This window comes from Conexibacter sp. CPCC 205762, assembly GCF_030646155.1.
Taxonomy (GTDB): domain Bacteria; phylum Actinomycetota; class Thermoleophilia; order Solirubrobacterales; family Solirubrobacteraceae; genus Conexibacter.
Genome location: NZ_JAUTDN010000008.1, coordinates 1 through 55029, shown reverse-complemented (window position 1 = coordinate 55029; position 55029 = coordinate 1). Strand labels below are relative to the sequence as shown.

General features: G+C 73.7%; 57 protein-coding genes (1 of these 57 only partly in view). 33 read left to right on the top strand and 24 right to left on the bottom strand.

The genetic code is table 11. The features are described from left to right. Positions 1-762, bottom strand: the 5' portion of a protein-coding gene (locus tag Q7L73_RS09715; protein WP_304689362.1) for a YihY/virulence factor BrkB family protein. 336 nt of this gene lie to the left of the window's left edge; only the first 762 of its 1098 coding nucleotides appear in the window; it begins with the start codon at positions 760-762; its stop codon lies beyond the left edge, outside the window. Positions 763-766: 4 nt separating this feature from the next. Beyond that, positions 767-3838, bottom strand: coding sequence for an AAA family ATPase (locus Q7L73_RS09710; protein WP_304689364.1), 3072 nt, complete (start codon positions 3836-3838; stop codon positions 767-769). 116 nt (positions 3839-3954) lie between these two features. On the opposite strand from Q7L73_RS09710, the gene Q7L73_RS09705 reads away from it, so the two are divergent. Both Q7L73_RS09705 and Q7L73_RS09700 read left to right on the top strand, forming a co-directional pair. Further along, a complete protein-coding gene (locus Q7L73_RS09705) occupies positions 3955-4584 on the top strand; it encodes a hypothetical protein (RefSeq protein ID WP_304689365.1) in 630 nt (209 codons plus the stop codon). 11 nt (positions 4585-4595) lie between these two features. After that, positions 4596-4829, top strand: coding sequence for a hypothetical protein (locus Q7L73_RS09700; protein ID WP_304689367.1), 234 nt, complete (start codon positions 4596-4598; stop codon positions 4827-4829). A 137-nt stretch (positions 4830-4966) separates the two neighbouring features. On the opposite strand, the gene Q7L73_RS09695 is transcribed toward Q7L73_RS09700, so the two are convergent. From Q7L73_RS09695 to Q7L73_RS09685, 3 genes are all read right to left on the bottom strand, one after another. Further along, positions 4967-5152, bottom strand: a complete 186-nt coding sequence (locus Q7L73_RS09695; RefSeq protein ID WP_304689369.1) for a hypothetical protein — start codon at positions 5150-5152, stop codon at positions 4967-4969. Between the two features lie 82 nt (positions 5153-5234). Then, positions 5235-6137, bottom strand: a complete 903-nt coding sequence (locus tag Q7L73_RS09690) for a DMT family transporter (protein WP_304689371.1) — start codon at positions 6135-6137, stop codon at positions 5235-5237. Positions 6138-6265: 128 nt separating this feature from the next. Beyond that, positions 6266-6607, bottom strand: coding sequence for an STAS domain-containing protein (locus Q7L73_RS09685; RefSeq protein ID WP_304689373.1), 342 nt, complete (start codon positions 6605-6607; stop codon positions 6266-6268). Between the two features lie 91 nt (positions 6608-6698). On the opposite strand from Q7L73_RS09685, the gene Q7L73_RS09680 reads away from it, so the two are divergent. The 11 genes from Q7L73_RS09680 to Q7L73_RS09630 all read left to right on the top strand — a co-directional run bounded on the left by Q7L73_RS09680 (position 6699) and on the right by Q7L73_RS09630 (position 14867). Further along, positions 6699-7229, top strand: a complete 531-nt coding sequence (locus Q7L73_RS09680) for an ATP-binding protein (protein WP_304689375.1) — start codon at positions 6699-6701, stop codon at positions 7227-7229. 43 nt (positions 7230-7272) lie between these two features. Then, positions 7273-8724: a PP2C family protein-serine/threonine phosphatase gene (locus Q7L73_RS09675; protein ID WP_304689377.1), complete on the top strand. Its 1452-nt coding sequence runs from the start codon at positions 7273-7275 to the stop codon at positions 8722-8724. A 50-nt stretch (positions 8725-8774) separates the two neighbouring features. Beyond that, positions 8775-9704 (top strand): STAS domain-containing protein, encoded by a 930-nt coding sequence (locus tag Q7L73_RS09670; protein ID WP_304689380.1) that lies wholly within the window; start codon positions 8775-8777, stop codon positions 9702-9704. A 26-nt stretch (positions 9705-9730) separates the two neighbouring features. After that, positions 9731-10114 carry an STAS domain-containing protein gene (locus Q7L73_RS09665; RefSeq protein WP_304689381.1) on the top strand — a complete coding sequence of 128 codons (384 nt, stop codon included), beginning with the start codon at positions 9731-9733 and terminating at the stop codon, positions 10112-10114. Beyond that, positions 10095-10508 (top strand): anti-sigma regulatory factor, encoded by a 414-nt coding sequence (locus tag Q7L73_RS09660; protein WP_304689383.1) that lies wholly within the window; start codon positions 10095-10097, stop codon positions 10506-10508. Before Q7L73_RS09665 ends, Q7L73_RS09660 begins: the two co-directional genes overlap by 20 nt. Further along, positions 10505-11158 (top strand): SpoIIE family protein phosphatase, encoded by a 654-nt coding sequence (locus tag Q7L73_RS09655; protein WP_304689385.1) that lies wholly within the window; start codon positions 10505-10507, stop codon positions 11156-11158. Before Q7L73_RS09660 ends, Q7L73_RS09655 begins: the two co-directional genes overlap by 4 nt. Continuing rightward, on the top strand, positions 11159-11803 hold the full coding sequence (locus tag Q7L73_RS09650) for a DsbA family oxidoreductase (protein ID WP_304689387.1): 645 nt from the start codon (positions 11159-11161) through the stop codon (positions 11801-11803). It abuts the gene before it with no gap. A gap of 98 nt (positions 11804-11901) precedes the next feature. Beyond that, positions 11902-12252, top strand: a complete 351-nt coding sequence (locus Q7L73_RS09645; RefSeq protein ID WP_304689389.1) for a hypothetical protein — start codon at positions 11902-11904, stop codon at positions 12250-12252. Positions 12253-12315: 63 nt separating this feature from the next. After that, positions 12316-13191 carry an RNA polymerase sigma factor RpoD/SigA gene (locus Q7L73_RS09640; protein WP_304689391.1) on the top strand — a complete coding sequence of 292 codons (876 nt, stop codon included), beginning with the start codon at positions 12316-12318 and terminating at the stop codon, positions 13189-13191. A gap of 138 nt (positions 13192-13329) precedes the next feature. Further along, complete coding sequence (locus Q7L73_RS09635; protein ID WP_304689392.1) at positions 13330-13614, top strand: helix-turn-helix domain-containing protein; 285 nt, start codon at positions 13330-13332, stop codon at positions 13612-13614. A gap of 107 nt (positions 13615-13721) precedes the next feature. After that, positions 13722-14867: a Vms1/Ankzf1 family peptidyl-tRNA hydrolase gene (locus Q7L73_RS09630; protein WP_304689395.1), complete on the top strand. Its 1146-nt coding sequence runs from the start codon at positions 13722-13724 to the stop codon at positions 14865-14867. A 34-nt stretch (positions 14868-14901) separates the two neighbouring features. On the opposite strand, the gene Q7L73_RS09625 is transcribed toward Q7L73_RS09630, so the two are convergent. Beyond that, positions 14902-15726: a SigB/SigF/SigG family RNA polymerase sigma factor gene (locus tag Q7L73_RS09625; RefSeq protein WP_304689397.1), complete on the bottom strand. Its 825-nt coding sequence runs from the start codon at positions 15724-15726 to the stop codon at positions 14902-14904. 129 nt (positions 15727-15855) lie between these two features. On the opposite strand from Q7L73_RS09625, the gene Q7L73_RS09620 reads away from it, so the two are divergent. From Q7L73_RS09620 to Q7L73_RS09600, 5 genes are all read left to right on the top strand, one after another. Further along, positions 15856-17244, top strand: a complete 1389-nt coding sequence (locus tag Q7L73_RS09620; protein WP_304689399.1) for an NAD(P)/FAD-dependent oxidoreductase — start codon at positions 15856-15858, stop codon at positions 17242-17244. Between the two features lie 15 nt (positions 17245-17259). Next, the gene (locus Q7L73_RS09615; RefSeq protein ID WP_304689401.1) at positions 17260-17595 is read left to right on the top strand and encodes an STAS domain-containing protein; all 336 of its coding nucleotides are present in this window, start codon (positions 17260-17262) and stop codon (positions 17593-17595) included. A 49-nt stretch (positions 17596-17644) separates the two neighbouring features. Then, positions 17645-18928 carry an HtaA domain-containing protein gene (locus Q7L73_RS09610; RefSeq protein ID WP_304689403.1) on the top strand — a complete coding sequence of 428 codons (1284 nt, stop codon included), beginning with the start codon at positions 17645-17647 and terminating at the stop codon, positions 18926-18928. A gap of 127 nt (positions 18929-19055) precedes the next feature. After that, entirely contained in the window at positions 19056-21527 is a 2472-nt protein-coding gene (locus Q7L73_RS09605) for a hypothetical protein (protein WP_304715534.1), read from the top strand. A gap of 133 nt (positions 21528-21660) precedes the next feature. Further along, positions 21661-22689, top strand: coding sequence for a hypothetical protein (locus tag Q7L73_RS09600; RefSeq protein ID WP_304689407.1), 1029 nt, complete (start codon positions 21661-21663; stop codon positions 22687-22689). A gap of 9 nt (positions 22690-22698) precedes the next feature. Here Q7L73_RS09600 and Q7L73_RS09595 read toward each other — a convergent pair whose 3' ends face one another. The 9 genes from Q7L73_RS09595 to Q7L73_RS09555 all read right to left on the bottom strand — a co-directional run bounded on the left by Q7L73_RS09595 (position 22699) and on the right by Q7L73_RS09555 (position 28419). After that, positions 22699-23556, bottom strand: coding sequence for an ABC transporter ATP-binding protein (locus Q7L73_RS09595; protein ID WP_304689409.1), 858 nt, complete (start codon positions 23554-23556; stop codon positions 22699-22701). Then, positions 23553-24539 (bottom strand): iron ABC transporter permease, encoded by a 987-nt coding sequence (locus Q7L73_RS09590; protein WP_304689411.1) that lies wholly within the window; start codon positions 24537-24539, stop codon positions 23553-23555. The genes Q7L73_RS09595 and Q7L73_RS09590 overlap by 4 nt, the downstream gene beginning before the upstream one ends. Before the next feature lie 33 nt (positions 24540-24572). Continuing rightward, complete coding sequence (locus Q7L73_RS09585) at positions 24573-25439, bottom strand: ABC transporter substrate-binding protein (RefSeq protein WP_304689413.1); 867 nt, start codon at positions 25437-25439, stop codon at positions 24573-24575. Further along, positions 25436-25732: an antibiotic biosynthesis monooxygenase gene (locus tag Q7L73_RS09580; RefSeq protein ID WP_304689415.1), complete on the bottom strand. Its 297-nt coding sequence runs from the start codon at positions 25730-25732 to the stop codon at positions 25436-25438. Before Q7L73_RS09580 ends, Q7L73_RS09585 begins: the two co-directional genes overlap by 4 nt. A 133-nt stretch (positions 25733-25865) precedes the next feature. Then, positions 25866-26693, bottom strand: coding sequence for a HugZ family protein (locus tag Q7L73_RS09575; protein WP_304689417.1), 828 nt, complete (start codon positions 26691-26693; stop codon positions 25866-25868). Between the two features lie 101 nt (positions 26694-26794). Then, a complete protein-coding gene (locus tag Q7L73_RS09570; protein WP_304689419.1) occupies positions 26795-27574 on the bottom strand; it encodes a tyrosine-protein phosphatase in 780 nt (259 codons plus the stop codon). A gap of 85 nt (positions 27575-27659) precedes the next feature. Continuing rightward, positions 27660-27980, bottom strand: coding sequence for a hypothetical protein (locus tag Q7L73_RS09565; RefSeq protein WP_304689421.1), 321 nt, complete (start codon positions 27978-27980; stop codon positions 27660-27662). Beyond that, a complete protein-coding gene (locus Q7L73_RS09560; RefSeq protein ID WP_304689423.1) occupies positions 27977-28186 on the bottom strand; it encodes a hypothetical protein in 210 nt (69 codons plus the stop codon). Before Q7L73_RS09560 ends, Q7L73_RS09565 begins: the two co-directional genes overlap by 4 nt. Then, complete coding sequence (locus Q7L73_RS09555; RefSeq protein WP_304689425.1) at positions 28183-28419, bottom strand: hypothetical protein; 237 nt, start codon at positions 28417-28419, stop codon at positions 28183-28185. The genes Q7L73_RS09560 and Q7L73_RS09555 overlap by 4 nt, the downstream gene beginning before the upstream one ends. A 152-nt stretch (positions 28420-28571) precedes the next feature. On the opposite strand from Q7L73_RS09555, the gene Q7L73_RS09550 reads away from it, so the two are divergent. The 4 genes from Q7L73_RS09550 (at position 28572) to Q7L73_RS09535 (ending at position 31842) form a co-directional block, all read left to right on the top strand. Further along, positions 28572-29399, top strand: a complete 828-nt coding sequence (locus Q7L73_RS09550; protein ID WP_304689427.1) for a ferritin-like domain-containing protein — start codon at positions 28572-28574, stop codon at positions 29397-29399. Next, positions 29396-30085, top strand: coding sequence for an HAD family hydrolase (locus tag Q7L73_RS09545; protein WP_304689429.1), 690 nt, complete (start codon positions 29396-29398; stop codon positions 30083-30085). The genes Q7L73_RS09550 and Q7L73_RS09545 overlap by 4 nt, the downstream gene beginning before the upstream one ends. A gap of 153 nt (positions 30086-30238) precedes the next feature. After that, on the top strand, positions 30239-30538 hold the full coding sequence (locus Q7L73_RS09540; RefSeq protein ID WP_304689431.1) for a hypothetical protein: 300 nt from the start codon (positions 30239-30241) through the stop codon (positions 30536-30538). Positions 30539-30636: 98 nt separating this feature from the next. Next, the gene (locus Q7L73_RS09535) at positions 30637-31842 is read left to right on the top strand and encodes an MFS transporter (protein WP_304689433.1); all 1206 of its coding nucleotides are present in this window, start codon (positions 30637-30639) and stop codon (positions 31840-31842) included. 59 nt (positions 31843-31901) lie between these two features. Here Q7L73_RS09535 and Q7L73_RS09530 read toward each other — a convergent pair whose 3' ends face one another. The 3 genes from Q7L73_RS09530 to Q7L73_RS09520 form a co-directional block, all read right to left on the bottom strand. Further along, positions 31902-32147, bottom strand: coding sequence for a DUF3052 family protein (locus tag Q7L73_RS09530; RefSeq protein WP_304689435.1), 246 nt, complete (start codon positions 32145-32147; stop codon positions 31902-31904). A 176-nt stretch (positions 32148-32323) separates the two neighbouring features. Next, positions 32324-32899 (bottom strand): peroxiredoxin, encoded by a 576-nt coding sequence (locus Q7L73_RS09525; RefSeq protein ID WP_304689437.1) that lies wholly within the window; start codon positions 32897-32899, stop codon positions 32324-32326. Between the two features lie 73 nt (positions 32900-32972). Next, positions 32973-33800, bottom strand: coding sequence for an alpha/beta fold hydrolase (locus Q7L73_RS09520; protein ID WP_304689438.1), 828 nt, complete (start codon positions 33798-33800; stop codon positions 32973-32975). A gap of 45 nt (positions 33801-33845) precedes the next feature. Between Q7L73_RS09520 and Q7L73_RS09515 the strand changes: the two genes are divergently transcribed. Beyond that, positions 33846-34586, top strand: coding sequence for a tetratricopeptide repeat protein (locus tag Q7L73_RS09515; protein ID WP_304689440.1), 741 nt, complete (start codon positions 33846-33848; stop codon positions 34584-34586). Positions 34587-34612: 26 nt separating this feature from the next. Further along, positions 34613-36031, top strand: a complete 1419-nt coding sequence (locus Q7L73_RS09510; RefSeq protein WP_304689442.1) for a flavin monoamine oxidase family protein — start codon at positions 34613-34615, stop codon at positions 36029-36031. On the opposite strand, the gene Q7L73_RS09505 is transcribed toward Q7L73_RS09510, so the two are convergent. Further along, positions 36028-37176 (bottom strand): M28 family peptidase, encoded by a 1149-nt coding sequence (locus Q7L73_RS09505; protein WP_304689444.1) that lies wholly within the window; start codon positions 37174-37176, stop codon positions 36028-36030. The genes Q7L73_RS09510 and Q7L73_RS09505 overlap by 4 nt on opposite strands. 133 nt (positions 37177-37309) lie before the next feature. On the opposite strand from Q7L73_RS09505, the gene Q7L73_RS09500 reads away from it, so the two are divergent. From Q7L73_RS09500 to Q7L73_RS09485, 4 genes are read left to right on the top strand one after another with little or no spacing between them, the layout of a single operon-like run. After that, positions 37310-38116, top strand: a complete 807-nt coding sequence (locus Q7L73_RS09500; RefSeq protein WP_304689447.1) for a hypothetical protein — start codon at positions 37310-37312, stop codon at positions 38114-38116. Further along, positions 38113-39435, top strand: coding sequence for a hypothetical protein (locus Q7L73_RS09495; protein ID WP_304689449.1), 1323 nt, complete (start codon positions 38113-38115; stop codon positions 39433-39435). Before Q7L73_RS09500 ends, Q7L73_RS09495 begins: the two co-directional genes overlap by 4 nt. 59 nt (positions 39436-39494) lie before the next feature. After that, a complete protein-coding gene (gene trkA / locus Q7L73_RS09490) occupies positions 39495-40823 on the top strand; it encodes a Trk system potassium transporter TrkA (protein WP_304689450.1) in 1329 nt (442 codons plus the stop codon). Further along, a complete protein-coding gene (locus tag Q7L73_RS09485; RefSeq protein WP_304689451.1) occupies positions 40823-42340 on the top strand; it encodes a TrkH family potassium uptake protein in 1518 nt (505 codons plus the stop codon). The genes trkA and Q7L73_RS09485 overlap by 1 nt, the downstream gene beginning before the upstream one ends. A 42-nt stretch (positions 42341-42382) precedes the next feature. Here Q7L73_RS09485 and Q7L73_RS09480 read toward each other — a convergent pair whose 3' ends face one another. Continuing rightward, the gene (locus tag Q7L73_RS09480) at positions 42383-43279 is read right to left on the bottom strand and encodes a DsbA family protein (RefSeq protein ID WP_304689453.1); all 897 of its coding nucleotides are present in this window, start codon (positions 43277-43279) and stop codon (positions 42383-42385) included. A 136-nt stretch (positions 43280-43415) separates the two neighbouring features. On the opposite strand from Q7L73_RS09480, the gene Q7L73_RS09475 reads away from it, so the two are divergent. Next, the gene (locus Q7L73_RS09475) at positions 43416-44462 is read left to right on the top strand and encodes a LacI family DNA-binding transcriptional regulator (protein WP_304689455.1); all 1047 of its coding nucleotides are present in this window, start codon (positions 43416-43418) and stop codon (positions 44460-44462) included. Positions 44463-44569: 107 nt separating this feature from the next. On the opposite strand, the gene Q7L73_RS09470 is transcribed toward Q7L73_RS09475, so the two are convergent. The 3 genes from Q7L73_RS09470 to Q7L73_RS09460 form a co-directional block, all read right to left on the bottom strand. Then, the gene (locus Q7L73_RS09470; RefSeq protein WP_304689457.1) at positions 44570-45934 is read right to left on the bottom strand and encodes a metallophosphoesterase; all 1365 of its coding nucleotides are present in this window, start codon (positions 45932-45934) and stop codon (positions 44570-44572) included. A 113-nt stretch (positions 45935-46047) separates the two neighbouring features. Further along, on the bottom strand, positions 46048-47142 hold the full coding sequence (dinB, locus tag Q7L73_RS09465; RefSeq protein ID WP_304689459.1) for a DNA polymerase IV: 1095 nt from the start codon (positions 47140-47142) through the stop codon (positions 46048-46050). 60 nt (positions 47143-47202) lie between these two features. Next, complete coding sequence (locus Q7L73_RS09460) at positions 47203-48180, bottom strand: septal ring lytic transglycosylase RlpA family protein (protein WP_304689461.1); 978 nt, start codon at positions 48178-48180, stop codon at positions 47203-47205. A 421-nt stretch (positions 48181-48601) separates the two neighbouring features. On the opposite strand from Q7L73_RS09460, the gene Q7L73_RS09455 reads away from it, so the two are divergent. Genes Q7L73_RS09455 through Q7L73_RS09445 form a run of 3 tightly spaced genes read left to right on the top strand, consistent with a single transcriptional unit; the run spans position 48602 to position 52454 of the window. Then, positions 48602-50098, top strand: a complete 1497-nt coding sequence (locus Q7L73_RS09455; protein WP_304689463.1) for a wax ester/triacylglycerol synthase family O-acyltransferase — start codon at positions 48602-48604, stop codon at positions 50096-50098. Between the two features lie 11 nt (positions 50099-50109). Further along, on the top strand, positions 50110-50640 hold the full coding sequence (locus Q7L73_RS09450; protein WP_304689465.1) for a hypothetical protein: 531 nt from the start codon (positions 50110-50112) through the stop codon (positions 50638-50640). Between the two features lie 50 nt (positions 50641-50690). Then, positions 50691-52454: an NAD+ synthase gene (locus Q7L73_RS09445; RefSeq protein WP_370552375.1), complete on the top strand. Its 1764-nt coding sequence runs from the start codon at positions 50691-50693 to the stop codon at positions 52452-52454. Between the two features lie 80 nt (positions 52455-52534). On the opposite strand, the gene ald is transcribed toward Q7L73_RS09445, so the two are convergent. Next, positions 52535-53620 carry an alanine dehydrogenase gene (gene ald, locus Q7L73_RS09440; protein ID WP_304689469.1) on the bottom strand — a complete coding sequence of 362 codons (1086 nt, stop codon included), beginning with the start codon at positions 53618-53620 and terminating at the stop codon, positions 52535-52537. A 163-nt stretch (positions 53621-53783) separates the two neighbouring features. On the opposite strand from ald, the gene Q7L73_RS09435 reads away from it, so the two are divergent. After that, on the top strand, positions 53784-55029 hold a 1246-nt coding region (locus tag Q7L73_RS09435; protein WP_304715532.1), incomplete at its 3' end, for a PucR family transcriptional regulator ligand-binding domain-containing protein.

Genomic DNA, 55029 nt, shown 5'->3' with positions numbered 1-55029 from the left:
GAGCCATGACAGCAGGCCGATGACCAAGGCGAACAGGCCGTAGGTCGCTCCGGCCCGGCTGACGACGCGGTCGACGTAGATCGTGCCGACCGTCTGCAGCGCCGCCCAGCCGAGCGCCGCCAGCAGCACGCCGAGCCACATGTCGCCCATCGGCACCTCGGGCACCGTCAGCAGCCGGAAGGTGACCCAGAACAGCAGCACGTCGAGTATCAGCGTCAGGCCGAGGCCGGAGGCGCGCACGCCGAAGCTGCCGAGCCCGCCGACGATCAGGCCGACGGCGATCGTGATCGAGATGTTCAGCCCGCCGAGCGCGACCAGCACCAGCAGCCCGCGGCCGCGCGCGGTGAGGAAGTTGCGCCGCTCGCGGTGCGGCACGTCCCACACCTCGTCCATCGCCCGCTGCGCCGCGATCGTGACGCCGAGCCCGGCCCACAGCGCGCCCGCGATGCCGATCACGAGCGCGGTCGTGTCGCCTCTCAGCGCGCCGACCTGGAGGTCGTCGCCGAGGATCGGGAACTGCCCCAGCGCCGAGTCGACGATCGTGTCGTACCAGCCGTTGTTGCCGGCCAGCACGTAGCCGAGCACGGTCACCAGCACCAGCAGCAGCGGGAACAGCGAGAAGAAGCCGTACCAGGCGATCAGCGCCGCCAGGTGGCCGGCCTTGTCGTCGGAGAACTTCTTGATGACCGCGATCGGGAAGCCGAGCCACGGCGTGCGGCGCTGGAGCCGGTCGAACGCCCTCACGGGCCGCAGCAGGTCCATCGGCTCAGTCCCTCCCCGCGGGCGTCTCGACGCCGCTCGCGCCGCTCGGCTCCGCCGGCGCCTCGGCGCCCGTGAGCGCGTCCGCCAGCTGGGCGCGGCGGATCCCGAGCTTCGCGTAGACGTTGCCGAGGTGCAGCTCGACCGTCTTGCGCGTCACCCACAGCGTCTCGGCGATCTCGCGATTGCTCATCCCCTCGGCGGCGAGCGCGGCGACGCGCCGTTCGCTCGGCGTCAGCGCCTCGACGCCGGAGAGCGCCTCGCGCCGCGGCCGCGCGCCGGAGGCGAGCAGCTCCTCGCGGGCGGAGTCGGCGAGCCGCGTGGCGCCGATGCGGCGGGCGAGGTCGAGCGCCTCGCGCAGCGGCTCGCGCGCGTCGGCGCGGCGGCGGGCGCGCCGCAGCGTCGCGCCGAGGTCGTGCTGCGCCCAGCCGGTCTGCAGCAGCAACGGGCTGTCGCGCAGCAGCCGCGTCGCCTCCGTCAGCAGCTCCAGCCCCTCCTCGCCGCCGAGCGCGCGGGCGCGGACGTGGAGGACGGAGCCGAGCGCGCCGGGCGTGCCGATCCCGCGCGCGATCGCCTCCTCCTCGGCGGCCAGCTCCATCGCCTCGTCGCGTTCGCCGCGCTCGGCCAGCAGCGCGATCAGGCGGATCGACGCGAGCGACTTCAGCGGTGCCCGCCAGCCGCCGGCGAGCAGCGCGGCGCGGGCGGCGCGCAGGTCGCTCTCGGCCGCCTCGCGCCCGCCGCGCGTCCAGCGCACCATCGCGCGGGCGGAGAGGAAGTCGGGGTAGACGATCGTGCCCTCGGCGCCGGGCGGAAGCGCGACCGCCTCGATCCGCTCGGCCGCCTCGTCGAGCGCGCCGCGCTCGCGCAGGAACTCCGACAGGACCGTCTCGGTCGAGACGACCGACAGCGCCAGTCTCAGCTCCTCCATCGTCGCCAGCGCGGCGCGCGCGTACGCCTCGCCGGCGCCGAGCGAGCCGAAGGTCAGCTGCCAGAGGGCGCGCGCGTGCTCGATCACCGCGAGCCCGAGCCGCGAGCCGCTGCGGCGGACCGAGCGCTCGCCGTCCTGCAGCGCGCCGTCGGCGAGGTCGCGCAGCTCGGCGTGCCGCAGCGCGATCGTCACGAGGTTGTAGGTGCCGCTGGCGGAGCCGACGGCGTCGAGCAGCTCGCGGCTGCCGATCACCTCGCGCGCGAGCGCCTCCGTCTCGCCGATCGGCCGGCAGCGGTATGCGCTGTCGGTCAGCAGGTGGGCCTTGCGCACGATCGACGGCTCCCCGGGCGCGTGCAGCAGCGCCTCGCGCTCGGTGCGCAGCGAGGCGACGTAGGCGGTCGCGTCGAGCAGCGAGGATTCGAGCTGGAGCTTCAGGCGCGGGTCGCGCGCCGTCGCGACCGCGGCCTCGAGGTCGCTGACGGCGGCCGCCGGCTCGGCCAGCACCCGCACGCGGGCGCGGCTGGCGCGCGCCCGCGCGAGCGCGTCGTCGCCGAGCCCCGCGCTCGCGATCGCCTCCCCCAGCCGCCCGACCCCTTCCGGAGCCCCCACGAGCACCTCCAGCTCGCCCAGTTCGAGCAGCAGGCCGGCGCGGTCGGCGGCTGCCGGCGCGATCCCGCCGGCGCCCCCGCGCGCGATGCCGTCGGCGCCCCCTCGCGCGACGCCGCCCTCTCCCTGCGCGACGCCCGCGGCCTTCCCCTGCGCGATGCCGGCGGCCTCCCCCTGCGCGATGCCGGCGGCCTCCCCCTGCGCGATGCCCGCGGCCTCCCCCTGCGCGATGCCCGCGGCCTCCCCCTGCGCGATGCCCGCGGCGGCCGGCTGCTCCCGCAGCGCCCGGCGCAGGTAGGCGACGGCGGTGTCGGGGGCGCCCTCCGCGGCCGCCGCCCGCGCGGCCTCGCGCAGCGTCGCGACGGTCTCCGGCGAGCTGCCCGGCTCGGCCGCGAGCAGGTGCGCGGCGATCTCCTCCAGGCGCGCGCCGCGGGCGCTCAGCCGCGCCGCCGCGCGGCCGTGCAGGTCGGCCCGCTCGCCGGGTGGGACGCTCGCCTGCGCGGCCTCGCGCACGAGCGGATGGACGAAGGTCCAGCCGCCCGCTTCGAGCACGCCGGCGCGCGCGAGCCGATCGGCTGCTGCCGTCGCGGCAACGGCGTCGAGGCGGGCGAGCGCGGCGAGGTCGTCGCGCGTCGCCCGCTCGCCCAGCACCGCGGCAGCCCGCGCGACCGCGACCGCGTCCGGCCCGAGCGCCGAGAGCCGCCGCTCGACCGCGGCCGCGAGGTCCGGTGACCCCAGCTCGGCCAGCCGCGCGACCTCCTGCTCCCGCCCGCCCAGGCCCGATTCGGCGGCCGCGCGCGCCAGCTCGTTGAGCAGCAGCGGATTGCCGCCGGTCGCCTCGACCGAGGCGGCGGTGAAGGTCGGCTCCGGCTGCTCCCCGAGCGTCGTCGCGAGCAGCACGCCCGCTCCGTCCGTCGTCAGCGGCGCCGGCCGCAGCACCCGCGCCGCCGGCCCGCCGGCGAGCGCCGCCAGCAGCTCCGCGTCCGCCCCCGGCTCCCCCACCCGCGTCGCGCCGATCACCAGCACCGGCAACCCGTGCAGCCGCCGCCCGAGGAACTCCAGAAACCGCAGCGACGAGAGATCGGCCCAGTGCAGATCGTCGACCAGCAGCGCCAACGGCCGCTCCTCCGCGAGGTTGGCGACGAGCCAGTAGAGCCCATGCAGCACCGCGTGCGTCGGCGCCGGATCGGCCGCGCCCGACCCGCCCTGCCCGCCCGCCGCCGCGCCGACGTCGAGCACCGACGCCGCCTGCCCCGCCGCCCCAGCCAGCAGCCGCGCCCGCCGCTCCCCGCCAGCGCTCTCCAGCTCCGGGTCGAGCAGCTGATGGACTAGTCCGAAGGGAAAGTCCCGGTCGAGCGCCGAGGCGACGCCCGCCAGCACCGTCAACCCCGCGTCCTCCGCCACCGCCCGCCCCTGCCGCAGCAGCGCGGTCTTCCCGATCCCCGCGACCCCCTCCAGCAGCACGACCGCCCCCTCGCCGCCCGCCGCAGCCCGCGCCCCAGCCGCGAGCACCCCCAGCTCGCTGTCGCGTTCGACGATCGCCATCAGACGCGACAGCGTACGCGTTCCCCCGGGCGGCGCCGGGACGCCGACAGGCGGAGTAGGTTCGTCCCATGACCGGGCGAGCGGATCCGCGACTCGCAGAGCTTCGAGCAGCCCTCGTGGAGGCCGCACAGATCGACGATCTCGCGGAGCGCACGCTCGAGGTCGTCGCGATCATCGACGCCGCCGTCTCTCCGCTCGGCATACACCCGGTCGTCGTCGGTGGAATGGCCGTCTACTTCTGGACCGAGGATCCCGCGTTCGTGACGTACGACATCGACGTCGTGATGGCGACCCCTGATCAGCTCAGCACGACACTCGCCGTGCTCGGCTTCGAGAAGAACAAGGACGGCCGCCACTGGAGCCTGCCGGGAACAGGGATCTTCCTCGAAGCTCCCAGCGTCGACCTCGACGCTGATGCGGTGGTGAAGAAGGTCTCGCTCCCGTCTGGACGCGTGGCGCGGGTCCTCTCGCCCATCGACATCCTGCTCGATCGCCTGGCGGAGTTCCAGGCGACCGGCCATCAATTGGTCGCTCAGCAGGCGCTCGTGCTCCTGAGCCACGTGACACCGGAAGGCACTGACAATCTTCGCGTGCGAGCGAAAACACGACGCGTTGCTCACGCACTCGATGCGTTGTCCCAGCTCGCAACCGAGCTCGCGGCCGGCCGCGAACCCGCGGAGAGCGACGAACTGCACCAGATCGCCCGACTCGCATTACGAGCCGAATACACTTTCAAGCAGCCATGAGAACCGAATCGATGACCTTCGAGCAGTGGCGCCGCGACTCGCCCGCCCGGCGCGCCAAGAGCGCCGAGGTTCTCGCCCGCCTCGGCCCGATCAGACGTGAGAGACCCCGCGACCCGGTCGAAGCCGAGTTCCTTCGCAGCATCGGAACGCCGGAGCACCTGATCGGGCCGGAGTCGAGGCTCGCGCGCCGGGGCGGCAGCCAGCCGGAGCTGAAGGATGTTCCGCGGCGGCAAAGCGCGCCGTAACGGGCCTCCGCAGCGCCGACAGCCCGTCGACTCAATTCACTCACGGTCTCCGCGTACTTGATCTCGCGAGCTGCGAGCACGGCCTTCAGCGACTTCTCTGCAGTCTGCTGAGCAGGACCCGCGCGAGGTCCCGGCCGTCACGCGACGGCAAGCTCGCGGCCTTCGCTCAGCGCGGCGTGGACGATCGAGTTCTTCACGTCGGCCCACTCGGCGGCGTAGGCCTCGCTGACGACGACGATGTCGACGGGCACCCCGAACGAGCGCAGCTCCCGCTCCAGCCCAACCATCTCCGCATGCCGGTCGGGCACGTCGCGCTCGATCACGAGGAAGTCGAGGGAGATCGAACGGTACTCGGATCGACAGCTGCTTCGCCAGAGCCACCGCCTCGAACCGACGCGCCAGCCCTCACCGCTGATGGCTCCCCAGCGCCGTCGCCGCCACCACGAGCGCTATGCCGATCGTCTCGGCGATGCCGGGGATCTGGTGGAGGACGACGAGGCCGGCGACGGTGGCGGTGGCTGGGAGCAGGGCGAGCAGGAGGGCGAAGCGGGCGCGTGGGAGGCGGGCCATCGCGACCTGGTCGAGGACGTAGGGGATCACGCTCGACATCAGGCCGACGCCGACGCAGGCGGCCAGCAGGGCGGGGTGGGTGAAGGCGTCGAGCGAGCTGGAGGCGCCGAAGGGCGCGAGCGCGACCGTGCCGGCGATCATCGCGGCCGCCAGACCGGGGCGGCCGGAGATGCCCGGGTCGGCGGCGACGCGGTGGCCGAGCACGACGTAGCCGGCCCAGCAGGCGCCGGCGGCGAGCGCGAGGGCGACGCCGAGCGGGCTGCCGGAGACGTGGACGTCAGCCAGCAGCAGGACGCCGGCCGCGGCGGTGGCGAGCGTGATCAGGTCGCGGCGGCCGTGGGAGCCGATCGCGGTCACGGCGATCGGACCGACGAACTCCAGCGCCACCGCGGTGCCGAGCGGGAGGCGGTCGATCGCCAGGTAGAAGGCGCCGTTCATGCCCGCCAGCGCGAGGCCGAAGCCGCCGACCAGCAGCAGCCGCTCGCGCGTCCAGCCGCGCGCGTCGGCCAGCCGCCACGGCCGCGCCCACGCCGCCATCACGACCGCCGCCGCGAACACCCGCAGCCACGCGACGCCGATCACCGGCACGCGCGCGAACAGCAGCACCGCGAGCCCCGCGCCGACGTACTGCGTCAGCGCGCCGATCACGAACAGCAGCTGCGGCGGCAGCCGCCAGGCCAGCGTCAGCGGGCCGGCGTTGCCGCCGGAGCCCGGCTGGGGAGAGGCGGCGGCGTCCATCGCCACCCAGTATGCGCGCCCGCCGCGCGCTCAGGCGAGCGACGCGAGGCCGCAGCGCGCTCAGGCGGGCGATGCGCGCCCACCGCGCGCTCAGGCGACCGGCGCCTCACGCGCCGCGCGCACGCCCTTCAGTCGATCGAGTCCGCGAACGGGAGCTTCTCGTCCAGCCGCGTCAGCCGCACCAGCCGGCTGACCTCCGCGCCACCGCGCACGATCGTCAGCTCGTACCCGTCTCTCTGCGCCCGGTCGGCCTCGGAGACGAGCAGCCGCAGGCCCGAGGAGTCCATGAAGCTGAGCTGTCTCAGATCGATCACCAGCCGCTCGTCGCCCTCCTCGAAATGCGAGCGCAGAGCGGCGAGCAGCAGCGGTGCGGTGGCGAGGTCGAGCTCGCCGGCCGGCGAGGCGACGAGCATGCGCTCGCGCCGTTCGACGGCGACGTCGAAGGCGGGGTTGGCGTCCAGGCTGGTCATTGATCGGACCTGTACCCGCTGGTCGCGCTGACAATGCCTGATGCCCGCGGGGTTGCCCCCACGCCGGTTGCGGGTAGCGACCGGATCAACGATGCACGCTGACGCCTCCCTCTACGACTCCCGCATCGCCGCCGCGGTCCGTGGCGGCAAGCGCTCCACCAGCACCCGCGCCCAGAGCGACGGTCACTTGCAGAGCGCCGATGCACCGCGCTTCGCCGGCGGCGCCCCCGACCGGCTCGCGGTCACCTTCCCGGCCGACGCCGACGCGCCGCAGCGCGCCCGCGCCGCCGCCTCGCGCGCGCTCGCGCACTGGACGCCGGAACGCCGCGACGTCGCCCTGCTGGTGATCTCCGAGCTGGTCACCAACGCCGTCCGGCACGGCGCCCGCGACGACGCCGACGAGGTCGGCCTGCTCGTCCGCCGCCGTGGCGCCGCCACGCGGATCGAGGTCATAGATCCGCGCGCCGGTCGCGGGATGGTCGACGACGGCGGCAGCGCCGCCGGCACCGAGATCCAGCGATCCGGCTGGGGTCTGCCGATCGTCGCGGAGCTGACCGACCGCTGGGGCGTGGAGGGCGGTCCGGGCCGCACCTGCGTCTGGTGCGAGCTCGACGACGCCTGAGAGCGCTTCCGGGCGACCGCGGACGCCCCTAGACTTGCGTACCGTGGGCGGGACGACACGCGATCAGCTGCGAGCGACCGACGGCGGTTTTGGAGCGCGCTACCAGCGCGCCTTCCTGCGCTACCTGCAGACCGGCGACGAGGCCGACGTGACGCCGGCGTACGAGCTGAGCCGCGAGGCGGTCGGCGGCCACCTGTCGCTGCTGGAGCTGGCTGAGGCGCATCGCGAGGCGTTCGCAGCCGGCGTGCTGCCCGAGCGCGACGCCGAGCGCCAGCAGCAGCTCGCCGAGCGCGCCGCCGCGTTCCTGCGCGAGAGCCTCGCGACCTTCGAGATCGCCCACCGCGGCTACCTCGAGGTGCAGGAGGTCGCGCGGCTGGAGCACGAGCACGCGCGCCAGCTGCAGTCGGTCGCGGAGGTCTCGGTCGCGCTCAACGCCGCGCTGCCGGTCGCCGACGTGATCGACCTCGTCACCGCCGAGGCGCGCCACGTGCTCGGCGGCCGCTCAGCCCGCGCGCATCTCGAGCTGCCCGGCTCGCAGCCGCGCCGCACGCTCACCGCCACCTCCGGCGAGCCGCCCGCCGAGCACGCGCGCGAGGCGCCGGGCGCGCTGCGCGCCAGCCTCACCGGTCGCCGCGGCCTCGTCGTCGGCGAGATCGAGGTCTTCGGCGTCGAGGACGCCGACCCGGGCGCGGAGGCGATCCTGGTCCAGCTCGCGCAGGTCGCCTCGGCGGCGATCGGCAACGCGCAGATCTACGGGCTCGAGCGCGAGATCGCCGAGACGCTGCAGCGCAGCCTGCTGCCGCAGAGACTGCCGAAGGTCGACGGCCTCGACATCGACGCGCGCTACTGCGCGGCCGGCGACGGGATGGTCGTCGGCGGCGACTTCTACGACGTCTTCCGCACCAACGGCACCGCCTGGGGCGTCGCGATCGGCGACGTCTGCGGCAAGGGCCCGCACGCCGCCGCGCTGACCGCGCTCGTGCGCTACACGCTGCGCGCCGCGGCGCTGTGGGAGCACCGCCCCGAGCGCGTGATGGCGATGCTGAACGAGGCGATCCTCGACCAGCGCGACGACCACCGCTTCTGCACCGCCTTCTACGGCCAGCTGCAGCTCACGCCGGCCGGCGGCGCGCGCGTCGACTTCGTCAGCGCCGGCCATCCGCTGCCGATCGTGCGGCGCGCCGGCGGCGCGGTCGAGACGGTCGGCTCGTACTCGACCGTGCTCGGCGTCGTGCCCGACCCGCAGCTGCACGCCGACACCGTCGAGCTGGCGCCGGGCGACCTGCTCGTGCTCTACACCGACGGCGTCACCGAGGTCCGCCGCCGCGGCCGCGAGGTCTTCGGCGTCGACCAGCTGCTGGCGCTGCTGGGCGAGATCGGCGACGTCTCGGCGGCGAAGGCGGCCGAGCGCGTCGAAGACGCCGTGCTGAACGCATCCGGCGGGCCGCCGCGCGACGATCTCGCCGTGATCGCGGTCCGAATTCCACCCGCCTGACCAGGAGCCGTGAAAGACTTGCGCCGGAAGAACCGACCGGGGGTGTGCTGATGGCTGAAGAGCGCAGGAGAGCCGCGCGCAGAACGAGACGGCCGACCGCGGCCGCCGCCGCGCGCGACGGCGAGTCGACCAGCTCGCTGCTGCGCGAGCTGGTCGCCCATCTCCGCCGCAACCGCACCCAGCTGCGCGAGGAGTGGGCGCGCCGCATCACCGACGCGAAGCTGCTGACGGCGATGACCTCGGAGGAGATCTTCGCCGAGGCGACCTCGGTCTACGACAACTACATCGAGGTGCTCGAGACCGGCTCGGTCGAAGCGCTGCAGGACTACGCCCGCAACCTCTCCGAGCGGATCATCCCGCGCGGCGTCGAGACCGACGAGGTGCTCGGGATCGTGCTGCTCCTGCGCGACGTGCTCGCGCGCTCGCTGTTCGAGAAGTACCAGACCGACTTCGACCTGCTCAACCGCGTGCTCGACGCCTACGAGCCGGCCGCCAACCGCATCGCCAACACCGTCGGCGTCTCGTTCGTGCAGGAGCGCGAGCGGATCATCCGCCAGCAGCAGGAGGCGATCCGCGAGCTGTCGACGCCGGTCCTGCAGGTGCGCGAGCGGCTGCTGATCCTGCCGATCATCGGCGTGCTCGACTCGCAGCGCGCACGGCAGGTGACCGAGCAGCTGCTGCGCGGCATCCGCACCAACCGCGCGAAGGTCGTCGTGATCGACATCACCGGCGTGCCGACGATCGACCAGACGGTCGCGAACAACCTCGTGCAGACGGTCGAGGCCTCGCGCCTGATGGGCGCCAGCGTGATCATCACCGGCCTCTCCTCCGAGATCGCCCAGACGCTCGTGACGATCGGCGTCGACCTCTCGAAGGTCAATGCGGTCGGCGACCTCCAGGGCGGCATCGAGGAGGCCGAGCGGCTGCTCGGCTACGAGGTGACGGTCCGCGCCGACGGATCCCCGGAGCTGGTGCGCTGAGCGCGGGAGCGCCGCTCGCCTGACCGATGCCGGTTCCGATCCTCAAACAGGGCAGCGTGCTGATCGCCTCGATCCAGAGGGCGCTGACGGACACCGACGTCGTGCTGCTGCAGGAGACGCTGATCGAGCAGGTCGGCCGCTACCGCTCGCGCGGGATCGTCGTCGACGTCGCCGCGATCGACGTGATGGACTCGTTCGTCGCGCGCTCGCTGAGAGCGATCGCGCAGATGACGCGCCTGCGCGGGGCCGAGATGGTGCTGGTCGGGATCCAGCCGGAGGTCGCCTTCGCGATGGTGCAATTGGGGACGTCATTGGAGGACGTCCTCACGGCCCTCGACCTCGAGGAGGGCCTCGCCCTGCTCGAGTCGCTCGGCGGGGAGGCCGAGCGCCGTGGCGGCCTCGCAGGCTGAGGTCAGGGTCGCGATCGCGACCGACGACGACGTCGTCGCCGCGCGTCAGGCGGGGCGGCAGCTGGCGGAGTCGCTCGGGCTCGCGACGACCGACCTGACGCTCGTCGCGACCGCGATCTCCGAGGTCGCCCGCAACATCACCGCGTACGCCGGCACGGGCGAGATCGTCGTGCGGCCGGTCGACGGCCGCGGCCGCCGCGGCGTGCAGGTGATCGCCAGCGACGAGGGACCGGGGATCGAGGACATCGACCGCGCGCTGCAGGACGGCTTCACGACCGGCGGCGGGCTCGGGCTCGGGCTGCCGGGCGCGCGGCGGCTGATGGACGAGTTCGCGATCAACTCCAGACCGGGCGCCGGCACGACGGTCACGATGACGAAGTGGGGCCCGCAATGAGCATCGGCGGCGCGCTCCACGCCGACCTCGCCTACGGCGTCGCGCACGCCTGCGCCGACGGCGAGCAGGTCAGCGGCGACGCCTGGGTCGCGCTCGCCGCCGAGGACCAGGTGCTGCTGGCGGCGATCGACGGCCTCGGCCACGGCGTCGCCGCCGGCGAGGCGGCCGCGCGGGCGGCGGAGACGATCCGCGCGCACGCCGCGGAGCCGCTGCCGGCGCTCATGACCGCCTGCCACGCGGCGCTCGCCGACACGCGCGGCGCGGCGCTGACGGTCGCCCGCATCGAGCTGACGGCGCGCACGCTGACGTGGCTCGGGATCGGCAACGTCAACGGGCTGCTGGCGCCAGCCGTCGCGAGCGCGAGCGCCCCCGAGGCGCTGCTGCTGGCCGGCGTCGTCGGCGACCACCTCCCCCAGCTCGTGCCGGTGACGGTCCCGTTCGCCGACGGCGACACGCTGCTGCTGGCGACCGACGGGATCTCACGCGCGAACGCCGTCGAGCTGCGCGTGCCGGGCGCGCTCGGGCCGCTCGCCGACGGGCTGCTGCATCGCCACCGCCACGGCTCGCGCGACGACGCGCTCGTGCTGGTGGCGCGGATCGGGCCCGGGATCGGCACGGCGGAGGCCGATCGCGGCTCTATAGTGAGTTAGATGCAGCTCGAACTCTGGATCGACGTCGTCTGCCCGTGGTGCTACCTCGGAAAGCGCAGACTGGAAGCAGCGCTGGAGCAGTTCGATGCCCGCGACGAGCTGACGCTCGTGACGCGCGCCTTCGAGCTCGATCCCGACGCGCCGCCGGTGCGCGAGGGCACGCTGGCGGAGATGCTGGCGGGCAAGTACGGCATCAGCGTCGACGAGGCCGAGACGCGCCAGGGCCAGCTGGTCGAGCTCGGCAGAGATCACGGGATCGACTTCCGCTTCGACCTCGCCCGCAGCGGCAACACCTTCGACGCCCACCGGCTGATCCACCTCGCGCGCGAGCAGGGCGTCGCCGGCGAGGTCGTCGAGCGGCTGATGCTCGGCTACTTCACTCAGGGGCTCGCGATCGGCGACCCGGCCGAGCTGGCCGGCGCCGTCGCCGAGGCCGGCCTCCCCCAGCCCGAGGCGCAGGAGCTGCTCGACGGCGACGACTTCGCCGAGGAGGTCCGCGCCGAGGAGCAGGCCGCCGGCCGCCTCGGCATCCGCGGCGTCCCCTTCCTCGTGCTCGACGGCCGCTATGGCCTTTCCGGCGCCCAGCCGGTCGACGCCTACCTGCAGGCGCTCGAACACGCCTGGGGCGAGCGCCAAGCCGCCTAGACACACCAGTTCGATGTGACAGTGACTGGACGTGACCGCACGTCCGCTGGAAGAATCACCCTTTCACGAACGACGACGTTCACGGGGAGAGAGAGCGAATGCTCCGAGCAGTCCAGCGCACGGCGGTCGCGGCCGCGCTGACGATCGCGGCAATCGGCGCGCAGCCGGTGTCGGCGGCGAGAATGCCGGTCGAGAGATCGTGCGGCGCGCTCAGAGGGACGGCGGTCACCGAGATCCTCGCGACCGTGGTGCCGTGCAGAGAGGCGCGCAGAATCGCCAGAACGCACGCCACCTCGGTGAAGCGCGGCGGCAGCTGCAAGACGCGGAGAATCGGCTGCAACATCGGCAAGTTCCGCTGCCTCTACGCCTTCAAGCCCGACGACCCGCACCGCGTGCTGTGCGCCTGGCGCGGCGATCAGAAGGTAATCCTGGTCTACAGAGGCGCGTGACGCGGACCCCGCCCGCCCCGGCGCCGCATGGTGCCGGGGTGCGCGGGGTACAGGCCTGGAGAGATGGCCCATGACGCCCCTGCCCCTCCCGCCCCCGCCGCCACCGCTGACGACACGCTCGACGCGTTGCAGCTGTTCCTGCGCCGCGCCAGCCGCTACCCGCTGCTGACGGCCGCGCAGGAGCTGGAGCTGGCGCGCCGGATCGAGCGCGGCGACCTCGCCGCGAAGGAGCGGCTCGTCAGCCACAACCTGCGGCTGGTCGTGTCGATCGCGCGCCGCTTCCAGGGCGTCAGCGAGCTGGCGCTGCTCGATCTCATCCAGGAGGGCGTCGTCGGGCTGATCCGCGCCGTCGAGAAGTTCGACTGGCGCAAGGGCTTCCGCTTCTCGACCTACGCGACGCTGTGGATCCGCCAGGCGATCCAGCGCGGGATGGCGAGCCACGGGCGCGCGATCCGGCTGCCGGTCAACGTCGCCCAGCGCGAGCGCAAGGTGGCGGCCGCCGCGCGACGGCTGGAGGCCGAGCTGGGCCGCCAGGCGTCGATCGCCGAGATCGCCGCCGCCAGCGGGCTGCCGCACGCGCAGGTGACGGAGCTGCGCGAGCTGTCGCGGACGCTGACGAGCCTCGACCAGGTCGTCGGCGCCGACAGCGACACGACGCTCGGCGAGCTGCTGCCCAGCGACGCGCCGCAGGTCGACGAGCAGGTCGGCGCGCTGCTGCAGCGCGAGTCGGTGCGGCGGACGGTCGACGGCCTGCCGTCGCCCGAGCGCGACGTGATCAAGCTCCGCTTCGGGCTCGAGAGCGACGGCGCGCCGCTCGCGCACGCGCAGATCGGACGGCGGCTGGAGCTGGCTCCGGCACAGGTCCGCGCGATCGAGCGGGAGGCGCTCGCGCAGCTCGCCACCAGCAGCGAGCTGGCAGCCCTCGCCGACGCAGCCTGACCGACCCTATTTCCACCTCAGATCGGGCTGAATTACACCCTCGGCAAAAAGTTCTTCTGCCGACTCCACTTAACTGTTGCTATTTGACCCGGACGGGGCTGTAGACCCGCGGGGCAGGGACTGAAATGTTTCTGACCCATGAGCGCTGGCATCCAATCGAGCGAGCACGAGCGTCTTGGACGGGCGGTGCGCGAACTTCGTGCCCGGCGGGGTCTCTCGCAGGAGATGCTCGGCTACAGAAGCGGCTTGCACCGCAACTACATCGGCGCGATCGAGCGCGGTGAGATCAATCCTACCTTCCGTGTCTTGATCAAGCTGTCGGACGGGCTCGGCTTCGAGCTGTCCGAGATCATGGCGCTGTGGGAGGAGCGATCGAGTGACCCGCCCCCGAGACGCCGACGGCGGAGACGAAGAGCCGATTGAGCACCCCGCCCGCGGATGTCGCGGGCGGGCGCTTGATTGCGGGTTTCTCCGTCGCCCCCAGCAGGTACCCCCGTGGGAAGCAGGTGTGACCACGAGGAGGACAAGACGTGCAGGTCAACGACCTCGACCACGACCGGCTCCGCCGGTTGGCTGCGCTGCACCCGACGAACGGACACAAGGTGCTCAGCGTCTATATGGACCTCGATCCGGCTTCGTTCGGGACGCAGCCGGCGCGCGCGGCGCAGATCTCGTCGCTGGTCGACGCGGCGGAGCGCCACGCGCGCCACGCCACGCTCGACCACGACGCCAAGATCGCACTGCACGACGACGTCGCCCGTGTCCGTGACTTCCTCCGCGGCGACGAGTTCTCGGCGAAGGGCGCGCACGCGCTGGCGCTGTTCGCCTCCGGTCCGGCCGAGCTGTTCGAGGTGCTGCGCCTGCCCGACGCCGTCCCCGGCCAGGTCGTCGTCAACGACACGCCCTGGCTCGACCCGCTGATCGGCCACAGCCGGCCGCGCCGTGCGATCGCGCTGATCAGCCGCCGCACGCTGCGGCTGCTGGCCGACGGGCCCGACGGCACGCTGACGGAGGTCGAGGCGTTCGCCGACCTCGTCCCCAGCCAGCACGACAAGGGCGGCTACTCGCAGGCCAACTACCAGCGCAGCATCGAGGAGGAGGTCCGCAAGCACCTCGACCACGCCGCCGCCGCGCTGCTGGACCACTTCCGCCGCGAGCCGTTCGACCGCCTCGCCGTCGGCATCTCCGCCGAGCTGTGGCCGGAGTACGAGCGGATCGCCCACGCCTACCTGCGCGAGCGCACGCTCGGCCGCTTCGACGTCGACGTCGAGCGCGCCACGCCCGACCAGGCGCTCGAGCTGGCGCGGCCGCTGTTCGCCGCCTCCGACGAGCGCCACCTCGCCGGCCTGCTGGAGCGGCTCGACTCCGGCCTCGCCCACGGCACGCGCGCCGCCGCCGGCCTCGGCCCGGTGCTCGACGCGCTCAACGAGCGGCGCGTCGCGGCGCTGCTGTACGAGACCGGCTTCGCCTCCCCCGGCTTCGCCTGCCCCAGCTCCGGCTGGCTCGGCGTCGGCCCGACCAACTGTCCCAGCGGCGAGGAGAACGCCGAGCCGCGCGACAATGTGCTGGAGGACGCGATCGCCGCCGCGATCGTCCAGCGCGCCGACGTGCACGCGCTCAGAGACCGGCCCGAGCTGGGCCCGCACGGCGGCATCGCCGCGCTGCTGCGCTTCTGACCGGCGCCCGGCGGCCGCGGCCGGCGCGGCCGCCTCAGCGCTCGGAGGCCTCGGCGACCGTGCGGAGCCGTTCGACCGTCCGCCGCAGCAGGCGTGAGATCTGCATCTGCGAGACGCCCAGCACCTCGGCGATCTCGCTCTGCGTGCGGTCCTCCTCGAAGCGCAGCCGCAGGATCTCGCGCTCGCGCGCGGGCAGCGCGTCGAGCGCGCCGGCGATCGCCTGGCGGTACTCGACCAGCTCCAGGCGGCCGTCCTCATGGCCGATCGCGTCGACGAGCGCGTCGCGTTCGCCGTCGCTCGTCTGGCGCGGCGCGTCGAGCGAGACGGTGTCGGTCGCCTGCGCGGCCTCCATCGCCTCCAGCACCTGCTCCAGCGACAGGCCCAGCTCCTCGGCGATCTGCGCCGGCGTCGGCGGGCGGCTCTGCTCGTGCTGCAGCCGCGCCGCCGTCTTGTCGACCGACAAGACCGTCTCCTGCAGGCCGCGCGGCAGGTGCAGCGCCCAGCCGTTGTCGCGGAAGTAGCGCCGCAGCTCGCCGAGGATGACCGGGACCGCGTAGCTCGCGAACGCGGTCGTGCGACGGACCTCGAAGCGGTCGACGGCCTTCACCAGCCCCAGCGAGGCGACCTGCACGAGGTCGTCGAGCGGCTCACGGCCGTGGTAGTAGCGCAGCGCCAGCTGGCGTGCGAGCGGCAGAAAGCGGACGATCAGCTCGTCACGCGCACGCGCGTCTCCTCGCACGTGGTAGCGCTCCAGCAACCGCCGGGTCCCGTGGACCCGGTCGCTGCCACCACGCTGACCGCCGCCGTCACCCCGCCGCCGCGACGCCGCCGGATGGCGGATCGGGCTTCTGGTCGGCATGTCCGGAGGCCTACCCGTGGGCCCGCCCGAGCAGCCGCCGACGTGCGTTGGGGGCGCCCGGCATGTCAGGTTGCCCACCTCTGACCGCGGGTAGGGTCAGCGCGTGAACACGATTGGCAGCGCTCCCCGATGACCTCCGCCCGCAGCTTCGACGCGATCGTGATCGGTGCCGGGCCGGCCGGAGAGGTCGCCGCCGGCAAGCTCGCCGGCCGCGGCCTCGCGACCGCGCTCGTCGAGCGCGAGCTGGTCGGCGGGGAATGCGCCTACTACGCCTGCATGCCGTCGAAGGCGCTGCTGCGTCCGGGCGAGCTGGCCGACGAGACGCGCCGCGTGCAGGGCGTCGAGGACGCGGGCGTCGAGACGATCCCCGCGCTGCGCCGCCGCGACGAGGTGATCCACGAGCTGGACGACTCGGTCCAGCTGCCGTGGGTCGAGAAGAAGGGGATCGCGCTGTTTCGCGGCAGCGCCCGCCTCGACGGCGAGCGGCGCGTGCGCGTCGCGACCAGCGACGGCGGCGAGCAGCTGCTGGAGGCGACCAGAGCGGTCGTGCTGGCGGTCGGCAGCCGCGCCGCGATCCCGCCGGTCCCGGGCCTGCGCGAGCTGGAGCCGTGGACCAACCGCGAGATCACGACCGCGCGCCAGGTGCCGCCGCGGCTGCTGATCCTCGGCGGCGGCGTCGTCGGCGTCGAGATGGCGCAGGCATGGGCCGGCTACGGCACGCAGGTGACGCTGGTCGAGGCCGGCGAGCGGCTGATCGCGCAGGAGGAGCAGCTGGCCTCCGAGCAGGTCGCCGACGCGCTGCGCAGACGCGGCGTCGACGTACGGCTCGGCGCCAGAGCGGCCGCCGCCCGCCGCGAGCCCGCCGACGCGGTCTCGGTGCTGACGCTGGAGAGCGGCGAGGAGCTGCGCGCCGAGGTGCTGGTCGTCGCGACCGGGCGCGAGCCGCGCACCGACGCGCTGGGGCTGGAGAGCGTCGGGCTGGAGCCGGGCAAGACGATCGATGTCGACGACACGCTGCGGGTCCCCGGCAAGCCGTGGCTGTTCGCGATCGGCGACTGCAACGGCCGCGAGCTGCTGACCCACCAGGGCAAGCTGCAGGCGCGCGTCGTCGCCGCGCAGGTCGCCGGCGACGAGCGCCCGTCGGCGCTGCACTCGATCGGCCCGCCCCCGCGCGTGATCTTCACCGACCCGCAGGTCGCGGCCGTCGGCCACACCGCCGAGACGGCGGCGAGAGCGGGGCTCGACGTCGAGCTGGTCGATGCGCGCATCGACAAGACGGCCGCCGCCAGCTTCCACGGCAAGGGCCAGGAGCAGCACGCGCGCTTCGTCGTCGACCGCGCGCGTCGCGTGCTGCTCGGCGCGACCTTCGTCGGCGCCGAGGTCTCCGAGTTCGTCCACGCCGCCTCGATCGCCGTCGTCGGCGAGGTGCCGGTCGAGCGGATCGCGCAGGTCGCGGCGCCGTTCCCGACCCGCAGCGAGGTCTGGATCGAGCTGGCTGACTGGGCGGAGAGCCGCTAAGGTGGGCACGGTCAGATGACGTTGCTGGAACTCACCACCGAGGCCGAAGGGTCGACGATCCGCCTCTCCCTCGCGGGCGAGCTGGACATCGCCAGCGCCGGCCAGGTCGAGCGCGAGCTGACGCGGATCGAGCGCGAGGCTCCGGGGACGCTGGAGCTGGACCTGCGCAAGCTCGCCTTCATGGACTCGACCGGCCTGCGGATCGTCGTCGCGGCGGATGCCCGCGCGCGCGAGCAGTCGCGCCGCCTGGTCGTCGTCCGCGGGCCTGAGGCGGTCCAGCGGATCTTCCGCATGACGCGGCTGGACGAGCGGCTCGACATGGTCGACGAGCCGACCGTCGCGCAGGCCTGACGCGCACTCGGCGCAGGCGCCCGCAGCGAAGTTAGGGTACCCTAACGGCATGATCCTCTCTCGTCCGCGTGCGCTCGGCGCTGTCGTCGCGCTCGCCGCGCTGCCCGCCGTGGCGCTGCCTGCCGCTGCGCAGGCCGCCAGCGGCGCGACCACGATCCAGCTGAAGGGCTCCGCCGCGACGGCGCTCACCGGCCAGGTCAAGCTCTCCGCCAAGAAGCCGGCGAAGGCGAGCGCCCGCTCGCTCTACCTGCCGGTCTCCGGCGGCTCGGTCGCCAGCGGCGCGACGCTCCGCAACGGCGGCAGCGTGACGCTCAAGGCCGGCAAGCGGTCGGTCACGCTGACGAGCTGGCAGACGCGCGTGGCGACGACGGGCTCGCAGGTCTCCGCCAAGCTCGGCAGCCGCCGCGTCACCTTCTTCACGATCACCGCGCCGAAGAAGCGGATCGCCGTCAACAAGGCGACGAAGGCCGCCTCGCTGGCCGGCGGCAGCGCCCGCCTGACGGCCGCCGGCGCGAAGGCGCTGCGCACCCGCCTGGCGCTCAGACGGCTCGCGGCCGGCAGCTTCGGCACCGCCAAGGTGACGGCGAAGCTCGGCGGTGGCACGACCGGCGGCAACAACAACGGCGGCGGCACGACCACGCCGGGCGGCGGCGGCACGACGACGCCGACCCCGGGCGGCACGCCGACGACGCCGACGACCCCGAGACAGTGCGAGGGCTTCAGCACCGGCAACGTGCCGGCGGCGAGCGCGCCGCTCGCGCGCGCAGCCGACGCGCTCAACGTCGCCAGCGCGCCGATGCACTGGTACGCCCGCGACAGCTGGGTCCGCTACATCAGCACGGCGAGAATCCTCGTCAGCGACGGCGCGGTCGCCGGACCGGTCGAGACCTATCCGGAGCCGACCGAGAGCTACAGAGACCCGAGCAGAAGCGTGAGACTGTCCTACGGCGTCGACTTCGCCTTCGACGCCTCGCGCAGCTGGTACGCCCCGAGCAGCAACACCGGCGTCCTGTACTACACCGGCACGGTCCGCTACCTGTGGGACGCGCACGGCATCGACCTGACGTTCAAGAACCCCGAGGTCGAGCTCAACGGCGCCAACTCGCGGCTCGTCTTCGAGGTCTCGGGCGCGGCCTGCTCGAACTTCGCGGCCAAGCGCGTCAGCGTGCTGAAGCTGACGAGCGTCACGCCGACGGCGGCCGCCCCGCTCTACAGCTTCGCCCCGCTGGCGGCGAGAATCACCACCGACGGCGCCTCGCTCTTCAGCAACATGTACTACGAGAACGATCCCTGGGGCTCGGTCCGTGACCTCGCGATCACGACCACCGGCTGAACCGCCGAATACCCCGTGAAACGCCTGGAGGCCTCGTCGCAAGACGGGGCCTCTTCTGTTAGGCGATCCTAATTAGGTTACCCTTACAGGCCGGCACGTTCAGAACCCCCCAGGAGGACCCGCGCGGATGCGCATCAATCCCCGATTCCCCGCTCCGCGCGCTGCCCGCCGCGCGAGCGCTGCGCTGGCGCTTGCGGCCGGCACGCTGGCGGTCACCGCCGCCGGCGCCTTCGCCGCCCCGGCGATCACCGTCGCCCCCACGACCGGCCTCGACCTCGCGTCCGCGAACTCGCTGACGGTCAACGGCACCGGCTTCACGAGCGACGCCGTCGTGCAGGCGACCGGCCTCTACGCCGGCGTCACCGCGACCGTCGACGGCAGCGTCTACGCCGACAACGCGAACGCGAAGTACATCCGCGCCAGCGGCCCGACCGCCGACACGCTGCTCAACGCCGACGGCACCTTCTCGACGACGGTCGCCGCCAGCCGCAGATTCACCAGCGGCGCGACCGAGATCGACTGCGCCGTCGTGCAGTGCGTGCTGCGCACCTGGAGAGCCCACGCGAACCCGGACGCGACGAACCTGCTCGCGCTGAGACCGATCCTGTTCGCGCTCGCCTCCCCCGGCACGCCCGCGGTCACGGTCACGCCGAGCGTCGGCCTCGACCGCGACACGCCGACCACCGTCACGGTCGCCGGCAGCGGCTTCGACCCGAACACGGCCAACGGCATCGGCTTCTACGCCGCCTACGGCCCGATCACCTCCTCCTACTGGACGCAGTCCTCGAGAGCGTTCGGCTCGGTCAAGTGGGTCCGCCCCAACGCGACCCCCAGCGCCAGCGGCGAGGTCCTCAACCCCGACGGCACGTGGAGAACGACGCTGACCGCGTCGCCGACCTACACCGACGGCGACGGCACCACGTACGACTGCCGCAGAATCACGTGCGGCGTCATCACGTTCGCCGCGCAGGGCAACGCCAACCGCAGCTTCGACACCGCCTCGCCGGTCGCGTTCGCGGCTGAGGTGATCCCGCCGGCCGTCAGCGCGACGCCGACGAGCGGCCTCGACCGCGACGCCACCACGACGGTGACGGTCAGAGGCACGAACTTCGCCGGCGGCGTCTACGCCGGCCTCTCCGCGACGGTCAACGGCACCGTGCTTTTCGGCGCCGGCCAGTCGGACTTCCGCTGGATCCGCGCCGGCGGCCCGACGCCGGAGACGACGCTGGCCGGCGACGGCAGCTTCACGACGACGCTCCCGGTCAGCCCGACCTTCAGAACCGGCGACGGCACCGTCGTCGACTGCCGCGTCACGCAGTGCGCGATCATCACCTGGCCGCAGCACTCGAACCCGACGACCGCCTCGCTCTACACGAGCACGCCGGTCACGTTCGCCGCCGAGGTGATCCCGCCGGCCGTCAGCGCGACGCCGACGAGCGGCCTCGACCGCGACGCCACCACGACGGTGACGGTCAGAGGCACGAACTTCGCCGGCGGCGTCTACGCCGGCCTCTCCGCGACGGTCAACGGCACCGTGCTTTTCGGCGCCGGCCAGTCGGACTTCCGCTGGATCCGCGCCGGCGGCCCGACGCCGGAGACGACGCTGGCCGGCGACGGCAGCTTCACGACGACGCTGCCCGTCAGCCCGACCTTCAGAACCGGCGACGGCACCGTCGTCGACTGCCGCGTGACCGCCTGCGCGATCGCGACCTGGCCGCAGCACTCCAACCCGACGACCGCCTCGCTCTACACGAGCACGCCGGTCACGTTCGCCGCCGTCGTGATCCCGCCGTCGGTGCAGGTCTCGCCGGCGACCGAGCTCAACCGCGACGGCGCGACGACCGTCACGATCAACGGCCAGAACTACACCGGCGGCACCTACGTCGGCCTGACCGCGACCGTCGACGGCAGAGTCCTCTACGGCGACCAGTCGACCTTCCACTGGGTCCGCAGCGGCGGCCCGACGCCGGCCGAGACGCTCAACGCCGACGGCACGTTCACGACGACGATCGCCGTCACGCCGACGTTCGTCACCGAGGACGGCGTCACCGTCGACTGCCGCGTCACGCAGTGCGCGATCTCCAGCTGGAGACAGCACACGATCCCGACGCCGGAGGCGCTCTACACGAACACGCCGCTGGCGTTCGCCGCGGCCGTGATCCCGCCCCCGGTCGAGAGAAGAGACGAGACGCCGGTCACGCCCGCGCCGCCGGTCGACAGAAGAGACCCGACGCCGACGCCGACCGTCGTCACGCCGAAGGGCACGAGCGTCAAGAGAGCCGTGACGATCGCCAAGAACGGCACCGCGACCGTCGGCACGATCGCGGTCGGCTCGCAGGCCGCGACGCTCGCGCCGGTCAAGCTGACGATCAAGATCGGCAAGAAGCGCTACGCCGCCTCGGTCGTCGTGCCGAAGAAGGTCGCGGCCGGCAAGAAGGCCGCCGTCAAGCTGAAGCTGTCGAAGAAGGCGATCGCGGCGCTCAAGGGCCGCTCGCTGAAGGTGACCGTCAAGGTCAAGGTCACCGCCGGCGGCAAGACGACGACGATCACGTCGAAGGCGACGCTGAAGGGCGCCGCCACGAAGGCCGCCAAGAAGTAGACGCCACGCGCAACGGCCGCCGCTCCGCGCGGCGGCCCGTCGCATCGCGGCTTCGAACGCCGGTGGGCTCGCGCCCGCCGGCGTTCTGCGTTGGACCGGCGCTCCCGCCCATGAGGCTCCTTATATTGGGGCGATGAGGACGCTCCGCGCGCTCGGGCTGTCGTCGGCGCTCGCGCTCGGGTGCAGCGTCGCGGCGCTCGTCGTGGGCGGCGGAGACGACGCGCAGGCGCGGGCCGCCAGCTCCTCCGCCAGCCGCTGCGCCGTGCCCGCGAGCGCGCTGGGCGGGCAGACGAGAGCCGTCGTCAGACGCGGAACGAGCGTCCGTGCCAGACGCAGAACGAGCGTCCAGGCCAAACGCAGAGCCGGGGCGAGAGCCAGAGCCAGAACGACGCCGGCGATCGTCGCGATCGGCGCGCAGGGGCGGCCTGCGACCGGGCCGGTGACGATGAGAGTCGCGCTCGGCTCCGACCGCGGCGTCGTCGTGCGGCGGCAGGCGTTCCGGCTCGTGTCGGTCCGCGCCGGCGCCGTCAGAGCGATCGCCGTGAACGACTTCCTGACCGCCGACGGCGAGCGCACGATGCCGATCGGCCAGCGCCAGCTCGTCACCTGGGTCGAGCCGCTCGCGACCGACCCCGCGCTCGTGCAGGTGGTCGTCTGCTACGACCCGCGCCAGCCGACCGCGATCGACGCCGGCACCTACAGCGGCGGGCTGATGGTGCTGGCCGGCGCGGCCGCGCCCGTGCCGCTCGGCCTCACGATCAGCGCGCGCGACACGAGCCCCGTGCCCGCCGTGCTGGCCGCGCTGCTGGGCCTCGTCGCGGGCATCTTCGTGCGGATCGGCGCCGACCGGCGCTGGGGCCCGATCGAGGTCGACTGGACCTACGTGCTCAACTTCCGCTTCTGGGTGATGATCGGCGGCGGCGTCGCGGCGGCCGTCTACTCCTACCTGACGCTCTACGCCGCCGACCCGGTCTTCGACGTCAGCGTCGCGAGCCTCTGGCAGCTGTCGGCGCAGACGTTCGCCGGCACGCTCGCCTCGAAGGCGGCCACCGACCTGATCGGGCCGACCGGCAGAGAGATCAAGGGCAACAAGGCGCGCAAGCAGACGCTGCTGGACCCTGCTGACTCGGCCGTCGCCGGCGCGCAGGGCGGCGACGTCTGAGCGAACCGCTCAGGCGTCGGTGTGGAAGCCCGAGTCGGGCTCCGACATGCCCAGCCACGCGACGTGGAGGGCCGTGTGGCCGTCGGTGCGCTGCTCGAGCGCGGCGTCGACGTGCCAGACCTCGTGCAGCCGCTCGCGCACGAACACCTCCGACGGCGGGCCGCTGGCGACCGAGCGGCCGCCGGCGATCACGACGACCGTGTCGGCGACCGCGGCCGCCAGCGACAGGTCGTGGACGACCAGCACGACGGCGAGGCCGTCGGCGGTCAGGCCGCGCAGCAGCTTCGCGAGCGTCGCGGTCGCGCCGAGGTCGAGGTGCGAGGTCGGCTCGTCGGCCATCAGCACGGGCGCCTCCTGCGCGAGCCCGACCGCGATCTGAACCCGCTGCAGCTCGCCGCCGGAGAGCGTCGTCAGCGCGCGGTCGGCGAACTGCTCGACGCCCGCGCGCGCCATCGCGCGGTCGACCGCGTCGTGGTCTGATCTGAGCAGGCGGCCGAGCGGCTTGACGTGCGGCGAGCGGCCGATGCGGACGGCCTCGCGGACGGAGACGCCGTCAGGCACGCGCGCCCGCTGCGGCACGAACGCGCGCAGCTGCGCGAGCGTGCGGCCGCGCAGCGCGCCGATCTCGACGCCGCTCCATCTGACCGAGCCGCTGTCCGGCTTCAGCAGCCCCGAGACGGTCCGCGCGAAGGTCGACTTGCCGGCGCCGTTGGGGCCGACGATCGCGACCAGCGAGCCGGCCTCGACGGTCATGTCGGCGCCGTGCAGGATCTGTCTGCCGCCGAGCGAGACGGTCACGTCACGCGCCTCCAGCAGCGGCGCGGAGGCGTCGAACGCGGGCGGAGTGCGATGCGCCAGCGGGCTCATGTCTGTCTCCGCAGCAGGTAGAGGAACAGCGGCACGCCGAGCAGCACCATCAGCGGGCCGACCGGCAGCTCGATCGGCGCCGCGACGACGCGCGCGAGCGTGTCGCCGACGAGCATCAGCGCCGCGCCCGCGAGCGCCGAGACCGGCACGATGTAGGCGTTGCTGGAGGTGCCCGACGCCATCCGCACGACGTGCGGGATGAAGAGGCCGAGGAAGGTCACGAGGCCGGCGATCGCGGCGGCGCAGGCGGCCAGCATCGCGGCGGCGATCGCGGCGGTGAGGCGAATCGCGCGCGGCCGCGAGCCGAGCGAGGCGGCGACGTCGTCGCCGAGCGAGAGGCGGTCCAGCGGCCGCGCCAGCATGATCGCGAGGAAGAAGCCGAGCGCGAGGTACGGCCACGTCACCTTGACGTTCTCCCAGCCGGCCGTCGTGAGGCCGCCGGCGAGCCAGAAGATCGCGCCGGGGACGCGGTCCGGGAACGAGGCCATCAGCGAGGTCGTGCCGGCCTGGAAGGCGGCCGTCATCGCGATCCCGGCGAGGATCAGGCGGGCGGCGCTGCCGCCGCCGGTGCCGGTCGCGCCGATCACGAAGACGAGCCCGGCGGCGAGCATGCCGCAGACGAGCGCGCCGATCGGCAGCAGCGCGATCTGCGCCGGGAAGACGATCAGGATCAGGATCGCGCCGAACGAGGCGCCGCCGGTGACGCCCATCACGTCGGGCGAGGCGAGCGGGTTGGCGAGCGCGCCCTGCAGCAGCGTGCCGGCGACGCCGAGCGCGGCGCCGACGAGGATCGCCTCGACCATCCGCGGCAGGCGCAGGTCGAGGATGATCTGCTTCAGCGGGCCGTCCTTGCCCTGCCCGGTGAGCGCGTCGATCACGTCCGAGATCGGGACGTGGACCGCGCCGAAGGCGATCGACCCGATCGCGGCGGCGACGAGCGCCACCACCGCGAAGAGGGCGACCAGGATCTGTCGGAGGCTCACCGGGTCGTCATCTCTGCTGCGCGAAGCCGGTTGCTACCGGTTTCTCAGGTACTTCGTCTGCACCGCGGCGATCACCGACGCGGCCTGCGGCATCGCCTGCAGCAGCGAGTTGTCGGTCGAGACGAAGATCCGTCTCGTCTTCGCCGCCTTGGTGTTCTTCCAGGCGGCGTTGTTGCGCAGGTCCTCGGCGATCCGCGGGATGTTGCTGACCGGGCCGTGCGGCACCGCGATGATGATGTCGGGGTTGCGCTGGATGATGACCTCGTCGGAGAGCTTCGCGAAGCCCTGCTCGGTCGCGCTCTCCAGGCCCTTCGTCAGCAGCCGGCCGCCGGACTGCGTGATCACGTCGCCGCCCCACGAGTTCGGCATGAACGCCTGCACGCTGCGGCCGAGGCCGAGCACGAGCAGCACGGTCGGATGTCTTCTGGCGCGGCTCTTGGCGACCTTGAGGCGGGCGCGCTGGGTGTCCGCCAGTCTCTTGGCGGCGGCGCGCTTGCCGACCAGCTGGCCGATCGACTCGGTCTGCCGCATCACGTCGTCGACGCTCTGCGGGTCGCTCTCGACGACCTTGATGCCGAGCGACTTGAGGCGGTCGTTGCCCTTGCGCCAGATCGGCGCCGACAGCACGAGGTCGGGCTGCTTGACGGCCAGCTCCTCGGGGTTCGCGCCGTTGGGATGGGCGAGCGTGAGACGGTCGACGCCCTTCAGCCCTCTGTTGAACTTCTCGTTGCCGCCGAGCGTCTCGCCGATCGCGATCGGCTTGATCCCGAGCAGGGAGATCGTGTTGGCCGTGAACGGCGTCAGCGCGACGATCTTCGGCGAGGCGGCCTGCGCGGCGCTGGAGAGCCCGAGCGCGAGCAGCAGGGCGGCCAGCAGCGCGGCGGCGATGCGGCGGCTCATGCGGGCGCCTCCGTCAGCAGCACCTCGTAGGAGCGGACCTCGTTGCCGTGCGACAGCTGGCCTCTGCTGCCGGCGTCGCCCGAGTGCGCCTTGCGGAAGGCGTCGCTTCTGAGCCAGGCGTGGAACGCCTCGCGGCTCTCCCAGCGGCTGGAGACGAGATATTCGTTCTCACCCTCGCGGCGCAGCAGCTCGAAACCGAGGAAGCCGTCGACCTCGGCGAGATGACTCTCGCGCGTGCGGAACGCCTCTTCGAACTCCGCCGCCTTGCCTTCTGCGGCGCTGACCACGTTCATGACCACGATCATGTGGCTTCCTCTCGGCTCTTCGCTGTCTTTCAGTCGTCGGCCGGCGTTTAGGCAGGCCTAATTAGGGTAACCGAAGGCGGCGGGAGAAGTTGCGCCGCCGCCTGGGTTCCCGTAGGTGCGCTCAGGCGTCGGCCTGGCGAGCGCGCTTGGCCAGCTCGACGGTCGCCATCCGCAGGCCGTCGGCCTCCGTGGCGCGCTCCGCGAAGCCGACGCGCGCCGGCGCCTTGCCGCGCGGCGTGTCGATCGAGAGGTCCATGCCGTAGCGGTCGATCGAGGTCGTCGTCGCGGCGGTCGCGTCCGGGTAGCCGGCCAGCTTCTGCGCGATCTGCAGCAGCGCGTCGGCGTGGTCCTCGTTGAGGTGCTCGATCGCGTGCGCGGCGTTCGGCGCGGTCGGGTCGATCTCGGCGGTCTTGTACGCGGCCGCGTCGTCGGAGCCCATGATCCCGTAGCCGCCGACCCAGCGGACGCGCTGGACGTTCAGGACCCACAGCGAGAAGTCGCCGAGCTTGGCGTACGTTCTGCCGTACGGCATCGCGGCATAGGCGGCCTCGCGGGCCTGCTCCTCGCGCTCGCCGGTCGGCTTCTCCCAGACGCCCGCGAGCGTGACGCGGCCGACCTGGAGCGGATCCGGGGCGTCGCCGACCGGGGCGGCGACCGACAGGCTGCCGCGCTGGTCGCGCTCGAGGTTGCGGCCATGCTCGGCGAGCGTCGAGACGTACAGCACCGGCGCGCCGTCGGCGAGCGTGCCGAAGACGACCATCGAGGCCCACGGCGTGCCGTCCTCGCTCAGCGAGCCGAGCGTCCCGACGACCGAGTGAGCCAGCAGCGTGCGCGCTTCCTCGGCCGGCGTCCGGCGCTCGCCGGGCTCGGCGGGCTCCAGCGGGGGCGGGAAGTACTGGAATCCTTCAGGGACCTGGTGATCGGGATTCGGCGCACGCAGAGTTGACATGGGGCGTTAGGTTACCCTAAGCGCCGTACGTCCGCTCGCGCGCGACGCGCTCCCGCGCGGGCGCGTCCCCTGGCGCGCCCGCAGCCTCCTCGCGGGGCCGCTCAGGCGGCCGCCGCGAGCGCCCGCTCGAGCTCCACCAGCGGACGGCGGACGCCGTCGCGCAGCAGCAGCCGCGGGTTCGCCTGCGTGAGGCGGTAGGCCTGCGTGCTCGACGCGCCGGCGCGCAGCAGCAGGTGGAAGCCGAGCTGGAGCGTCTGCTCGCGCGAGCCCGGGTGGCCGTCGGAGGCGAGGCAGTAGGCGAGCCCCTCGCGCACGAGCCGCACGGCGGCGTCCTGCACGTCGAGGCCGTGGTTGCCCAGCAGCGAGCAGACGTTCACCTGCAGCAGCGCGCCCTGCGCCAGCAACGGGCGCAGGCGGCCGAGACCGTCGCCGCTCAGCAGGCCGGCGGAGCGCTCGGGGTGCGCCAGCAGGAGGCCGTAGCCGAGCCCCTGGAGGCGGCGGAAGGCGAGCGCGAAGTCGTCGTCGAGACCGTCGAAGGGGCACTCCAGCAGCAGCCAGCGACGGCCGCTCGGACCCTGCGAGATCCGCTCCAGATCCGTCTCCGGCAGCAGCAGCGCGTCCGGGTGGGCGAGCTCGGCGCCGAGGTGCAGGCGGACGCCGAGGCCCGCGTCGGAGATCGCCCGCTGGGCGCGTCTGACGCGCTCTTGCAGCTCGCGGATCGGCACGCCCGGGAACTCGTCGCGCTTGACGTGCGGAGTACAGGCGACGTCGCGCACGCCCTCGGCGTGCAGCCGCCGCGCATGCCGCAGCATGTCGTCAGCGGTAGCCGCGCCGTCGTCGAGGCCGGGCAGCAGATGACAATGGAGGTCGACGTACGACATGGGGCGAGCCTAGGCTCGCCCGCAATATCAAAAGTGCTGCAAATGTGAACCTTCACCGAAGTTTCACGGTCAAGGTTCTGGCACTTCAGCGATCGTAGTCGGAATCCTCGCGCTCGCTGGAGCGCTCCTCGTCGGCTTCGGCGTCGGTCTGGTCGGCCGCGCGCGGGTCCTCGTCGGCGCCCTGATCGCGCAGGATCGCATGCGCCGACTGCTGATCGCCGTGGGTCGCGTGCTCGACCAGCTCCTCCTCGGCCAGCTCGAAGCCCTCGGCCTCGCCCTCGCCGGCCTCGACGAGCGGACGATCGGCCGGGTCGAGCCCCTCGTCACCGGCGACGCCGCCGATCGCGCGCGCCTCGGCGGCGGCCGCCTCGACCTCGTCCTCTTCCCAGCGCGGTTCTTCGCTCATCTGCCAGCTCCGTGTCGCTCGTACGCGTTGGCCTCGTCGGAGTCACGGTAGCCCAGGTCGGACGTGTCCTGGGACTCCTGTCTGGCGAGCCTTCTGCCCTCCTCGCGGGCGGCGCCCTCGTCGGCCCCCTCGACGTCGTCGGGGACCTGCTCGGCGGGCGCTTCCTCGGGCAACTGGTCGGACTGCTTCGGGGTCTCGTCGCTCATGACTGCTCCTGGCGGGTCTCCGGGCCCTTCGGGTCCGGGCTGGGGATGTCGGGCGCCGGCGGATCGGGCTCGACCGGCGGCTGTGGCTGCGGGATCTCAGGCCCCGGCGGTGCGTCCGGCGGCTCCGGCGGCGCCGGGTCCGGGACGGTCGGTCCGGGATCGCCCGGCAGCGGCTGATCGGGCTGGGCCGGCTCCGGAACCTCCAGCGCCGGCATGGCAGGTGCGACGGGCATGCGGGCGTCCTCTCGTCGTCGGTGGTCGCCTCATCACCGTTCCCGCCCAGGAGAGCGCGAAACGAGCCGCGTGCAGCGGTTTGCGGGGCCAGTCGGCAGGGCAGCAGTGCGACTGCACTCAAAGCCCGCCCACCATCGTCGCTGGAGCCCACATGCCCGCCATCACGACCGAGGACAAGCTCGTCCAGTATCTGATCGAGGCCCGCGCGATGGAGCAGGCGCTCGTGCGCACGCTGCAGGCGCATGTCGCGATGACGCCGACCGGCGCCTACCGCTCCCTGCTGGACCGCCATCTGCACGAGACGCAGAGCCACGCCGAGCGGATCTCGCGCCGGCTCGCCGATCTCGGCCACGGCCGCTCGCTGACCGCGACCCTCTACGACGCCGGCCAGCGCGTCACCGGCCAGCTGCTGTCGCTCGGCAAGGCGCCGCTGGACCTGCTGCGCGGCGGCAGCGGCGAGGAGAAGCTGCTCAAGAACGCGAAGGACGAGGCCGCCACCGAGGCGCTGGAGATCGCCACCTACGACGCGATCGAGCAGCTCGCGACGATCGCGGGCGACAGGCTGACGGCGAGACTGGCGGCCGACCTGCGCGCCGACGAGGAGCGGATGCTGGCGGCGCTGCGCGAGCAGCTGCCGCGCCTTACCGCCGCCGTCGTCGGCGCCGAGGTCGACGGCAGACCGACCTACGACGTCACGACGACCGGCGCCGCGCAGACGGCCGCGAGAGCGCTGCGCGAGGCGCAGGGCGACGCCGAGTCCGCGCTCGACGCCGCGACCGGCGCCGGCGGCGAGCCGCTGCCCGGCTATGACCGCCTCAAGGTCGAGCAGGTGGTCAGACGCCTCGACCGGCTGACCGACGCGCAGCTGCGGCTGGTCGAGTCCTACGAGCGCGGCGGGAAGCGCCGCCGCGGCGTGCTGGAGGCGGTCGAGCGGCGGCGTGAGCAGGCGGGCGCGAGCGAGCCGGTCGGGGCGCGATGAGCGATGCCGCCCAGCTGGTGCTGCTCGACGTCGACGGCACGCTCGTCGACACCAACCAGCTGCACGTGATCGCCTGGCAGCGGGCCTTCCGCGGGATCGGGTTCGAGATCCCGGCGTGGGAGATCCACCGCCAGGTCGGCAAGGGCGGCGACAAGCTCGTCGCGGCGGTCGCGGGCGAGGCGGCCGAGCGCGAGCACGGTGACGACGTCCGCAGCCTCCACGGCGACGAGTTCGGCGCGCTGATCGACGAGGCGCGGCCGCTGCCGGGCGCGCGCGAGCTGCTGCTGGCGCTGAGAGCGCGCGGCGTCACGACCGTGCTCGCCAGCTCCGGCAGAGCCGAGGAGGTCGACCGCTATATCGACCTGCTGGCGGCGCGCGAGCTGCTCGACGGCGTCACCACCTCCGCCGACGTCGACGCCTCCAAGCCCGCTCCCGACCTGGTCGAGGCGGCGCTGGAGCGCGGCGGTGGCGGGCGACCGGCGCTGCTCGTCGGCGACACGGTCTGGGACGGCGAGGCGGCGGCGCGGGCCGGGATCGGCTTCGTCGGGCTGCGCAGCGGCGGGATCGGCGCGGCGGAGCTGCGCGCCGCCGGCGCGACGTTCGTCTACGACGACGCGGCGGAGCTGGCGGACCGCTTGGAGGAGGTCCTCTTCTCCGACCCCTCGACCAAACCTCACCATTCTTAATACCGGAAGCCAGAGCGCTGACCATTGATGGTCAGTCAAATGTCACTCGACCACTCAAAACCGTTTGACCATGGCATCTTCACGGGCAGCGGGCTTTTACGACGCTAGTGCGACGGAGGAACATGCGTTACGGTGACAGGTATGAGTGGTGATGTGACACCTCTCGCACTGCGGCAAGGCAGGGGCCTGGTCGCCGTGCAGGACGACCTCGCGCAGGTGCCCTCGGTGCCGCTGGACAGGGTGCTCGGCTGCGACGACGCGGCCGCGCTGCTCGACGTCTCCCCCACCGCCCTGCGGGCCTGGTCGGAGCGGCTCGCCTTCCCCTGCGACGTCGGCGACGGCTCCGGCCCGCGCTTCCGCCGCAACGAGATCGAGGCGCTGCGCGACGCGCTGCCGGACGCGCACTCGGTCACCGGCGCGATCCACGCCGCCCGCATGCGCGTGCACGCGTAGCGCCCGCCGCCTCTCCCGTCGCGCACCCAAACGGCGCACCGAGCGCGCGATCGTCAGCCTTCGCGCCGGCCCCGCACCTGCGATCGTGGGATCGGGTCGTGCTCTCTCCCTATGCAGACATCCTCCGCGTCGCCGGTGCGCGCGCGTTCGTGGGCGCGGGCCTGGTCGCGCGCCTGCCGCTCGCGATGCTCGGGCTCGGCACCGTCCTGCTGATCACCGGTGCGACCGACTCCTACGGCCTCGCCGGCGCCGTCAGCGCGACGATCGCGATCTCCAACGCGATCGGCGCGCCGCAGCTGGGGCGGCTGGTCGACCGCTTCGGCCAGCGGCGCGTGCTGCTGCCCGCGATGGTCGTGCAGACGACCGGCCTGCTGGCGCTCGTCGTCGCTGCCGCCAGTGACGTCCCGCACGCCTTCTACTTCGTCGCCGCGGCCGTCACCGGCGCCTCGATGACCTCGTTCGGCGCGCTCGTGCGCTCGCGCTGGGCGACGCTGCTGCAGGGCGAGCGGCTGCAGACGGCGTACGCGCTGGAGTCGGTCCTCGACGAGCTGGTCTTCACCTGCGGGCCTGTGCTGGTGACGCTGCTGGCGACGGCGATCACGCCGGCCGCCGGCCTGCTGGCTGCGCTCGGCTTTCTGCTCGCCGGCGGCGTCGCCTTCGCCGCCCAGCGCGCGACCGAGCCGCCCGTCCACCCCCACCACGAGCGCGGCGGCTCGGCGATACGGGCCCGCGGCCTGCTCGTGCTGGCGCTGGTGATGGCCGGCGTCGGCGGCGTCTTCGGAACGGTCGAGGTGTCGATGGTCGCGTTCGCCGAGCAGCATGGCCACGAGGCGCTGAGCGGCCCGCTGCTGGCGCTGCACGCGGTCTCCAGCGGCGTCGCGGGCGTGCTCTACGGCGCGCGCGTCTGGCGGGCCGGGCTCGAGCGGCGGCTGGCGGTCGCGCTCGGGCTGCTGTTCCTCGGCACAATCCCGCTCGCGCTGGCGAACTCGATCGGCCTGATGGTGCTCGCGATCGTCGCCAGCGGCGTGTCGGTCTCGCCGACGCTGATCACCAGCTTCGCGCTGGTCGAGGCGCTGGTCCCGCGCGCCGCGCTGACGGAGGGCTTCGCCTGGCTGTCGACCTCGCTCGGCGGCGGCCTCGCGATCTGCCTCGCCGTCGCCGGCCACGTCGTCGACGCCTCCAGCGGCCACCGCGCCTTCGTCGTCGCGATCGGCGCCAGCCTGCTGTCGGTGACCGTCGCACTCGCCGGCCGCCGCCAGCTGCGCCCCGCGCAGGCGGCCGAGCCGGCGCCCGCGCCGGCCTGAAGCGGCAACCCCGGTCGATTGCTGTCGATAGACGACAGCAATCGACCGCGGCTCCGTCGTCAGCGTCTGCGATCGGCGACGCGCACGACCAGCTTCAGGCCCGACCAGGTCGCGTCGATCGCGCAGACCTTCACGTCGACCACGCCGGCCGCAAGCGCCAGCTCGCGCACGACGTCCTCGGTCACGTCGGTCGGCACTCTCGCCGCCTTCTTCGGCCACGCGACCCAGATCATCCCGTCCGGCTCGATCGCCGCGACCAGTCTCGCCAGCCGCCGCTCCAGCCGCACGCGCTCGGTCACGAACACGACGACGAGGTCGAGCTTCCCCCGCAGCGTCGTCCGCGCCGCCGCGACCCCCTCCGGCCACTCCCCCAGCGCCTCCGCGAAGGCCGGCTGCGGCGCGTCCAGGAACGCGATCCGCTGCCCCGCTCTGATCCCCAGCTTCCGCGGCAGCGGCGTGCCGCTGTAGCCGGCCGTGCCGCTCAGGAAACTGCTCCGAGCCAGTGGACGACGTTGGCGGCGTCGCGGTCGGGTGGGAAGATCGGGTAGAAGACTCTCTCGATCACGCCGTCGCGGGCGATCAGCGTCAGGCGCTTGAAGAGCGTCAGGCCGCCGATCTCGAAGGTCGGCAGTCTGAGCGCCGCCGCCAGCGTCAGCTCGGGGTCGGACAGCAGCGGATAGGGCATGTGCTCGCGCGTGGCGAACTCGCGCTGGAATGCGGTCGACTGGGCGCTGAGGCCGACGACCTCGGCGCCGAGCACGTTCAGCTGGGCGCGGTGGTCGCGGAAGCCGATGTTCTGCACGGTGCAGCCGCGCGCGCCCGGGGTCTCGTCCCACCCCTCGGGCAGCTCCTCGCCCGGTCTGCCGGTCCGCGGGTAGACGTACAGCACCAGCGTGCCCGACTCGCGCGCGAGCGCGGCCAGCTCGACCGTCTCCCCGTGGGTCGAGGGGAACGCCAGCTCCGGCAGCTCCAGTCCCGGCAGATGGTCGGCGGCACCGTCGTCGACCGGAACCGGGAGCCCGGCCGGCAGACGCCGGAAGTCGTTCGGCGCATCCATCCGGACATCGTTGCACCGCGGCGGGGTGCGGCGCCAGCCCGAAGGGAACGGAATTCCAGAGAAACGTGTTCGTTCAGATACGTGCGAGACCCGCCAGCGCGGAGATCTCGCGCGACAGCTGGCCGCCCTGCCAGGCGAGCGGGGATCTGCCTTCCGGCTCGACCCGCAACTCGGCGCCCGGGATCGCGGCGGCGTAGGCGCGGGCGACCTCCAGCGGGTGGGTCGGATCGGCCTCGTCGCGGCTGCCGACGACGACCGCCGGGATCCCCTCCAGCTCGGCGAGATCGTGCAGCGTGTCGAACGGGCGCGAACGCGGGACGGCGTCGAGCGCGTCGGCGATCGCCTCCAGCGAGTCGTGCTGCGACAGCCGCTGACGCAGCACGGTGCGGACCGTCTCCTGCCACGCCTGCGGCATCCGCTCGACGTGGTTGGCCTCGACGAAGCCCTCGATCCCGCCCTCGCGCAGCCCGCTCGCGAGCCGCTCCCAGTAGGCGAGCCGGCGCGGGTCGTCGTTGGAGGACGGGTCGTAGGCGGGCGTGACGACGACGAGGCCGGCGACCCGCTCGGGGGTGTCGAGCGCGCAGCGCAGCAGCGTGTGGGCGCCCATCGAGGCGCCGGCCAGCACGACGCGGTCGAGGCCGCGCGCGTCGAGCACGGCGCCGAGGTCGGCGGCGAGGGCCGCGTAGCCGTATGCGTCCGGCGCCGGGGCGGGCGACGATCTGCCGTGGCCGCGCGCGTCGTAGGCGACGACGCGGTGGCCGCCGCGCTCCAGCGTCTTGGACCCCATCACGACGTAGCGGCGGGTCGCGGTCAGCCCGTGCAGCAGCACGACCGGCGTCCCCTCCCCCTCGTCCGCCCCCTGCAGCACGACCCCGTCGCGCTCGACGCTGAATTCGCTCATGGACCGAGGTGATAGCGGATTCGCGCCCACCGCTACCCTCAGGGCATGGTCTTCGACGTCACCGAACAGGACTTCCAGAGAGAGGTCCTCGATCGCTCCCACCAGATGCCCGTCGTCGTCGACTTCTGGGCCGAGTGGTGCGGGCCCTGTCGTCAGCTCGGGCCGGTGCTGGAGAGAGCCGCCAACGCGCGCGAGGGCAAGGTCGCGCTGGCGAAGATCGACACCGACGCCAACCCCGGCATCTCGCGCGCCTTCCAGATCCAGGGCATCCCGGCCGTGAAGGCGTTCGTCGACGGCAGACTGCACTCGGAGTTCGTCGGCGCGCAGCCGCCGCAGCAGGTCGAGCGCTTCTTCGACGGGCTCGTCCCGTCCGAGGTCGACGGCCTGATCGCCGCCGGCGACGAGCCGTCGCTGCGGCGCGCGCTGGAGCTGGAGCCGAGCCGCGTCGACGCGCTCGTCCCGCTCGCGCGGATCCTCCACGCCAACGGCGACGACGACGGCGCGCTGGAGCTGCTCGGCCGCGCGCCCGGCAACTTCGCGGCCGAGGGGCTGCAGGCGCGGATCGCGCTGCAGCGCGGCGGCGAGCCCGACCTGGCCGACGCCTTCGCCGCGCTCGACGGCGGCGACGCCGAGCGGGCGCTGGAGCTGCTGCTGGAGGCGCTGCCGAGCGCCGACGGCGCCAGAGACGAGATCCGCAAGGTCGTCGTCGGGCTGCTGGACGAGCTCGGGGTCGAGCACCCGCTCGCGCGTGACGGCCGCCGCCGGCTCGCTGCCGCGCTCTACTAGCGCACGCCGATAAGCTCGGCGACCTGATGGCCGCCGAGCTGGACGAAGCCGACGTCGTCGTCGTGGGAGCCGGGCTTTCGGGCCTGGTCGCCGCGCGCGACCTCGTCCGCGCCGGCCTCGACGTCGTCGTGCTGGAGGCGCGCGAGCGCGTCGGCGGGCGCACGCTCAACGAGTCGGTCGGCCCCGCCGCCGACCAGGTCGTCGAGCTGGGCGGGCAGTGGATCGGGCCGACGCAGAAGCGCGTCAACGCGCTCGTGCACGAGCTCGGCCTGAGCACCTACCCGACCCGCGACGAGGGCGAGAACCTGATCGAGCGCGGCGGGCGGATCCACCGCTACCGCGGCACGATCCCGGCGCTCGGGCCGCTGCCGCTGGCGGAGGTCGGGATCGCGATGGCGCGGCTCAACCGGCTCGCCCGCACGATCGACCCCGAGACGCCGTGGACGGCGCCGGTCGCCGCCTCGGCCGACGCGCAGACGGTCGCCTCCTGGATCCGCCGCAACGTCCGCACGCAGGTCGCGCGCGACGCGCTGCGGATCGCCGTCGAGGCCGTCTGGGCGTCCGATCCGGCTGACCTGTCGCTGCTGCACCTGCTCTTCTACATCCGCTCCGGCGGCTCGTTCGAACGGCTGCTCGACACCGACGGCGGCGCGCAGCAAGACCGCATCCGCGGCGGCTCGCAGCTGCTGTCGCTGCGGCTGGCCGAGCAGCTCGGCGCGCGCGTGCGGCTCGGCGCCGAGGTGACGCGGATCGCGCACGGCGAGAATGGCGTGGAGGTCGCGGTCGCCGACGGCACGGGCGTGCGCGCCCGCCGCGCGATCGTCGCGATCCCGCCGCCGCTGGCCGGGCGGCTGCGCTACGCGCCGGCGCTGCCGCCGACCCGCGACGGGCTGATGCAGCGGATGGCGATGGGCGCGGTGATCAAGTGCATGGCGATCTACGACGAGCCGTTCTGGCGCGACGAGGGCCTCTCCGGCCACGCCACCAGCCTCGCCGGGCCTGCCTCGATCTTCTACGACAACTCGCCCCCGGGCGGCACGCCGGGCGTCCTGCTCGCCTTCCTCGAAGGCCGCGCCGCGCGGGCGGCACTGCGGCAGACGCCGACGCTGCGGCAGGCGATCCTGATCGACGAGATGGCGCGGCTGTTCGGCCCGCGGGCGCGCTTCCCGCGCCGCTACGTCGAGCAGGCGTGGAGCGCCGAGCCGTTCAGCGGCGGCGGCTACGCCGCCTACCTCCCGCCCGGCGCCTGGAGCGACAACGGCTCCGCGCTGCGCGCCCCGATCGGCCCGCTGCACTGGGCCGGCACCGAGACCGCGACCGTCTGGAACGGCTACCTCGACGGCGCGATCCAGTCGGGCGAGCGGGCCGCGGGCGAAGTCGCGAGCGCGCTCGGCGCAGGCGGCGACGCGGCCGCGGCCGGCCGCCAGCGCCTGCTGCGCCGCTAGGCGACCAGCTCGCGCGCCGTCGCCTCCGCGAGCGCGAGGCAACGGGCGACCGAGGACCAGTCGACGCGGTCGGCGGTGTCCGTCGGCAGGTGGTAGTCGGTGTAGCGGCCGTCGGGCGCGATCGACAGCAGCGAGACGGTCCGCAGGCCGGCGAAGCGGGCGAGGATCGGGTCGGTGTAGGCGCCGATCCGCCACCGCTGCGGCGGTTCCAGACCGGCCCGCCGCGCGGCTGCGTCCACGACGTCGTTGTCGGCGGCGGCGTAGCGGTGCGGCAGCAGCACGCCCTCGGCGCGCGCGACGATCGGCTCGCCGGCACCGAGCGTGTCGAGCCCGAGCACGAACGTCGTCGAGCGGTCGAGCGTGTCGCCGTGCGCGGCCAGGAAGGCGGCCATCCCGCCCATCCCCGGCTCCTCGCTGCCGGGCGCGAGCAGGATCGTCTCCAGCCCCTGCGGCGGGTCGGCCGCCAACGTTCTCGCCAGCGCCAGCAGCGCCGCGACGCCGGTCGCGTTGTCGGAGGCGCCGGGGACCGTCGGCGAGCGCTGCACGTCGGCCATCAGGCCGATCGCCGCGAGCGCCAGCGTGCCGCCGAGCGCACGCCCCGCGCGCGTCCCGGAGGCGGCCGCCAGCGCCGCCAGCGCGTACGGCCAGCCGACCGGGTCCATCGCCCGCCGCTTCAGCCGCAGCGCGGCGCCGCCGCTGCTCAGCGCCGGATTCCAGATCAGTCCGGTGCGGGCGGCGTCGTGGTGGGCGACGACGACGAGCGTCGCGCGCCGCGGCCCGCGCGCCGGCAGCCGGCCGAGCACGTTCGCCCCCTCCCCGCGCGGCAGCCACCGCCGCAGCCACTGCCTGCGACCGCTGACGTCCAGCTCCAGCGAGCCGAGCGCGGCGAGCGCGAGCAGCCGGCCGGCGCGCCCGCCGAGCGCCGCGCCGACGCCGATCGCGGCGGCGTGCGCTGCGTAGGCGTGCGTGTACGTCGGCGTGTAGCGGTACGGCTCGGTCCGCACCTCCTCGACGCCGGCCGCGCGCAGCCGCGCGGCGATCCAGGCGGCCGAGGCGCGCTCGCCGGCGCCGGCCGAGTCGCGCGTCATCGCCGCCAGCGCCTCGACGTCGGCGCACACCGTGGGGTCGATCGCATCCGTGCTCATCGCGCCCCGCACGATAACCCTAGGCCCCCTCCCAGAGTTTGGTGCGACGGCTGGGAGACGGTGCGGATCGCCGCTAGCATCGCCGCCGCACCGGCTGGGTGAGGCAGCCGGAGGGACCCCTCAGGAGGCCGTCGTGAATCGCATCAGCATCTCTCCATCGGCGCTCGCCGCCGTCGCGGCGCTCGTGCTCGCGCTCGTCGTCGCGCCGACGGCGTCCGCGACGGGATCGGCCGCAGCGGCCGGCTCGCAGCCCGCGCAGGCGAGCGCGAAGAGAGGCGCCAAGAAGAAGGCGTCGGCGTGCACCAAGCGCGGCTCCGGGAAGGGCAAGCGCGGCAAGGCGCGCCGCGGCGTCGTCGCGGAGGCGAGCGGCCGTCGCGGCAGCGGAGGCAAGAAGGGCGGCAAGGGCCGCAAGCGCTGCGCCTCCAAGCGCAGATCGACGCCGAAGCGGCAGAGCGGCGGTCGCCCCGAGCGCCCCTCGCGTGACCCGCGCGAGCGCCGCCGCCAGCGCGAGGAGGGCAAGGGCGGCCCCGGCGGCGGCCGGCCGCACCCGACCCGTCCGGCGCCGAGAGCGCCGACGAGCGTCGTCCCCGCCGACGGGACCTACACCGCCCCGGCCTTCGCCGGCTTCAGCTTCACGATCAGCGACGACGGCAGCAGAGGCCGGATCGTCTACACCATCCCCAGGAGCGCCTTCTCCGAGGCCGCCTGCCAGACCGACGACGTCGCCGTCGACCTGCCCGTCGCGATCTCGCGCTCGACCGGCAGAAGCAGCGTGATCGGCGACAAGCCGCTGCCCGGCGACGGCCTCGTCCACGTGCTCGGCTTCGTCGACGCCGCCGGGAACTTCGGCCTCTCGCTCAACGCCACCCACCCCTACGCGGCCGACCCGAGCGCGACCTGCTCCGCCTCGGCGCGGCTCGAAGGGGCGCTCACGCGATGAAGCCGCATCCCGCTTGCGCGCGTCTCGCCGTCTGCGCGCTCGTCGCGCTGCCGGCGTTCGCCGCCGCGCCCGCCACGGCAGCGACGGTCTACGTCGTCAAGGGACCGGCGGTGAGAGTGCTCCCCGGCCCCGGGCCGGCCGACGTCTACGACTCGGGCGACGACCTCGAGGTCGGCTGCGGGAGAGGCGGCGCGCCGCTCGCCGCCGGCTGGACGGGTGTCGGCGGGCCGGTCGCCCGTGTCCGCCCGCAGCTGAGCGACCCCGGCGCCTCGTTCGTGCTGGAGACCCGCCGGCCGATCGCCCGCAGCGCCCCGCGCGCGCTTGCGATCTGCGCACGTGGCGCAGGCACGCCGACGCTCGCCGAGGGCGGCGGCCAGAAGGTCAGCTGCGGGGCGAAGCTCGCGCTCGGCGTCGCGGCGAACACGACCTGGCCGTACGTCGAGGTGGCGGTGACGGCGCAGCCGGTCGGGATCCACGGCTGGCAGCTGAAGGCCGGGATCCAGACGCGGGCGGCGGCGATCTGCGTCGCGCCGAGAGCCTTTGCCAAGACGAAGACCGTCAGCGCCACGCGCGCGTTCGCGCCCGGCGCCGCGAGCGCGACCGTCACGGCCCGCTGCGACGGCGGCCGGCGGCCGATCGGCTGGGGCTACGCGGCGCCGACGATGGACGACAACGGCTGGTCCTCCGCCGACACCGCCTCGAAGCTGACCGTGCCGTTCGTCGCCGCCTCCCAGCCAGCCGGCGTGAGCGGCTGGAGCCTCACCTTCCGCACGCCCGACCAGCGCGGCGCGAGAACGGCGGCGAAGGTGACCGCCTACGTGACCTGCGCCGTGCCAGCCGCGTCCGCCTCCGCCTCTGCGGCGACCGCTCCCTCCGCGCGCGCGGCCGCGCTCAGAAAGCCGACCGCCGAGGTCGAGCGCTGCGCGAAGCTGAAGGGCTCCGCGAAGAGAGCCTGCAGCGCCCGCAACGCGGCCAACAGAGCGGTCCTGAAGAAGCTGCTCGACACGCGCCTCGTCGGCGCGCGCGGCGACGGTGCGGAGGTCGACTGGAGCTTCTGCCGCAGCGGCAGGCTGGTCACGGCCGTCACCAGCGGCGGCTCGACCGGCAGATCGACCTCGAACAACTGGCAGGTCGAGAACGCGAAGGTCGGACAGGGCGGAAAGTGGTTCGACGCGATCGTCACCAGCCGCGACGGGACCGCGATCGCGGTCGCGATGCGCGGCGGCAGATGGAAGGTCGGGATCGAGTCCTTCGACGAGGTCAGCGAGCTCGGCGACGCCGTGCGCTCCAGCGCCAAGGAGACGTGCGCCGCCGCCTGAAGCGGCCGTAGCGACCACGCGCGGCGGGTCGTGCCGCCGCCGCGCGTACTCTCCCGTCGATGCGCATCATCGTGCTGGGAGCCGGCCACGTCGGCACGACCGTCGTCGAGGCGCTGTTCGACGACCACGAGCTGACCGTCGTCGACCGCGACCCGGCGCGGATCGCCGCGCTCGCCAACTCCTTCGACGTCCGCACCGTCGAGGGCAACGGCGCCAGCAGCAGCGTGCTGCTGGAGGCCGGCGTGCGCGACACCGATCTGCTGATCGCCTCGACCTCGCGCGACGAGGTCAACCTCGTCGCCGCGATGCTCGTGCGGCGGCTCGCGCCGCAGACGAGAACGCTCGTGCGCACGACCGACGTCGAGCACCTGAGAGCGTGGAGAGACGAGGTGCTCGACATCGACTACATGGTCTCCTCCGAGCTGGAGGCGGCCGCCGCCGTGATCGACGCGATCGCCGTCCCGGGCGCGCGCGTCGCCGACGTCTTCGCCGACGGGCAGGTGACGATCGCCGAGTTCGACGTCGAGCAGAGAGCGCACGCCTGCGCGCTGCTCGACGTGCCGCTGTCGCGCGCGCCGATCCCGCCGCAGTCGCGCGTCGCGCTGATCATCCGCGACGACGTGCTGCTGCTGCCGCGCGGCGACGAGACGATCCAGCTCGGCGACCGCGTCGCCGTGATGGCCTCGCCCGCGGCGATGCTGGAGTGGAGCAGACAGCTCGCGCCCGACGAGCCCGTCGTCGAGGAGGTCGTCGTCTTCGGCGCGACCCAGGTCGGGATCGCGATCGCGCGCAAGCTGCTGCTGCACGACCTGCGCGTGCGGCTGGTCGAGCCCGACGCCGAGCGCGCGCGGCGCGCCGCCGCCGAGCTGCCGCGGGCGCGCGTCTTCCACGCCTCCCCGTCGGACCGCACGCTGCTGCGCGAGGAGCGGATCGGCGCCGCCCAGGTCGCCGTCGCCGCGCTCGGCGACGACGCCGACAGCCTCTACGCCGCCGTCACCGCCCGCGCGGTCGGGATCCACACGACGATCGGCGTCGTCGACGACCCGCAGTCGATCGCCGTCTTCGACCAGGCCGGCGTCGACGTCGCCGTCAACCCGCGCGCGGCGACCGCGCAGCGGCTGGTGCTGTTCGCGCACGATCCGCGCACGCGCCAGGTGGCGCTGATGGACGACGACCGCTTCGACGTGCTCGACGTCGTCGTGCGGCCGCAGAGCAGGCTGGTCGGCCGGCCGCTGCGCGAGCTGCCGCGGACCAGCTCGACGATCGGCGCGATCGTGCGCGACGACAGCGCGCTGTTCCCGCACGGCGACACCGAGCTGCAGCCCGGCGACCGCGTGATCGTGCTCGTCGACCAGACGCGCACGGCCGAGGTCGAGGCGGCGCTGTAGTGCGCGCGCCGCGGCTCGGGGTCGACCTCGGCGCCGTCTTCGACCTGCTCGGCGGCGTCCTCAGATGGATAGGGCTCGCCTTCCTCGCGCCGACGCTGGTCGCGCTCTTCACCGGCGAGGACGTGCTGCCGTGGCTCGCCGCCGGCGCCGCCGCCAGCGGCACCGGCGTGCTGCTGGACCGGCTCACGCACGAGCGCCGCGCCGACCGCATCGGCCAGCGCGAGGGCTTCCTCGTGATCGCGCTGATCTGGCTGCTGGTGCCGGTCTTCGGCGCGCTCCCGTTCGTGCTCTCCGGCGAGCCGCAGCTGAAGGCGCCGGTCGACGCCTACTTCGAGGCGATGTCGGGCTTCACCGCGAGCGGCGGCAGCGTCGTCCCGCACGTCGAGCAGCTCAGCGAGACGGTCCAGTTCTGGCGCCAGCTGTCGCACTGGCTCGGCGGCATGGGGATCATCGTGCTGGCGATCGCGATCCTGCCGCGGCTGCGCGTCGGCGGGCGGCGGCTGCTGCAGTCGGAGCTGGCCGGGCCGACCGAGCTCGAGCGCTTCGGCTCGACGATCCGCGACACCGCGCGCAACCTCTGGTCGCTCTACGTCGGGCTGACGCTGGTCGCGACACTCGTGCTGGCGACCGTCGGCTGGCTCGGGCTCGACGACGCGATGACGCCGTGGCAGGCGTTCGCGCACGCCTCCTCCGCGATGGCGCTCGGCGGCTTCTCGCCGCAGGGCGAGTCGGTCGCGGCGTTCGCGCCGATCTCGCAGTGGATCCTCGTCGTCGTGATGGTCGTCGCGGGGCTCAACTTCCTGCGCCTCTTCAACGTCCTGATCCGCCGCCGCGGCGCGCGCGAGCTGGGCCGCGACGACGAGGTGCGGCTGTACGGCGGCTTCCTGCTGGCGGCGACCGCGCTGCTGCTGGTCGAGCTGCTGACGAGCGGCGAGGCGAGCGGCGAGGAGGCGGTGCGCCAGTCGGCCTTCCAGGCGACCTCGATCATGACGACGACCGGCTTCGCGACCGTCGACTACACGCAGTGGGGCTCGCTGGCGACGATGACGCTGCTGCTGCTGATGTTCGTCGGCGCCTCGGCCGGCTCGACCGGCGGCTCGATCAAGGTCGTCCGGCACCTGCTGCTGTTCCGGATCGCCCGCCGCGACCTCGCGACCGCCGCCCACCCCCACGTCGTCACACCCGTCCGCAAGAACGGGATCGTCGTCGACGAGCAGGCGCTGCGCTCGACCGTCCTGTTCGTGCTGCTGTACCTGTTCGCGTTCGCGCTCGGCTCGCTCGGGCTCGTGATCGACGCCGAGCGGACCGGCGTCGAGCTGAGCGCCTTCGACGCGATCGGCGCCGCCGCCTCCTCGATCGGCAACGTCGGCCCCGCCTTCGGCGACGCCGGGCCGTACGGCTCGTTCGCCGGCTACAGCAACCTCTCGACCGCGATCCTGACCGTGCTGATGTGGCTCGGCCGCGTCGAGATCGTGCCGGTCGCGGTGCTGCTGACGCGCAGCTTCTGGCGGCCGTAGGAACGGACCGGGGGCGCCGCCGCGCGGCGGCGCCCCCGAGCGTCAGGCGGCCGCCGCGACGGCGGCGGTGTCGAGCGACCAGAAGGCGTCGCTGCCGGCGGGCGCCTCGACGGCGCCGGCCTGCGCGCTGAGGCGCTCGCGCGCCTCGTCGCGGCCGATGCCGAGGATCTCGGCGATCTCCTGCGTCGAGAGCGGCTCGCCGGCCCACTCCAGCAGCTGGCCGACGTCCTCGGGCAGCGGGCGCCGCTCCAGCGACGGCTCCAGGTTCGCGACCGCGACCTCGTAGGCGAGCGACGGCTGGAAGCCGGGCGTCTCGATCGTGAGGCGGTCCGAGGCGCGCGTGAAGACGAGCGAGGGCGCGGTGTAGCGCCATCTGCTCGGGTCCTCGGTCACTCTCGCGAGCTTGTGATGCAGGTGGACGGCTGCCGGCGCGGGCGAGCGGGCGGCGAGCATGTCGGCCTGCAGCTCGCGCTCGACGGCCGGGTCGGCCAGCCAGCGCTCCAGCACGGCCGGGTCGATGCCGGCCTCGACGGCGGCGGCGACGATCGTCGCCTCCTCCTCCAGCATCGCCGTCGGGTTCGTCATCGCGTGGACGCGCAGGCGGCGCAGCAGCCGCTCGGCGACCTCAGACGACGAGTGCACGCGCGCGGCGACGACCGCCTTCGCGGCCGGGCGCGTGGCGCCGAGGCGCGGGCGCGGCGTCGCGTCGAGCGGCTGCCCGTATCTGTCGGCGAACATCGCGAAGCCGGCGGCGAGCTGGTCGGCGGTGAAGCCGATCTTCTCGTAGTGCGCGCTGTCTGAGGCGAGCACGATCATCCGCGTGCGCCAGTCGAGCGCGTCGCCGTACAGCCATCTCAGACGCCACTTCATCGGCTCCGCGGACCACGCCCACGGGCACTGGGCGTCGGTGTATTCGGTGACCTCGATCGGAAAGCTCATGACCGTGCAAGTATTGCACGCTCAACGGTTAAGTATTCGAGCGACCTCTTCTGCCTGCACTCGGCAGAAGCTCCCGCTACTGTCGCGCCACGGCGGTTCCAAAACCGCTTTCGGTGGAGAGATGAAGGGGAGCGGATTGTCCGGGGGACGGATCACGATCAGAGAGCTGGCGAGACGCAGCGGCGTCTCCGTCGGCACCGTCTCGCGCGCGCTCAACGGCTACGCCGACGTCAACCCCGACACGCGTGAGCGGATCATGGAGCTGGCGCGCACGCTCGACTACACGCCGAGCGCCTCGGCCCGCAGCCTCGTGACGCAGCGGTCGCACCTGATCGGCGTCTTCCTCGAGACCGGCGAGGGCCACCCCGACCTCCAGCACCCGTTCTTCCACGAGGTGCTCGTCGGGCTCAAGCGCCAGCTCGGCGCGCACGGCTTCGACCTGCTGCTGTTCGCCAGCGAGCGGCCCGGCAACGGCTACGGCGGCGACCACAGCTACCTCAAGCGCGCCCAGCACCACAACGTCGACGGCGTCGTGCTGATGGGCATGAACCCCGAGGACCCGGAGATCCGCCGGATGGTCCGCTCGGGCCTGCCGGCGATCGGCGTCGACGTCGAGCTGGAGGGCCCGCGCGCGGGCTACGTGATCTCCGACAACGGCGCCGGGATCGGCGCCGCGGTGCGCCTTCTGCACGACCTCGGCCATCGCCGCATCGCGACGATCACCGGCCTGGTCGAGACGCGCCCCGGCGGCGAGCGGCTGCGGGCCTACCGCGACGCGCTCAGAGAGCTGGGGCTCGGCTACCGCGACGAGTACGTCGCCTACGGCGACTTCTACGTCGACTCCGGCGCGGCCGCGACGGCGCGGCTGCTGGCGCAGGAGGAGCCGCCGACGGCGATCGTCGCGGCCTCGGACCTGATGGCGCTCGGCGCCCTGCGCGCGGCCGCGAAGGCGGGCGTGACGGTGCCCGAGCGGCTGTCGCTCGTCGGCTACGACGACATCCAGCTGGCGGGGCACGTGCATCCGCCGCTGAGCACGGTGAGGCAGGACAAGGCAGGGCTCGGCGCGGCGGCCGGCGAGGCGCTGATCGCCGCGATCGAGCACGGCGAGGCGCCCGCTGCGGTGACCTCGCTGCCGACGACGCTGGTCGTGCGCGGCACGACCGCGCCGCCGGCGCACGACTGACTCGCCGACGGCACCCGGGAAGCGCCGCCGGCGGGAGACAGCACCCGCAGCACCGCCATTTCCAAAATCGTTTTTGGGAGCATGAGGAGGACCGCGAGGCGGCGACGCTAGCCGCCGCTCTCGCAGGCCGTGAACGCGGCCGGCGTGAGCGCGCTCGACGCGCACGCATACGCCGGGTACTCGCCGTCGCTGATCTGCGGCTGGCCGCCGGAGCCGTAGTAGCGCTCGTAGTCGTGGCGCAGCCGCGTGTCGGTCGCGAGCCGTCTCTGCAGCGCCCGCAGCGACGGCACGTCGAAGGCCGCCGCGCCATAGGTGTCGCGGAAGCCGTACTCGTGCCGCCACGCCGGCGCCGCCGCGGTGACGTCGAGCGCGTAGGCGTCGTAGTCGGCGATCGTCCCGTCGCTGCCGACCGCGACGGTCAGGAAGGCCGGGTTGTTCCCGTCGCGCGGGCTGATCGACGGCACGCCCAGCATCGGCGTCTCGTCCCCGATCCGGTACGTGCTCATGTGCAGGTGGCCGAAGACGAGCGCCGGGAAGCGGTCGTCGTCGAGCACGTCGAGCAGCGTCGCCTGGTGGCCGGCGTGCAGCAGCGGCTGCGGGTCGTCAGGGTGCTTCGCCGACGTGTGGGCGTCGACGCCCGGCGGGATGTGCGTCGCCAGCCAGGCGCGGTCGCCGCTCGGCAGCTGCTGCGCGGTCCGCTCCAGCCAGCTCGCCAGCTCCGCGCCCGGGTCCTCGCCCGCGTCGCCGCAGTCGTCGCTGTAGTTGCGCGACCAGAAGACGTCGTCGATCGCGATCACGTCGAGGCCGGGGAGCGGCAGCGCCGCGCTGTAGCTGCCGAGTCTGGCGAAGCTCGCGCGGAACCCCGGCGCGCGGCCGTCGCGGTTGACGAGCGGCTCCCATGCCTGCGCGGCGTGGGCGAGGAACCCGCTGCCGGGCTCCAGCGCGTAGTCGCCGCACCAGGAGTCGTTGTTGCCGAGCGCGAGCACGAACTGCGCCGACGGGAAGGTCGCGTCGAAGCGGGCGGCGAGGTAGGCGACGGTCTTGTCGACGAACGCCTCGTAGGACGCCTGCGTCGGGTTCGACGCGAGGCTGTCGTAGGTGTCCTGGAAGTGGTGCGCGAGCAGGTCGCCGGTGATCACGACGACCGGCGCTCTCGGCGCCTGCTGCCGCATCGCCGTCAGCGCCGACTCCAGCAGCGCGGCGTTGCTGTCCTGGCCGTAGCGGCTCGACCGCTCGCCGGTCTCCCGCAGCAGCTGCTGCCAGGCGCTCACCGGGGCGGCCTGCAGCCGGTCGACGAGCCCCTCGTCCGCGCCGAGGAACGGCGTGAAGTGCACGTCGCTGGTGAACAGCCACGGCGCCGCGGCAGCGTGCGCCGCCGGCGCGCGCTCGTCGCCGTCGTCGCCGCAGCCGGCGAGCGCGAGCGCCGCCACGGCCGTCAGCAGCACGACGATCGTCACGGCAACGGCCGCCATCGGCCTGCGTCTCATCACGACGTCCCCTCGGCTCGTGTCGGTCCCGGTCCGCGCCGCATCCAACCACATCGCGGTCGTTCGATGCACCGCTCGACGGGGCGCGACGGGGCGCGCTACAGCGGGAAGGCGAGCTGGTCGGCGTTGCGGGGAGCCGCGGTGGCCGGCTCGCTCGCCTCGTCCTCGAACGCGGCGACGCGCACGCCCAGCAGCCGCACCGGCCGCGGCGGCGCGTAGGCGCGCAGCAGCTCCAGCGCGACCTCGGTGACGATCTCGCTGTCGTGTGTGAAGCCGTCGATCGTGCGCGCGCGCGTGACCGTCGTCCAGTCGTCGAGCCGCACCTTGATCGCGACGTTGCGGCCGCGCTTGCCGCGTCTCTCCAGCCCCTCGCACAGCTCGCGCGCGAGCCTGCGCAGGACCTCCTCCAGCTCCTCCAGCGAGTCGACGTCCTCGGGGAAGGTGCGCTCGTTCGAGCGCGACTTCAGCACCCGCGAGGTCTCGACCCTCGAGTCGTCGTGGAAGTGCGCACGGCGCAGCAGGTCGCGCCCGTGGTTGGCGCCGAAGCGTCTCTCCAGCACCTCCGCCGGCGTCTCCTGCAACTGGCCGATCGTCTCGATCCCCAGCTCGCGCAGCCGCTCGACGCTCTTGGGGCCGATTCCCGGCAGCAGCTTCGGCGAGGCGGAGGCGAACCGTCTCGCCGCCTCCTCGCGCCCCATCGCGACGAAGCCGGCCGGCTTGCCGAGGTCGGAGCAGACCTTCGCGATCAGCCGCGACGGCGCCAGCCCGACCGAGACGGTGATGCCCGTCCGCTCTCTCACGTCGGCGACCAGCTCGCGCAGCACGCGGACCGGCTTCTCGACGCCGGTCAGGTCGGCGTAGGCCTCGTCGAGGCCGAGGTGCTGGAGCGGGCCGAGCCGCGCTCTGATGATCTCCCACAGCGCTCTCGACGTCTCCTGGTACGCCGTGAAGTTGGGCGGGACGATGATCCCGTGCGGACAGAGCCGCTTCGCGCGCGCGAGCGGCATCGCGGAGCCGACGCCGTATCTGCGCGCCTCGTAGGAGGCGGTCGTGACGACCGAGCGGGGGCCGTCGTGGGCGACGATCACCGCCTGGCCGCGCAGCTCCGGCCGGCGGATCAGCTCGACCGACGCGTAGAAGGCGTCGCAGTCGAGGTGGGCGATGACGCGTCTTGGCCGAACGTCTGTTCCCATCGCGACGGATGGTACGCCGTCGAGCGGCGCACCATCCGCGTGTGCGTCAGACGATCGCGATCAGACCGTCGTCCAGATCGTCCCGACGCCGTCGAAGCCGAGCGCGCGGGCGGTGGCGCCGGTCAGGTCCCACTCGCGACCGCCGACGTAGGGGCCGCGGTCGATCACCGGCACGGTGACCTGACGGCCGTGGTATCTGATCGTCACCTTCGTGCCGCACGGCAGCGACTTGTGGGCGACGCCGAGCTGCGAGTAGCCGAGCGAGCCGCCGCAGGCGAGCGGGCCGCCGTAGATGCCGTACCACGACGCGGTCGAGGCGCGGAAGCCCTTGACGCTGCCGGCAGCGGCCTTCGTCGCGAGGTTGGCGCGCGTGCCGGCCGAGCGGACGCGCAGCTGCACGCCGCCGAGCCGCGGCGAGGTGACGCGCGCGGCGAAGTGGCCGTCGGCGCGCGTGACGGCGCGGCCGACCGCGGTCCAGCGGCCGCCGAGGTGGCCCTCGACCGTGACGTGGCTGCCGCGCTTGCGCGGGAACAGGACGCCGCGGACGTGCACGCCGCCGCCGACGGCGGCGTCGTGGCTGGAGCGCTTGACCGCCAGCTGCGAGGAGACCGCGACGCGATGGACGCGGCTCGTCTGCTGGCCGGCGGCGGCCGTCGCGACGCTGTTGGCGGCGACGACGCGGACCTTGCCGGTCGCGCGCAGCTCGGCGCTCAGCCGGTAGCGGCCTCTGACGTTGACGACGGCGCGGTCTATCGCGCGCCAGCGACGTCCGCTGGGCGCGTACTGCAGCTCGACGCGGCTGCCGTGGAGGGCGGCCGCGTGGCCGCGCACGACGACGTGCTGGCCGTAGCGCAGGCGCGTGTCGGCGACGCGGGCGGTCGGCTTCACGAGCGCGGCGCCGGCCTGCTCGGAAGCGGAAGCGGACGTGGTGGCGGCGTCCTCAGCGGGCGCGCCGGCGGCGACGGCGAGCGCCGAGCCGGCGAGGGTGGTGCCGATGACGAGCGCGCCGGCCGCGGCAAAGCGCGGACGGACGCGCAACAACCTGTGGTGTTGCGTGGGCAACGGAGTGCGACCTCCTGTGGGCCGACCACACGCCTACGGGGTTAGCTGACGGGCTCGCGGCGCACGATCGCCCGCGGCGCACCTCGAAGGCGCGCTCAGGCGTGACGGTCGGTCGTCGCTACGGCGGCAGCAGCCGCCGATTCGCCCCCGCCGGGAAGGATTCGCACTGACATCCCCGGCTGTGGGTCCCCCGTTCGCTCCCGTTTCGGACAGGGGCGACTCGGCAGGTCGGTTGTGATCGGCCAAGGTAGCCGCACCCCACCCCTGCTCTGTGCCCGATCTCACACGACGCAGGTTTCAAGTCAGCGCTCTGACCAATTTGGCCCCATTTCCTGCGCAAAGATCACCAACGTTTCCCGAATCTCTGCCGTTGCGAACAGCGCCGCGAAGGGCCAGAATGGCGTCCGTGGCGAACCGCGACCGACTGACGGGGCTCGACTCCTCGTTCCTCCATCTCGAGCACGACTCGGCGACCCATATGCACGTCGCCTCGTGCATGGTCTTCGAGGGCCCGCCGCCGACCCACGACGAGCTGGTTGCGCACGTCGAGGCGCGCCTGCACCTCGTCCCCCGCTACCGCCAGCGGCTCGCGTTCGTGCCGTTCGGCCAGGGCCGGCCGGTGTGGGTCGACGACCCCCACTTCAACACGCGGTACCACGTCCAGCACCACGCGCTCCCCCAGCCGGGCGGCGAGGAGGAGCTGAAGCAGCTCGCCGGCCGCGCCTTCTCGCAGCAGCTCGACCGCAACAAGCCGCTGTGGGAGCTGTGGCTCGTCGAGGGCCTCTCCGACGGCCGCTTCGCGCTGCTGGGCAAGACCCACCACGCGCTCGTCGACGGCATCTCCGGCGTCGACATCACGACCGTCCTGTTCGACCTCACGGCCGAGCCGCCGGCGCCGCCCTCGCCCGACGGCCCGTGGGTGCCGCGGCCGCTGCCGACCAACGCGCAGCTGCTCGCCGACGCGCTGCTGGAGCGGACGACCGTCCCCGGCGAGATCGTGCGCGGCGCGCGCGCGACGCTGCGGGCGCCGCGGCGGGTGCTGAAGAAGGTCGTCGGCGACCTCTCCGCGGTCGGCTCGTTCACGCTCCCGGGCGTGCGCGGCGCGCCGCCGAGCCCGCTCAACGTGCCGATCGGCCCGCACCGCCGCTTCGCCTGGGCCGACGCCGACCTCGCGCGCGTGAAGGCGATCAAGGACGCGCTCGGCGGGACCGTCAACGACGTCGTGCTGGCGACTGTCGCGGGCGGCCTCGGCCGCTACCTGCGCGCCCACGGCCACCCGACGATCGACCTCGTGCTGCGGGCGATGATCCCGGTCTCGGTCCGCGCCGACGCCGAGCGCGGCGCGCTCGGCAACCAGGTCGCCGCGATCTGGGCCGGGCTGCCGGTCGGCGTGACCGACCCGGTCGAGCGGCTGGAGCTGATCAAGCGCGAGATGGAGGGGCTGAAGGAGTCCGGCCAGGCGGTCGGCGCGCGCGTGCTGACGGAGCTGACCGGCTTCGCGCCGCCGACGGTGATGGCGCAGGCGGCGCGGCTGCAGGCCCACCAGCGCTTCTTCAACCTCGTCGTCACCAACGTCCCCGGCCCGCAGCTGCCGCTGTACGTGCTCGGCCGCCGGATGGAGGCGATCTACCCGATGGTGCCGCTGGCGCAGAACCAGGCGCTCGGGATCGCGATCATGAGCTACGACGGGCGGATCTCGTTCGGCCTCAACGCCGACTTCGACGCATTGCCCGACCTCGAGCTGCTCGCCGGCCAGCTGTCGGACGCGCTGGAGGAGCTGGCGGGGGCCGCCGACCTGCCGCCGCTCGACTCGCCGCGCAGACGCCGCACGCCGCGGCCGGCGGCGAGAGCCCGCGCTGCGCGTGCGGAGGCGGCCGGCCGCGCCGCCCAGTAGCGTTCGCGGCGATGCCCGACGACTCCGCAGCCGCGTCGCAGACGCCCTCGCTCGAGCCGGCTCCCGTGTCCGCGCCGCAGCGGAAGCCGCGCCCGCCGAAGCCGTCGCTGGCAAGGCGGATCGGCGGCTGGCTGGTCGCGTTCGTGGTCGGGCTCGCGTGTGTGATCGGGCTGATGCTGTTCCTCAACTCGCGTGACCAGGCGCACGTCGACCCGAGCGCGGTCGTGCTCCCGGGCGAGCCGTTCACGACGCCCGAGCAGTACCTCGACGCGACGCAGGTGAGACTGCTGCGGGCCGGCGACGTCTACCTGCTCTACGGCGACAGAAGAGCCCCAGCCGAGCTGACCGCGCTGCAGCGGCAGCTCTCGGGCGCGCCCGACCCGGCGCTGGAGGAGGCCGGCCAGGCGGTCGTGCTGGTGCGCAGAGCGGGCCTCGGCGGAGTCGTCGCGCTCGGCGGCGAGCGGATCCTCAGAGCGCCCGCCGCCAACGACCCGCAGTTGGAGCCGTTCGCCTCGACGCTGCTCGGCGGCGCCCAGCCGTAACGCCGCCGCGCCGGGTGCCGGCCCGTGCTGCATCGGGCCGCAGTGCGATCATGACGGCCATGAGCACCCCCTCAGGCCCTCTCCGTCTCGCGCTCTGCCAGCTGAATGCGACCGTCGGCGACATCGCCGGCAACGAACGCAAGATCCGCGACGGCATAGCGGCCGCGCGCGGTCAGCAGGCGCAGCTCGTGCTCTTCCCCGAGCTGGCGCTGACCGGCTATCCGCCCGAGGACCTGCTGCTGAAGGAGCACTTCCTCGCCGACGCGCGCGAGGCGCTCGACCGGCTCGCCGCCGAGACCGAGGGGATCGTCGCGCTGGTCGGCTTCCCGGAGCGCGGCGACGACGTCTACAACGCGCTCGCGGTGCTCGCCGACGGCGAGGTGCAGGCGATCTACCGCAAGATGTATCTGCCGAACTACGGCGTCTTCGACGAGCAGCGCTACTTCGCCGCCGGCGACCACGGCGCGCTGATCGAGGTCGGCGGCGTGAAGGTCGGCCTGACGATCTGCGAGGACATCTGGGAGGCCGGCGCGCCCGCCTCCGACGAGGCCTATGCGGGCGCCTCGGTGATCGTCAACCTGAGCGCCTCGCCCTACCACGCCGGCAAGGGCGCCGAGCGCGAGCGGATGCTGATCCAGCGCGCGCGCGACACGATGTGCGTCGTCGCCTTCTGCGCGCTGGTGGGCGGCCAGGACGAGCTGGTCTTCGACGGCCACTCGCTCGTCGTCGACCACCGCGGCGAGATCGTCGCACGCGCCGCGCAGTTCAGCGAGGAGCTGCTGGTCGCGACCGTCGACCCGCTCGCGCCGCTGACCTACCGCCTGCGCGACGCCCGCCGCCGCGTCGCGAAGACGAACGCGAGACCGGTCCCGACGATCGCCGCGCTGGAGCTGCCGGCGGCGCCCGCGCCCGACGAGCAGCTGCGCACCGGCGGCCCGGTCGCGCCGGCGCTGACGGGCGCCGCCGAGGTCTACGCCGCGCTCGTGCTCGGCCTGCGCGACTACGTCGGCAAGAACGGCTTCAGACGGGTCGTGCTGGGGCTGTCGGGCGGCGTCGACTCCGCGCTCGTGGCGGCCGTCGCCGTCGACGCGCTCGGGCCCGACGGCGTCGCGGTCGCGGTGATGCCGTCGCCGTACTCGTCGGCCGAGACGCAGGCCGACGCGCGCCAGCTCGCCGACAACCTCGGGATCGAGCGGTTCGAGTTCGACATCCAGCCGACGATGGCCGCCTACGAGTCGACGCTCGCTGCGACCTTCGCCGGCCGCGCGCCGGACCTGACGGAGGAGAACCTGCAGGCGCGCATCCGCGGCAACCTGCTGATGGCGCTGTCGAACAAGTTCGGCTGGCTCGTGCTCGCGACCGGCAACAAGTCCGAGATGTCGGTCGGCTACTCGACCCTCTACGGCGACCTCGCCGGCGGCTTCGCGGTGATCAAGGACTGCCCGAAGACGCGCGTCTACGAGCTGACCCGCCATCGCAACGCCGTCGCGCTGGAGACGAGCGGCAGCGAGCTGATCCCGGTCGGCATCATCGAGCGCGCCCCGTCCGCCGAGCTGCGGCCCGACCAGAAGGACGAGGACTCGCTCCCCCCCTACGCCGTCCTCGACCCGATCCTCGACGGCTACGTCGAGCAGGACCTCGGCCGCGCCCAGCTGATCCAGCGCGGCTTCGACCCCGACGACGTCGACCACGTGATCAAGCTCGTCGACCGCGCCGAGTACAAGCGCCGCCAGGCCCCGCCCGGCATCAAGATCACCAGCCGCGCCTTCGGCCGCGACCGCCGCGTCCCGATCACGAATCGCTACCTGGGCTAGAAGAAGAACGGAACGGGGCGCGCTGACGGTGCGCGCCCCGCTCCGCGATCCTGGTGTGCTCGCAACCAGGAAGCTTGGTGCTACGCCGCGGCGGGCGCGAGCAGGTCGGCGATGATGACCTCGCCGCCGCGCGTGTTGAGGCCGGCCGCGAGCCGCGGGTCGCTCTCCAGCGCCGTCTCGACGCCCTTGTCGGCGAGCGCGCGCAGGTACGGCATCGTCGCGTTCGTGAGCGCGCGGGTCGAGGTCGAGGGGACCGCGCCCGGCATGTTCGCGACGCAGTAGTGGAGCACGCCGTCGACCTCGTAGACCGGCTCGTTGTGCGTCGTCGGTCTCGACGTCTCGGCGCAGCCGCCCTGGTCGATCGCCACGTCGACGATCACCGAGCGCTCGCGCATCTTGCCGAGCAGCTCGCGCGTGATCAGCTTCGGCGCGGCGGCGCCGGGGATCAGCACGGCGCCGATCACGACGTCGGCGTTGGAGACCTCCTCCTCCAGCGACAGCGGGTCGCTCATGACGACGCGGATGCGGCCGTCGAAGCGGTCCTCCAGCTCGCGCAGGCGCTTGGGGCTGCGCTCGAGGATCGTCACCTCGGCGCCCATGCCGGCCGCGACGCGGGCGGCGTTGAAGCCGACGACGCCGCCGCCGATCACGACGACGCGCGCCGGCGCGACGCCGGGGACGCCGCCGATCAGGACGCCGCGCCCGCCGAGCGGGTGCTGCAGGAAGTACGCGCCGGCCTGGCCGGCGAGGCGGCCGGCGACCTCGGACATCGGCGCCAGCAGCGGCAGCGAGCCGTCGGTCTCGGTGACGGTCTCGTAGGCGATGCCGGTCGTCTTGGCGGCGACGAGCGCCTCGGTCAGCGCCGGCTCGGCGGCGAGGTGGAGGTAGGTGAAGAGCGCCGTCTGCTCGCTCAGGTGCGGGTACTCGGAGGCGATCGGCTCCTTGACCTTGACGATCAGCTCCGAGTCGCCCCAGACGGTCGCGGCGTCGTCGATCAGCTTCGCGCCGGCGGTCGCGTAGGCGTCGTCGGCGAAGCCCGAGCCGACGCCCGCGCCGACCTGCACCCACACCTCGTGACCCGCGCCGACCAGCTCGGCGGCACCCGCGGGCGTGAGCGCGACGCGCTTCTCCGACGGCTTGATCTCCGTGACGACTCCGACGCGCATCTGCCCAGCTCCTCGATCGCTGCGCCCGCTCCGTGCCGGCGAACGCTCTCGACTGCAAGCGTCGCCGCTCGCGCGGCTTCGATCACCGGGACGGAACGTCGCACGTCCGCGCAAAGCGCCGGACGTTCTGTCGCAGTCCGGTGTGCGACCCTGTGCGGCGACGATGAGCAGCGACCTGCCACCCCGGATCACTGTCGCGCAGGCGCTCGCGCTGCCGGCGGTGCAGCGCGGCCTGCCGCTCGTCGTCGCGGGCGAGCGCAACCTCGACCGGCCGATCCGCTGGGTCCACGCCGGCGAGGTCTCCTACATCGCCTCGGTGCTGCTCGGCGGCGAGCTGCTGCTGACGACCGGGATGGGGATCGGCAGGAGAGCGGCCGACCAGAGACGGTTCGTGCAGGAGCTGGACGAGGCCGGCGCGGCCGCCCTGTTCGTCGAGCTGGGCGGCGCGCTCGACGACCTCCCGCCCGCGCTCGTGCGCGAGGCCGAGCGGCGCGGGCTGCCGCTCGTCGCCTTCCGCCGCGACGTCCGCTTCATCCCGGTCACGGAGGCGATCCACACCGAGCTGGTCAACGGCCGCTACGCCGTGCTGCAGCGCTGCGACGAGATCCACGGCCAGCTGACGCAGGTCGTGCTCGACGGCGGCGGCATCCCCGAGGTGCTGCGCGTGCTGGCGCAGACGTTCGCGACGCCGGTCGTGCTGGAGGGCGTCGGCGGGCGCGTGCTCGCCCACGCCGTCCCGGGCGGCGACGAGGAGCAGGGCGCCGAGACGCTCGACGCGTGGGCGACGCGCGGCCGCGGCTCGGGCGGCAGAGCCGGCAGACGCGGACGGCGCGGCGCGCGCGGCGACGACGGTGGCGCGAGCCCCTGGCAGGCCGGCCTCTCCGCCCCGGTCCCGCTCGGCCATGGCACGCCGGGGCGGCTCGTGCTGCTGCCGGTCTCCGCCCCGCTCGACGAGCTGGCGCGGCTGGTGCTCGACCGCGCCGCCGGCCTCGTCGCGCTGTCGCTGCTGCGCAGCCGCCAGGAGGAGGAGCTGGTCGCGCGCGAGCGCGGCAGCTTCCTGCTGGCGCTCGCGAGCGGGCGGCTGAGAGCGGCCGCCGCCCGTCGCCAGGCGGCGCTGATCGGCTTCGCCCCCGCCTCCGGCCTGCTGCTGCCGCTGGCGGCGGAGACGGCCGCCGAGGTCGAGCCGGCCGAGTGGAGCGTCGTGCTGCGTGACGCGCAGGTCGAGCTGGAGGGCCGCGGCACGCCCGCGCTCGTCGGCCAGCGCGAGCGCGCCGGGCAGTTGCTGGCGCTCGTCGCGCTGCCGGGCGCGAGAGGCGGAGCAGGCGGCAGCGGCGCGACCGGCGCGCGCGGCGGAGGCGGCGCCGGCGATGCGGCGGCGACGGGCGCCGCGGCCGAGCGCGAGCGGGTCG

Coding starts and splice junctions, on each gene's coding strand:
- Q7L73_RS09615 (WP_304689401.1), top strand. CDS start 17,260: ATGACGTTGCTGGAACTCACCACCGAGGCCGAAGGGTCGACGATCCGC.
- Q7L73_RS09670 (WP_304689380.1), top strand. CDS start 8,775: ATGGCTGAAGAGCGCAGGAGAGCCGCGCGCAGAACGAGACGGCCGACC.
- Q7L73_RS09550 (WP_304689427.1), top strand. CDS start 28,572: ATGCCCGCCATCACGACCGAGGACAAGCTCGTCCAGTATCTGATCGAG.
- Q7L73_RS09635 (WP_304689392.1), top strand. CDS start 13,330: ATGAGCGCTGGCATCCAATCGAGCGAGCACGAGCGTCTTGGACGGGCG.
- ald (WP_304689469.1), bottom strand. CDS start 53,620: ATGCGCGTCGGAGTCGTCACGGAGATCAAGCCGTCGGAGAAGCGCGTC.
- Q7L73_RS09495 (WP_304689449.1), top strand. CDS start 38,113: ATGAAGCCGCATCCCGCTTGCGCGCGTCTCGCCGTCTGCGCGCTCGTC.
- Q7L73_RS09625 (WP_304689397.1), bottom strand. CDS start 15,726: ATGCCGACCAGAAGCCCGATCCGCCATCCGGCGGCGTCGCGGCGGCGG.
- Q7L73_RS09570 (WP_304689419.1), bottom strand. CDS start 27,574: ATGTCGTACGTCGACCTCCATTGTCATCTGCTGCCCGGCCTCGACGAC.
- Q7L73_RS09690 (WP_304689371.1), bottom strand. CDS start 6,137: ATGGACGCCGCCGCCTCTCCCCAGCCGGGCTCCGGCGGCAACGCCGGC.
- Q7L73_RS09505 (WP_304689444.1), bottom strand. CDS start 37,176: ATGAGCACGGATGCGATCGACCCCACGGTGTGCGCCGACGTCGAGGCG.
- Q7L73_RS09580 (WP_304689415.1), bottom strand. CDS start 25,732: ATGAACGTGGTCAGCGCCGCAGAAGGCAAGGCGGCGGAGTTCGAAGAG.
- Q7L73_RS09685 (WP_304689373.1), bottom strand. CDS start 6,607: ATGACCAGCCTGGACGCCAACCCCGCCTTCGACGTCGCCGTCGAACGG.
- Q7L73_RS09455 (WP_304689463.1), top strand. CDS start 48,602: ATGGCGTCCGTGGCGAACCGCGACCGACTGACGGGGCTCGACTCCTCG.
- Q7L73_RS09640 (WP_304689391.1), top strand. CDS start 12,316: ATGGCCCATGACGCCCCTGCCCCTCCCGCCCCCGCCGCCACCGCTGAC.
- Q7L73_RS09470 (WP_304689457.1), bottom strand. CDS start 45,934: ATGGCGGCCGTTGCCGTGACGATCGTCGTGCTGCTGACGGCCGTGGCG.
- Q7L73_RS09595 (WP_304689409.1), bottom strand. CDS start 23,556: ATGAGCCCGCTGGCGCATCGCACTCCGCCCGCGTTCGACGCCTCCGCG.
- Q7L73_RS09510 (WP_304689442.1), top strand. CDS start 34,613: ATGGCCGCCGAGCTGGACGAAGCCGACGTCGTCGTCGTGGGAGCCGGG.
- trkA (WP_304689450.1), top strand. CDS start 39,495: ATGCGCATCATCGTGCTGGGAGCCGGCCACGTCGGCACGACCGTCGTC.
- Q7L73_RS09515 (WP_304689440.1), top strand. CDS start 33,846: ATGGTCTTCGACGTCACCGAACAGGACTTCCAGAGAGAGGTCCTCGAT.
- Q7L73_RS09445 (WP_370552375.1), top strand. CDS start 50,691: ATGACGGCCATGAGCACCCCCTCAGGCCCTCTCCGTCTCGCGCTCTGC.
- Q7L73_RS09575 (WP_304689417.1), bottom strand. CDS start 26,693: ATGTCAACTCTGCGTGCGCCGAATCCCGATCACCAGGTCCCTGAAGGA.
- Q7L73_RS09610 (WP_304689403.1), top strand. CDS start 17,645: ATGATCCTCTCTCGTCCGCGTGCGCTCGGCGCTGTCGTCGCGCTCGCC.
- Q7L73_RS09680 (WP_304689375.1), top strand. CDS start 6,699: ATGCACGCTGACGCCTCCCTCTACGACTCCCGCATCGCCGCCGCGGTC.
- Q7L73_RS09450 (WP_304689465.1), top strand. CDS start 50,110: ATGCCCGACGACTCCGCAGCCGCGTCGCAGACGCCCTCGCTCGAGCCG.
- Q7L73_RS09545 (WP_304689429.1), top strand. CDS start 29,396: ATGAGCGATGCCGCCCAGCTGGTGCTGCTCGACGTCGACGGCACGCTC.
- Q7L73_RS09710 (WP_304689364.1), bottom strand. CDS start 3,838: ATGGCGATCGTCGAACGCGACAGCGAGCTGGGGGTGCTCGCGGCTGGG.
- Q7L73_RS09520 (WP_304689438.1), bottom strand. CDS start 33,800: ATGAGCGAATTCAGCGTCGAGCGCGACGGGGTCGTGCTGCAGGGGGCG.
- Q7L73_RS09480 (WP_304689453.1), bottom strand. CDS start 43,279: ATGAGCTTTCCGATCGAGGTCACCGAATACACCGACGCCCAGTGCCCG.
- Q7L73_RS09565 (WP_304689421.1), bottom strand. CDS start 27,980: ATGAGCGAAGAACCGCGCTGGGAAGAGGACGAGGTCGAGGCGGCCGCC.
- Q7L73_RS09600 (WP_304689407.1), top strand. CDS start 21,661: ATGAGGACGCTCCGCGCGCTCGGGCTGTCGTCGGCGCTCGCGCTCGGG.
- Q7L73_RS09605 (WP_304715534.1), top strand. CDS start 19,056: ATGCGCATCAATCCCCGATTCCCCGCTCCGCGCGCTGCCCGCCGCGCG.
- Q7L73_RS09665 (WP_304689381.1), top strand. CDS start 9,731: ATGCCGGTTCCGATCCTCAAACAGGGCAGCGTGCTGATCGCCTCGATC.
- Q7L73_RS09525 (WP_304689437.1), bottom strand. CDS start 32,899: ATGGATGCGCCGAACGACTTCCGGCGTCTGCCGGCCGGGCTCCCGGTT.
- Q7L73_RS09645 (WP_304689389.1), top strand. CDS start 11,902: ATGCTCCGAGCAGTCCAGCGCACGGCGGTCGCGGCCGCGCTGACGATC.
- Q7L73_RS09585 (WP_304689413.1), bottom strand. CDS start 25,439: ATGAGCCGCCGCATCGCCGCCGCGCTGCTGGCCGCCCTGCTGCTCGCG.
- Q7L73_RS09650 (WP_304689387.1), top strand. CDS start 11,159: ATGCAGCTCGAACTCTGGATCGACGTCGTCTGCCCGTGGTGCTACCTC.
- Q7L73_RS09560 (WP_304689423.1), bottom strand. CDS start 28,186: ATGAGCGACGAGACCCCGAAGCAGTCCGACCAGTTGCCCGAGGAAGCG.
- Q7L73_RS09700 (WP_304689367.1), top strand. CDS start 4,596: ATGACCTTCGAGCAGTGGCGCCGCGACTCGCCCGCCCGGCGCGCCAAG.
- Q7L73_RS09620 (WP_304689399.1), top strand. CDS start 15,856: ATGACCTCCGCCCGCAGCTTCGACGCGATCGTGATCGGTGCCGGGCCG.
- Q7L73_RS09555 (WP_304689425.1), bottom strand. CDS start 28,419: ATGCCCGTCGCACCTGCCATGCCGGCGCTGGAGGTTCCGGAGCCGGCC.
- dinB (WP_304689459.1), bottom strand. CDS start 47,142: ATGGGAACAGACGTTCGGCCAAGACGCGTCATCGCCCACCTCGACTGC.
- Q7L73_RS09655 (WP_304689385.1), top strand. CDS start 10,505: ATGAGCATCGGCGGCGCGCTCCACGCCGACCTCGCCTACGGCGTCGCG.